This is a genomic window from Rhodococcus sp. MEB032 (assembly GCF_030208925.1).
Lineage (GTDB): Bacteria > Actinomycetota > Actinomycetes > Mycobacteriales > Mycobacteriaceae > Rhodococcus_F > Rhodococcus_F qingshengii.
Genome location: NZ_JARVSY010000018.1, coordinates 57,672 through 114,149, shown reverse-complemented (window position 1 = coordinate 114,149; position 56,478 = coordinate 57,672). Strand labels below are relative to the sequence as shown.

Annotated in this window: 59 protein-coding genes (2 of these 59 running past the window's edge); 24 read left to right on the top strand and 35 right to left on the bottom strand. The window is 62.1% G+C overall.

Translation table 11 applies throughout. The features are described 5' to 3' along the window. Positions 1-725 carry the 5' portion of an arylformamidase gene (gene kynB / locus QRN54_RS20250; protein WP_116057772.1) on the bottom strand. The gene continues 7 nt to the left of window position 1, outside the view, so the window shows 725 of its 732 coding nt (coding positions 1-725); the start codon lies at positions 723-725; the stop codon falls past the left edge of the window. Between the two features lie 137 nt (positions 726-862). On the opposite strand from kynB, the gene QRN54_RS20245 reads away from it, so the two are divergent. From QRN54_RS20245 to QRN54_RS20235, 3 genes are all read left to right on the top strand, one after another. Further along, the gene (locus tag QRN54_RS20245) at positions 863-1,354 is read left to right on the top strand and encodes an Lrp/AsnC family transcriptional regulator (protein WP_007730865.1); all 492 of its coding nucleotides are present in this window, start codon (positions 863-865) and stop codon (positions 1,352-1,354) included. Between the two features lie 183 nt (positions 1,355-1,537). Next, positions 1,538-1,852, top strand: a complete 315-nt coding sequence (locus tag QRN54_RS20240; RefSeq protein WP_285182948.1) for a hypothetical protein — start codon at positions 1,538-1,540, stop codon at positions 1,850-1,852. A 34-nt stretch (positions 1,853-1,886) separates the two neighbouring features. After that, the gene (locus tag QRN54_RS20235; protein ID WP_285182947.1) at positions 1,887-2,861 is read left to right on the top strand and encodes a phosphotransferase enzyme family protein; all 975 of its coding nucleotides are present in this window, start codon (positions 1,887-1,889) and stop codon (positions 2,859-2,861) included. A 49-nt stretch (positions 2,862-2,910) separates the two neighbouring features. On the opposite strand, the gene QRN54_RS20230 is transcribed toward QRN54_RS20235, so the two are convergent. From QRN54_RS20230 to QRN54_RS20210, 5 genes are all read right to left on the bottom strand, one after another. After that, positions 2,911-3,537 (bottom strand): MBL fold metallo-hydrolase, encoded by a 627-nt coding sequence (locus tag QRN54_RS20230; protein ID WP_285182946.1) that lies wholly within the window; start codon positions 3,535-3,537, stop codon positions 2,911-2,913. Then, entirely contained in the window at positions 3,534-4,622 is a 1,089-nt protein-coding gene (locus tag QRN54_RS20225; protein WP_007730860.1) for an S-(hydroxymethyl)mycothiol dehydrogenase, read from the bottom strand. Before QRN54_RS20225 ends, QRN54_RS20230 begins: the two co-directional genes overlap by 4 nt. Positions 4,623-4,770: 148 nt before the next feature. Beyond that, positions 4,771-6,033 (bottom strand): helix-turn-helix transcriptional regulator, encoded by a 1,263-nt coding sequence (locus QRN54_RS20220; RefSeq protein WP_285182945.1) that lies wholly within the window; start codon positions 6,031-6,033, stop codon positions 4,771-4,773. A 22-nt stretch (positions 6,034-6,055) separates the two neighbouring features. Further along, positions 6,056-7,225, bottom strand: a complete 1,170-nt coding sequence (locus QRN54_RS20215; RefSeq protein ID WP_064074987.1) for a glycoside hydrolase family 183 protein — start codon at positions 7,223-7,225, stop codon at positions 6,056-6,058. A gap of 119 nt (positions 7,226-7,344) precedes the next feature. Further along, positions 7,345-7,971 carry a type 1 glutamine amidotransferase gene (locus QRN54_RS20210; RefSeq protein WP_007730853.1) on the bottom strand — a complete coding sequence of 209 codons (627 nt, stop codon included), beginning with the start codon at positions 7,969-7,971 and terminating at the stop codon, positions 7,345-7,347. A gap of 209 nt (positions 7,972-8,180) precedes the next feature. On the opposite strand from QRN54_RS20210, the gene QRN54_RS20205 reads away from it, so the two are divergent. From QRN54_RS20205 to QRN54_RS20180, 6 genes are all read left to right on the top strand, one after another. Next, a complete protein-coding gene (locus QRN54_RS20205; protein ID WP_030536029.1) occupies positions 8,181-8,684 on the top strand; it encodes a PASTA domain-containing protein in 504 nt (167 codons plus the stop codon). Positions 8,685-8,858: 174 nt separating this feature from the next. Beyond that, the gene (cuyB, locus tag QRN54_RS20200; RefSeq protein WP_050655975.1) at positions 8,859-9,590 is read left to right on the top strand and encodes a cysteate racemase; all 732 of its coding nucleotides are present in this window, start codon (positions 8,859-8,861) and stop codon (positions 9,588-9,590) included. A gap of 36 nt (positions 9,591-9,626) precedes the next feature. Continuing rightward, positions 9,627-10,310 carry a GntR family transcriptional regulator gene (locus QRN54_RS20195; protein ID WP_019745689.1) on the top strand — a complete coding sequence of 228 codons (684 nt, stop codon included), beginning with the start codon at positions 9,627-9,629 and terminating at the stop codon, positions 10,308-10,310. A gap of 61 nt (positions 10,311-10,371) precedes the next feature. Beyond that, positions 10,372-10,749, top strand: coding sequence for an ArsR/SmtB family transcription factor (locus QRN54_RS20190; protein ID WP_050655974.1), 378 nt, complete (start codon positions 10,372-10,374; stop codon positions 10,747-10,749). Then, positions 10,746-11,342: an SRPBCC domain-containing protein gene (locus tag QRN54_RS20185; RefSeq protein WP_064443625.1), complete on the top strand. Its 597-nt coding sequence runs from the start codon at positions 10,746-10,748 to the stop codon at positions 11,340-11,342. Before QRN54_RS20190 ends, QRN54_RS20185 begins: the two co-directional genes overlap by 4 nt. A gap of 133 nt (positions 11,343-11,475) precedes the next feature. Continuing rightward, positions 11,476-13,515 carry a YhgE/Pip domain-containing protein gene (locus QRN54_RS20180; protein WP_285182944.1) on the top strand — a complete coding sequence of 680 codons (2,040 nt, stop codon included), beginning with the start codon at positions 11,476-11,478 and terminating at the stop codon, positions 13,513-13,515. A gap of 6 nt (positions 13,516-13,521) precedes the next feature. Here the strand turns inward: QRN54_RS20180 and QRN54_RS20175 are convergent, their stop codons facing one another. From QRN54_RS20175 to QRN54_RS20120, 12 genes are all read right to left on the bottom strand, one after another. Beyond that, positions 13,522-14,721 (bottom strand): glycoside hydrolase family 183 protein, encoded by a 1,200-nt coding sequence (locus QRN54_RS20175; protein WP_285182943.1) that lies wholly within the window; start codon positions 14,719-14,721, stop codon positions 13,522-13,524. Positions 14,722-14,894: 173 nt separating this feature from the next. Then, the gene (locus QRN54_RS20170; protein ID WP_007730838.1) at positions 14,895-15,680 is read right to left on the bottom strand and encodes a RhlG family 3-oxoacyl-ACP reductase; all 786 of its coding nucleotides are present in this window, start codon (positions 15,678-15,680) and stop codon (positions 14,895-14,897) included. Beyond that, a complete protein-coding gene (locus QRN54_RS20165; protein ID WP_007730836.1) occupies positions 15,677-16,876 on the bottom strand; it encodes an acetyl-CoA C-acyltransferase in 1,200 nt (399 codons plus the stop codon). The genes QRN54_RS20170 and QRN54_RS20165 overlap by 4 nt, the downstream gene beginning before the upstream one ends. A gap of 79 nt (positions 16,877-16,955) precedes the next feature. Further along, complete coding sequence (locus QRN54_RS20160) at positions 16,956-17,939, bottom strand: NADPH:quinone oxidoreductase family protein (protein ID WP_285182942.1); 984 nt, start codon at positions 17,937-17,939, stop codon at positions 16,956-16,958. 31 nt (positions 17,940-17,970) lie between these two features. Beyond that, on the bottom strand, positions 17,971-19,068 hold the full coding sequence (locus QRN54_RS20155; protein WP_042921584.1) for an acyl-CoA dehydrogenase family protein: 1,098 nt from the start codon (positions 19,066-19,068) through the stop codon (positions 17,971-17,973). Beyond that, on the bottom strand, positions 19,065-20,258 hold the full coding sequence (locus tag QRN54_RS20150) for an acyl-CoA dehydrogenase family protein (protein ID WP_003943047.1): 1,194 nt from the start codon (positions 20,256-20,258) through the stop codon (positions 19,065-19,067). Before QRN54_RS20150 ends, QRN54_RS20155 begins: the two co-directional genes overlap by 4 nt. 34 nt (positions 20,259-20,292) lie before the next feature. After that, a complete protein-coding gene (gene fabG, locus QRN54_RS20145) occupies positions 20,293-21,051 on the bottom strand; it encodes a 3-oxoacyl-ACP reductase FabG (protein WP_020909429.1) in 759 nt (252 codons plus the stop codon). A gap of 45 nt (positions 21,052-21,096) precedes the next feature. Further along, positions 21,097-22,131 carry a phosphotransferase family protein gene (locus tag QRN54_RS20140; RefSeq protein ID WP_039973187.1) on the bottom strand — a complete coding sequence of 345 codons (1,035 nt, stop codon included), beginning with the start codon at positions 22,129-22,131 and terminating at the stop codon, positions 21,097-21,099. Continuing rightward, positions 22,124-22,906, bottom strand: coding sequence for an SDR family oxidoreductase (locus tag QRN54_RS20135; protein WP_007730827.1), 783 nt, complete (start codon positions 22,904-22,906; stop codon positions 22,124-22,126). The genes QRN54_RS20140 and QRN54_RS20135 overlap by 8 nt, the downstream gene beginning before the upstream one ends. 1 nt (position 22,907) lies before the next feature. Beyond that, positions 22,908-24,128: an acyl-CoA dehydrogenase family protein gene (locus QRN54_RS20130; protein ID WP_019745701.1), complete on the bottom strand. Its 1,221-nt coding sequence runs from the start codon at positions 24,126-24,128 to the stop codon at positions 22,908-22,910. After that, positions 24,115-24,918: an enoyl-CoA hydratase-related protein gene (locus tag QRN54_RS20125; protein ID WP_050656976.1), complete on the bottom strand. Its 804-nt coding sequence runs from the start codon at positions 24,916-24,918 to the stop codon at positions 24,115-24,117. The genes QRN54_RS20130 and QRN54_RS20125 overlap by 14 nt, the downstream gene beginning before the upstream one ends. Next, the gene (locus QRN54_RS20120; protein WP_003942864.1) at positions 24,915-25,736 is read right to left on the bottom strand and encodes an SDR family oxidoreductase; all 822 of its coding nucleotides are present in this window, start codon (positions 25,734-25,736) and stop codon (positions 24,915-24,917) included. Before QRN54_RS20120 ends, QRN54_RS20125 begins: the two co-directional genes overlap by 4 nt. 157 nt (positions 25,737-25,893) lie before the next feature. Here QRN54_RS20120 and QRN54_RS20115 point away from each other — a divergent pair, with 157 nt between their 5' ends. Next, positions 25,894-26,370 (top strand): MaoC family dehydratase, encoded by a 477-nt coding sequence (locus QRN54_RS20115; RefSeq protein ID WP_003942878.1) that lies wholly within the window; start codon positions 25,894-25,896, stop codon positions 26,368-26,370. Positions 26,371-26,458: 88 nt separating this feature from the next. Here QRN54_RS20115 and QRN54_RS20110 read toward each other — a convergent pair whose 3' ends face one another. Next, positions 26,459-27,139, bottom strand: coding sequence for a TetR/AcrR family transcriptional regulator (locus QRN54_RS20110; protein WP_285182941.1), 681 nt, complete (start codon positions 27,137-27,139; stop codon positions 26,459-26,461). Between the two features lie 137 nt (positions 27,140-27,276). Here QRN54_RS20110 and QRN54_RS20105 point away from each other — a divergent pair, with 137 nt between their 5' ends. Beyond that, entirely contained in the window at positions 27,277-28,779 is a 1,503-nt protein-coding gene (locus tag QRN54_RS20105; RefSeq protein ID WP_285182940.1) for a class I adenylate-forming enzyme family protein, read from the top strand. A 74-nt stretch (positions 28,780-28,853) separates the two neighbouring features. Here the strand turns inward: QRN54_RS20105 and QRN54_RS20100 are convergent, their stop codons facing one another. The 6 genes from QRN54_RS20100 to QRN54_RS20075 form a co-directional block, all read right to left on the bottom strand. Further along, positions 28,854-29,141, bottom strand: a complete 288-nt coding sequence (locus tag QRN54_RS20100) for a putative quinol monooxygenase (RefSeq protein WP_007730819.1) — start codon at positions 29,139-29,141, stop codon at positions 28,854-28,856. A gap of 55 nt (positions 29,142-29,196) precedes the next feature. Next, positions 29,197-29,829 carry an HAD family hydrolase gene (locus QRN54_RS20095; RefSeq protein ID WP_285182939.1) on the bottom strand — a complete coding sequence of 211 codons (633 nt, stop codon included), beginning with the start codon at positions 29,827-29,829 and terminating at the stop codon, positions 29,197-29,199. Positions 29,830-29,867: 38 nt separating this feature from the next. Next, positions 29,868-30,542, bottom strand: a complete 675-nt coding sequence (locus tag QRN54_RS20090) for a TetR/AcrR family transcriptional regulator (RefSeq protein ID WP_003943027.1) — start codon at positions 30,540-30,542, stop codon at positions 29,868-29,870. 68 nt (positions 30,543-30,610) lie between these two features. Further along, the gene (locus tag QRN54_RS20085; protein WP_030536042.1) at positions 30,611-32,002 is read right to left on the bottom strand and encodes an MFS transporter; all 1,392 of its coding nucleotides are present in this window, start codon (positions 32,000-32,002) and stop codon (positions 30,611-30,613) included. Positions 32,003-32,252: 250 nt separating this feature from the next. Beyond that, positions 32,253-33,908, bottom strand: a complete 1,656-nt coding sequence (locus QRN54_RS20080; protein ID WP_285182938.1) for an AMP-binding protein — start codon at positions 33,906-33,908, stop codon at positions 32,253-32,255. A 3-nt stretch (positions 33,909-33,911) separates the two neighbouring features. Further along, positions 33,912-34,883: a phosphotriesterase family protein gene (locus tag QRN54_RS20075; RefSeq protein WP_030536044.1), complete on the bottom strand. Its 972-nt coding sequence runs from the start codon at positions 34,881-34,883 to the stop codon at positions 33,912-33,914. A 157-nt stretch (positions 34,884-35,040) separates the two neighbouring features. On the opposite strand from QRN54_RS20075, the gene QRN54_RS20070 reads away from it, so the two are divergent. The 3 genes from QRN54_RS20070 to QRN54_RS20060 all read left to right on the top strand — a co-directional run bounded on the left by QRN54_RS20070 (position 35,041) and on the right by QRN54_RS20060 (position 37,230). Next, the gene (locus tag QRN54_RS20070; protein WP_003943195.1) at positions 35,041-35,601 is read left to right on the top strand and encodes a TetR/AcrR family transcriptional regulator; all 561 of its coding nucleotides are present in this window, start codon (positions 35,041-35,043) and stop codon (positions 35,599-35,601) included. A 102-nt stretch (positions 35,602-35,703) separates the two neighbouring features. Next, positions 35,704-36,408, top strand: coding sequence for a FadR/GntR family transcriptional regulator (locus QRN54_RS20065; protein WP_285182937.1), 705 nt, complete (start codon positions 35,704-35,706; stop codon positions 36,406-36,408). Positions 36,409-36,423: 15 nt separating this feature from the next. Further along, the gene (locus QRN54_RS20060; RefSeq protein WP_003943111.1) at positions 36,424-37,230 is read left to right on the top strand and encodes an ABC transporter ATP-binding protein; all 807 of its coding nucleotides are present in this window, start codon (positions 36,424-36,426) and stop codon (positions 37,228-37,230) included. A gap of 12 nt (positions 37,231-37,242) precedes the next feature. Here the strand turns inward: QRN54_RS20060 and soxR are convergent, their stop codons facing one another. After that, positions 37,243-37,683, bottom strand: a complete 441-nt coding sequence (gene soxR, locus QRN54_RS20055) for a redox-sensitive transcriptional activator SoxR (protein ID WP_003943238.1) — start codon at positions 37,681-37,683, stop codon at positions 37,243-37,245. Between the two features lie 63 nt (positions 37,684-37,746). Between soxR and QRN54_RS20050 the strand changes: the two genes are divergently transcribed. Further along, positions 37,747-39,177: an MFS transporter gene (locus QRN54_RS20050; protein ID WP_064074995.1), complete on the top strand. Its 1,431-nt coding sequence runs from the start codon at positions 37,747-37,749 to the stop codon at positions 39,175-39,177. 32 nt (positions 39,178-39,209) lie between these two features. Continuing rightward, entirely contained in the window at positions 39,210-39,422 is a 213-nt protein-coding gene (locus tag QRN54_RS20045; protein WP_007730800.1) for a helix-hairpin-helix domain-containing protein, read from the top strand. A 9-nt stretch (positions 39,423-39,431) separates the two neighbouring features. Here QRN54_RS20045 and QRN54_RS20040 read toward each other — a convergent pair whose 3' ends face one another. The 3 genes from QRN54_RS20040 to QRN54_RS20030 all read right to left on the bottom strand — a co-directional run bounded on the left by QRN54_RS20040 (position 39,432) and on the right by QRN54_RS20030 (position 42,786). Further along, a complete protein-coding gene (locus tag QRN54_RS20040) occupies positions 39,432-40,526 on the bottom strand; it encodes a GGDEF domain-containing protein (protein WP_083056378.1) in 1,095 nt (364 codons plus the stop codon). Between the two features lie 146 nt (positions 40,527-40,672). Further along, the gene (locus QRN54_RS20035) at positions 40,673-41,812 is read right to left on the bottom strand and encodes a serine hydrolase domain-containing protein (protein WP_285182936.1); all 1,140 of its coding nucleotides are present in this window, start codon (positions 41,810-41,812) and stop codon (positions 40,673-40,675) included. Positions 41,813-41,916: 104 nt separating this feature from the next. Further along, positions 41,917-42,786, bottom strand: coding sequence for an oxygenase MpaB family protein (locus QRN54_RS20030; protein WP_285182958.1), 870 nt, complete (start codon positions 42,784-42,786; stop codon positions 41,917-41,919). A gap of 116 nt (positions 42,787-42,902) precedes the next feature. On the opposite strand from QRN54_RS20030, the gene QRN54_RS20025 reads away from it, so the two are divergent. Continuing rightward, positions 42,903-43,523 (top strand): TetR/AcrR family transcriptional regulator, encoded by a 621-nt coding sequence (locus tag QRN54_RS20025; RefSeq protein WP_030536050.1) that lies wholly within the window; start codon positions 42,903-42,905, stop codon positions 43,521-43,523. Between the two features lie 10 nt (positions 43,524-43,533). Here QRN54_RS20025 and QRN54_RS20020 read toward each other — a convergent pair whose 3' ends face one another. Both QRN54_RS20020 and QRN54_RS20015 read right to left on the bottom strand, forming a co-directional pair. Continuing rightward, positions 43,534-44,226, bottom strand: a complete 693-nt coding sequence (locus QRN54_RS20020) for a GntR family transcriptional regulator (protein WP_003942905.1) — start codon at positions 44,224-44,226, stop codon at positions 43,534-43,536. A gap of 9 nt (positions 44,227-44,235) precedes the next feature. After that, positions 44,236-45,378: an acyl-CoA dehydrogenase family protein gene (locus QRN54_RS20015; protein ID WP_007730792.1), complete on the bottom strand. Its 1,143-nt coding sequence runs from the start codon at positions 45,376-45,378 to the stop codon at positions 44,236-44,238. A gap of 127 nt (positions 45,379-45,505) precedes the next feature. Between QRN54_RS20015 and QRN54_RS20010 the strand changes: the two genes are divergently transcribed. Beyond that, positions 45,506-47,032 (top strand): aldehyde dehydrogenase family protein, encoded by a 1,527-nt coding sequence (locus QRN54_RS20010; RefSeq protein ID WP_285182935.1) that lies wholly within the window; start codon positions 45,506-45,508, stop codon positions 47,030-47,032. 12 nt (positions 47,033-47,044) lie between these two features. Here the strand turns inward: QRN54_RS20010 and sfnG are convergent, their stop codons facing one another. Next, positions 47,045-48,169: a dimethylsulfone monooxygenase SfnG gene (sfnG, locus tag QRN54_RS20005; protein WP_285182934.1), complete on the bottom strand. Its 1,125-nt coding sequence runs from the start codon at positions 48,167-48,169 to the stop codon at positions 47,045-47,047. 98 nt (positions 48,170-48,267) lie between these two features. Between sfnG and QRN54_RS20000 the strand changes: the two genes are divergently transcribed. After that, positions 48,268-49,488, top strand: a complete 1,221-nt coding sequence (locus tag QRN54_RS20000; RefSeq protein WP_081558542.1) for an SfnB family sulfur acquisition oxidoreductase — start codon at positions 48,268-48,270, stop codon at positions 49,486-49,488. 6 nt (positions 49,489-49,494) lie between these two features. On the opposite strand, the gene QRN54_RS19995 is transcribed toward QRN54_RS20000, so the two are convergent. Then, positions 49,495-50,157 carry a TetR/AcrR family transcriptional regulator gene (locus QRN54_RS19995; protein WP_285182933.1) on the bottom strand — a complete coding sequence of 221 codons (663 nt, stop codon included), beginning with the start codon at positions 50,155-50,157 and terminating at the stop codon, positions 49,495-49,497. 119 nt (positions 50,158-50,276) lie between these two features. Between QRN54_RS19995 and QRN54_RS19990 the strand changes: the two genes are divergently transcribed. Further along, positions 50,277-51,671, top strand: coding sequence for an MFS transporter (locus tag QRN54_RS19990; protein WP_285182932.1), 1,395 nt, complete (start codon positions 50,277-50,279; stop codon positions 51,669-51,671). A 6-nt stretch (positions 51,672-51,677) separates the two neighbouring features. Then, entirely contained in the window at positions 51,678-52,673 is a 996-nt protein-coding gene (locus QRN54_RS19985) for an ABC transporter substrate-binding protein (RefSeq protein ID WP_007730787.1), read from the top strand. On the opposite strand, the gene QRN54_RS19980 is transcribed toward QRN54_RS19985, so the two are convergent. Then, complete coding sequence (locus QRN54_RS19980; protein ID WP_030536057.1) at positions 52,660-53,487, bottom strand: helix-turn-helix domain-containing protein; 828 nt, start codon at positions 53,485-53,487, stop codon at positions 52,660-52,662. The genes QRN54_RS19985 and QRN54_RS19980 overlap by 14 nt on opposite strands. A gap of 140 nt (positions 53,488-53,627) precedes the next feature. Here QRN54_RS19980 and QRN54_RS19975 point away from each other — a divergent pair, with 140 nt between their 5' ends. Both QRN54_RS19975 and QRN54_RS19970 read left to right on the top strand, forming a co-directional pair. After that, positions 53,628-54,296 (top strand): DsbA family protein, encoded by a 669-nt coding sequence (locus tag QRN54_RS19975; protein WP_285182931.1) that lies wholly within the window; start codon positions 53,628-53,630, stop codon positions 54,294-54,296. A 146-nt stretch (positions 54,297-54,442) separates the two neighbouring features. After that, positions 54,443-54,874 (top strand): MarR family winged helix-turn-helix transcriptional regulator, encoded by a 432-nt coding sequence (locus QRN54_RS19970; RefSeq protein WP_234552629.1) that lies wholly within the window; start codon positions 54,443-54,445, stop codon positions 54,872-54,874. Between the two features lie 54 nt (positions 54,875-54,928). On the opposite strand, the gene QRN54_RS19965 is transcribed toward QRN54_RS19970, so the two are convergent. Beyond that, positions 54,929-55,621, bottom strand: coding sequence for an alpha/beta hydrolase (locus QRN54_RS19965; protein WP_007730784.1), 693 nt, complete (start codon positions 55,619-55,621; stop codon positions 54,929-54,931). A gap of 174 nt (positions 55,622-55,795) precedes the next feature. On the opposite strand from QRN54_RS19965, the gene QRN54_RS19960 reads away from it, so the two are divergent. After that, positions 55,796-56,478 carry the 5' portion of an AraC family transcriptional regulator gene (locus tag QRN54_RS19960; protein WP_064074998.1) on the top strand. 226 nt of this gene lie beyond the right edge of the window, so 683 of the gene's 909 nt are visible here — the first part of the coding sequence; the start codon lies at positions 55,796-55,798; its stop codon lies beyond the right edge, outside the window.

Genomic DNA, 56,478 nt, shown 5'->3' with positions numbered 1-56,478 from the left:
GATTCTTCTCCTGCATGTGTCGGCGTTGAGGGTGATGAAGGCAGAGTCCGGAGCACGGCCCGTACCGGGCTGGCATCGAGGTCGAGGAACTTCAGCGGCAGTGCGATCAACTCGTAGTAGCCTTCGTCGACGTCGTCGAGGCAAAGTCCTTCGAGGATCGCGACGCTACGATCGCTTGCCGCGTGGTGCCCGTCCATGGTCTTGCTGTCCATCGGATCGAACGAGGCGCCGTCGATTCCGATCAGAACTCCACCGCGGTCGGCGAACCAGTGGGTCAGCTCCGGAGATACACCGGCGAAGTCGTTGTCCCACTCGCGCGGGTACTTCGGGTATGTCCTCAGAATCAGCCGCTGCGGCAGATGTCCGCCGAGTCGCTCCACCGTCTCTTCGACGGGCCTGATGCAGGCGGCACCGTCGACCCCCGTCATGTCGACCACCAGTGCTTCGCCGAGATAGGGATCGAGGGGAACGGAACCAATGGTCGCGCCGTCGATGCGAGTGTGCGCCGGCGCATCGGCGTGAGCACCGATATGCGGAGTGGTGGTGATTCGGTTGATGGTGACGGCGTCACTGCCGCCGAGGTCGGACGTGACAGCGCGGGTGAAGGCGGTATCGCCTGGCCACACGGGCGTCGATTCGGAGATCGGCGGGCTGATGTCGATCAACCGCGCCCTCCAGTCGCCCGTGTGTCCGTCGCCCGCGTGTCGGCCGATCCTCGGAAGCATCCAGACCCCTTCGTCGCAACAGTCGACTGTGTCGATCTCGACCGTTTGATAATTCGATGTGTTTGGCAAAAGCTAGGATCATCGACGGGCGCGGTCAATAGATGCTGAATATTTTCGCGACGGCAGGGAGAAATCGGATGATAAATGCGATCGAACGGGCAGCTGCCGCAGCTCGGCCGAATCATGTTCGGCTCGACGACGTCGATACAGCGATTCTCCGCGAACTCGTCCGGGATGCACGCATCCCCAACAATGCACTCGCCGAGAAGGTCGGGATAGCGCCGTCGACCGCTCTGGCGCGGATGCGTGCGCTACGCGAATCGGGCGTCATCAAGGGGTTTCACGCAGACATAGACCTCGAGCTACTCGGCCTCGAGATCTCGGCGATGGTGTCGATTCTGATTCACTCCCACGCCAGGAGCCGGATGACGGAAATTGCCGAGCACCTGAGCGGATTGGATTCCGTTCAGCGAGTGTTCCTGATGAGTGGGGACCGTGATCTCCTGGTACACGTGTCGTGTGAATCCCCCACTCGGCTTCGCGATTTCGTCAGCGCGCACCTCAACGATCCGGCCATCGCCAATACCCAGACCAACCTGATCTTCAGCGAACTGAGTCAAGGCGGCTGAACTGCAGCTGTCGCCAAGGCCGATTCGGTGTACTCTCGTAACCTTCGTCTCCGGACGGAGTACGCGGAGCGCTGATCAATGTCGGAACACAAGCAAATGCAACCCCCGGACTACCACCGATGCCTCGAAACGGTGTTCTCCTCACCCGCCGCATGCCGCGAGATACTGGAAAGACTGTCCAAGATGACGGAGGCAGAAGTCCAATCGCGATGGTCGCCGTGGGTTGACCAGGAACCCCCACCCTTCGGTTCGCATGTCAAGGATCAAGTACCCGCAGAGGTGCAGTTGGCGGCGCTACAAGTCACATACGATTCCCATCGAAAGTCGACTATGGCGCTGTGGCGCCAGTTGTCGGACATCATGGGCATCCCCGTCATGCAGGAAAGCCTCGTCGAACTCATCTGGAGTGTGCGTATGACGATCGAGCGGCTCAACAACCGAATCGAGATGCTCGAAAACGCAGCTACACAATCGGGCAAACCTGCTCTTGACGCATGAGATGACTGTGTTCATCCCACTAAAGTCGGACAGCATGTTGCCACTCGGGTTGTCCATGCTCTGGGAGTCGGTGGAGCCGGAAGCCGCTCTGGAGGAGCGATTCGGATTCAACAGCTTTGGCGCAGCCACCCATTGGGTCTCGGCGGTACTCGAGCAGACTTGGGGGTTGACGGCCCTCGAGTGCTCGCGAATGGCGATCAGTGACCAGAACGCGATCGTGTGGGTTGCGAGCGACCGCGGTGGGCTGGTGGTGAAGTGGTCGCGCGCCACAGAGCGCTTCGCGAACCTGGAGGCGTCGACGCGCCTACTGAGCGCACTCGCCGCGCAGGGCATGCCCGTTCCGTCACCAATCACGTCCCTGAACGGATTGGACCGGGAAACACTGTTGGACCGGAAAACACTGGAAGGGCCTTCGTGCGCAGTGTCATTCACCGTACTGCCGGAGTTGGCGGGAGATTGGTTGGACGTGCAGGACCGCGCGGCGGTCCGTTCGGCAGGAGCATGTCTGGCAGAAATACACCGAACGCTCGGCGCCACCCATGTCGACGGATCGGTTTTCTCGTCGCGCAGCACCGGGTTGAAGGAGCGCATCGGTGGTTGGCTCGAGAATTTCGACCGCGGGTTCGCGCCTGAGGCAACGCGTAGGCTCGTGGGCCTCCTGGCGCGTGCGTCCGAGCTCGATGACCAAACTCAACTGGTACACAACGACTTCCGTGCAGCCAACATCTTGACTCGAAACTCTCGGACCACCGGAGTACTCGACTTCGACGACGTGGTGATCGACCACCGGGTGAGCGACCTGGCCAAGGCAAGCGTCTATCTGGGCACCCTGTTCACCGATTGGCGACCGACACCGATCGCGGTACGGCAGAGCCTGCGCGCCGGCTACGAATCCGTCCGTCCCCTCAGCCGATCCGAGACAGAATGGTTCGAGATCCTCGAACTGTGGCACGGCCTGACGGCAATCCCGGGTGAGAACGACACCGCCGGTTGGGCATCAGCGTTGTGACAAAAGTGGGGACGCCGGTACCGGCGTCCCCACTTCGCTTCTGATCACATCAGGATCCGGCGCGGATCCATTCTTCGAGATGCGGCGCCTCGGTACCGATCGTCGTGCCGTCGCCGTGACCGGTGTGAACCTTGGTCTCGGCGGGGAGCGCGAACAGCTTGTCGCGAATGGACCCGATGATGGTCGGGAAGTCTGAGTACGACCGCCCCGTTGCGCCGGGTCCACCGGAGAACAAGGTGTCGCCGCTGAACAGTTCCCCCGCCTCGGGCAGGTAGAGGCAGGTCGACCCCGGGGAATGGCCCGGTGTGTGGATGGCCAGAATGTCCGTACCCGCCACAGCAATACGCTGATCATCTTCCAAGCTCAGATGCTTCACCCCGGGGTGAGTCATCTCCCAGAGGACATCGTCGGCCGGGTTCAGGTAGATCGGAGCGTCGAGTTTCTCGGCCAGCTCCGGCGCAACGGTGACGTGGTCGTTGTGGCCGTGGGTGCAGACGATTCCGATCACCTTGCGTCCACCGATAGCGTCGATGATCGGCTGCGCGGTGTGAGCTGCGTCGACGATCACCACTTCGTTGTCGTCACCGATCAGCCAGATGTTGTTGTCGACGTCCCATGTTCCGCCGTCGAGGCTGAACGTACCCGAGGTGACGACGCGATCGACTCGCAATGTCACAGGACCACCACCGAACGAAGGACCTCGCCGCGGTGCATCGTCTCGAATGCCTTCTCGACCTCGTCGAGCTTGATGCGCTCGCTGACGAACTTCTCGAGCGGCAGACGCCCCTGCTGGTACAGGTCGACCAGAACGGGGAAGTCACGCTCGGGCAGGCAGTCGCCGTACCACGACGACTTGAGGGCTCCGCCGCGCGAGAAGAAGTCCACCAGCGGCATTTCCAGCTTCATGTCCGGCGTCGGAACTCCCACCAGCACTACGGTTCCCGCGAGGTCGCGGGCGTAGAACGCCTGCTTCCAGGTCTCGGGACGGCCGACTGCGTCGACAACCACGTCGGCGCCGAAACCTCCGGTCAGCTCCTGGACCGCTTCGACGACGTCGTCGACCTCGGTGGCATTGATCGTGTGCGTGGCACCAAGTTCCGTGGCCCACTCCAGCTTTCGTGGATCCCGGTCGATGGCGATGATCGTATTGGCACCGGCCAGGCGTGAACCCATGATCGCTGCGTCGCCGACGCCGCCACACCCGATCACGGCCACCGAATCACCGCGTCCGACGTTGCCGGTGTTCATCGCGGCACCCATGCCGGCCATGACGCCGCAACCGAGCAGTCCGACGACAGCCGGATCGGCCGAGGCGTCGACCTTGGTGCACTGGCCTTCGTGAACGAGCGTCTTGTCTGCGAATGCGCCGATGCCGAGTGCCGGCGTCAGTTCGGTGCCGTCTTCGAGCGTCATCTTCTGCTCGGCGTTGAACGTGTCGAAGCAGTACTGCGGGCGGCCACGCTTACACGCACGACACTGCCCGCATACTGCACGCCAGTTGAGCACGACGAAGTCGCCCACCTCGACGTGAGTGACACCGGGGCCGACGCTCTCGACGATGCCCGACGCCTCGTGCCCGAGCAGGAACGGGTACTCGTCGTTGATTCCGCCGTCGCGGTAGGTCAGGTCGGTGTGGCACACACCGCACGCTGCAATGGCGACCACTACCTCGTTGGCGCCGGGATCGGGGATCGTGATGGGGACGATTTCGACGGGGGCACCCTTGGATCGGGCGATGACGCCGCGTACCTGCTGTGGCATGGCTTTGCTCCTGGCTTCGTGCGATTGAGGACGTGTCGTCACATGGCGCCGTGTTTTCACATTGCGATATGTGCACTCGTTGAAAGGTTAGCCCGAAGTAGGTGCCCGCAACCCTGGTCGAACTGACTGACCGACCTGGCCGAAAGGACTAGGGTGCAGGCTTCACGCCGGCCTCGGCGCCCGCGGCGGCCGCCGCACCCCGACTCTCGACGCCCAATTTCCGCAGGACCCCGGCAACATGAAACTTGACTGTGCTCTCACTGACGCCGAGTCGCTCCGAGATTGCCTTGTTGCGCCGTCCGGCCACCAGATGCTCGAGTACCTCGAACTCCCGCGGTGCCAGTTCGGTGAGTACGTCGCGGTTCGGCAGCGCGACTGGGGCGTCGAGCGGGATGGTTGTGCTGATCCGGTTCCCCCACCCGGGCGTCGACTCGGATTCGACGGTTCCGCCCAAAGTCTCTACCCTCGAACGTAATTGGCGTTCCACGTCGATCACATCGGCTTCACCACCACCGTCGTCGCGGATGTCGATCGAGAGCGAAGCCGCGTCGAGGGTCCAGGCCACCCGGATTCGCGAGAGCGTCTGCTGATCCGACAAGGCCAAGACCGCGCCGCGGACGACCGCGCGGGCGCCGTGCGCCACTTCACCGGGTAACCCACGCCCGTCGACGGGTGGCTCCACCAACTCCAACGCGATTTCCCGATGCTTGAGCAGCGAACGCAATTCCCCACGCATCCGCGCAAAAGCGGTGGTGGTCGACTCCTCGGCCAACTCGCGGTGCACGTCGACGGCCGAACGCAGGCCGATCAGGGCCGAAGCCGCAGTCTCCCTGGCCGAGGTTCGAGCACGCGTGTCGTCGAGATCCGCCGAGCGCAGCGTCGCCAGCATCGTCTCGAGGGTGGCCGCATGCACCTCCGTCATCTCTGCCACGGTGCGTGCACGCTCGGACGACGCTGCCCGCGACTCGGCGAGATATGCCGGACTCGCGTTCCGCACCTGGAGCTGAATTCCGGTTGCAGTCACCGCGAACAGTGCCTGGATCAATTCGAGGGATGCCGCCTTCACCGGTCCGGGGTGCGGCGTCAGCACGAGTAGGGTGTCTGTTCGATCGAGCATCGCGAGCACTTCACGGTCCCGGCCGGCGATAGCGCATTTTCCCCGAAATATCTGTCCGACAGTGAGATCCGTGCGGATACGGTCGAGTTCGGCGATGGTCACACGATCGACGACAGCTGGATCCCCGGCAACCTTGCGCGGCCTACCGGTGCACTCACGGGTGAAGATCACCAGAGAGGTGTGCGGCGCCATGTCCGCGATCAGCGTCGAAAATCGTCGGCCGATTTCGGGAAGTGGTCCCACCAACACGTCTCGAAGGGCGGTGATCAGTAGCGCATTGTCGGTGGTGCTCACCGTTCAACGATAACCATCCGGTTCACTGGTGCAGCGTGGTCTTCATGAGCATCACGTTGTAGTCGGACCACGTGGTGGCGAGAAAGTAGAGGTCCTGCCCCTGCGACCAGGGGTGCATGTACGCGCCGTAGAGTCCCGGAACCTCGTCGGTGCCGATCACGACGTCCGGTGCGCTCCACGGGCCGGTCAGGTCCGAGGCCGTCCGCAGCACCAGCGCTCCCCACTCGTTGGAGTACATCGCGACGAACTTTCCGAGATAGTTGTTGTACTGCACCGACAGTTCGCTGACATCCCCGTCGAGAACTACTGCAGCGGCAGCAGGATTGTTGGGGACCCATGCCTTTCCGTCCCAGTATTCGTACGCCGCGACGTCCGCGATGGAGGCTTCCTTGACTCGCGAGAGACGCCCCTCGCCAAAGCGTCCGGCGGGGGTGCCGAAGTTGTAGACGTAACCACCGTCTTTGACGAAGGACCCCATCTGGAAGTTGTCGTTACCTGTCAACGGCAGATTGGGCCGGGACGAGGCCGGTTCGATCTGCCAGGTCTCACCGTTGTCGTGCGAGGACGCGATCTGCGAGAAGTTGGTGACCCACTCGCCCGACCCTCCCCACGAACGTATCGACATGTAGTTGACGTACTGAACGCCGCCCACGGAGATACCCGTCGTCGGAATGCTGCTGGTTTCGACGCCGGTGACTTTCAGACTTCCAATGATCTCGCGCGAGTGATTCGGTCGGTCGGTCGGTGAGGAGTCGATGTTCATGCCGTCGGACAGATTTCCGTCCGAGCTACGGAACAGGACGTTGCTGCGCCAGTCGCCGACCACCCCGGAGCACAGAGGGTCAGATCCGATACCGACGGTGTCACCGAAAGCTGTCAGGACCTGACCTGCGCCGTTGTCCCACATGATGCCCAGATCCGTGCCGAGAACGTTGAACCGCTCGACGGTTTGGTTGGGGCTCAGCGCGCCCGTGATGTACTCGACCGCCGAGGTGCGGCCTTGCAATTCCGGCAGTTTGCCATCCGTGCCGTTGAGCCAGGGAATCGGATTGGTCGGCCCACCTGATTGATCCAAGCTCCCGGTGACATTGCAATCCCACGGGGATGCATTGGCCTGGGTCGCCCCCAAGACCGCGGTCGACGCGAGTACACACGTCACTGCTGCTGTCGATATCTTCCGCATCCGGCGCATCGCTCCCCTTTCGCGGGGGAGATCCGGACTCTACGAGGTGTGTTGCTCGACCGGATCGGTTCATCCACCCACGAGAACACAAGGTAACAGGTAAATCGGTCAATCAGGACAAAACGGGCTTATTCGGTGGAGATGGATTTCAACCATTTCTCCATCACGGCTGCGGCAATCTCGAGTCCCTGCGACTCGGCTGCACTCAACTGCTGCATGAAGATGCGCGGACCGTCCGCTCCCAGCGAAGCATGCAGCGAATCGCGGTACTCGGCCAGTTCCATCCACTCGCGCGCCACCGCGGAGGACGCTTCGAGGTGAAACTGAACGGCGTAACTCTGCTTGTATCGGAAGAGTTGATTCGGATACTTGGCTGAACCAGCGAGCCGCACCGCGCCGTTCGGAATGTCGAAGGTATCCGAATGCCATTGCATTGCAGGAAATGTGGAGGGCAGATCTCCCCACACGGGATCTTGCCGGCCCTCGACAGTCAAGGTGATCTCCTCAACTCCGACTTCAGGCACAGCGCCCGTGTAGACGCGAGCACCCAGCGCCGCGGCGAGCAACTGCGAACCCAGACACACTCCCCACACCGGGACGTCGCTCTCGACCAGATCGCGAATGTATTCGATCTCGGATGCCAACCACTCGACCTCGCCCTGATCGCCGACGCCCATCGGCCCGCCCATCACGATCACGGCGTCGAACCGTCGATGTGCCGGAAGCGGGTCGGTGCCCAGAAGAACAGTCTGCACGTCTCCGTAGCTCTCCAGGACAGGCGAATACGCCGCTGGGGGTTCACACTGCGCGTGTCGTAGTTCCAGAAAATGCATGTAGGCAATTCCTCTCGAATCCGGTGCCGAAAGCCTATGGTTCTATTCGACATAAGGCACATCGACGGCGTCGGATGTGCTCTGCGCTCGAATCTCCGCTTTCATCGCCCCTTTACCGACAAGGAACGTCTGTGCGCGCACCACACCTCTTTTCGACATCGATTCGCCCGCCCTCAACTGCCGTTCGCATCGGACTCAGCGCATTCGCCTTGGCGTCACTTGCCGCGTGCTCAGGAACAAGCACCGACAGCGAGGCCGAATCAACATCCACCGCGACCACCACTGCAACCTCGACAACTCAACCCACGACGACTCAGGCTCCATTGACCACCTCGGTGATCGGTACGACGAATTCTCCACTGGCCACGACCCCAGTCGCCGCGGAAGTGACGCCCGCTGCAGCTCCCGCGGTCATGCCCAACGTCGTGTGCATGAATCTTCAAGACGCACAGGACACCATTCAGTCGGCCGGAGTCTTCTTCTCCAGAAGTGCTGACGCAACCGGCGCGGGTCGACGCCAACTGGTCGATTCCAACTGGATTGTCGTCGATCAGACACCCTCTGCCGGAAGTCCTTTCGGGGAAATCGAAGCCGTGCTCTCGGCCGTGAAGATCGGCGAACCGAACCCCTGCTGATCGGCTGAGTTCTCGAACTTCGCAATTCCGGGAACACTGCGCCTTACTTGACAACTACCTCCGACCTCCTTCACTGTAGTCAACATTACGAGTATCCAATATATTGGATGCGAAAGGTTGGATTGCAATATGAAGGTGCAACGAATACGGCAGAGCGTCAACTCTCCGGCGGCCATGAGCGACCCCGTCATCGGAATACTCGGAGGCATGGGGCCCGCCGCTACTGCCGACTTCTACTCCAAACTCGTTGCGCTGACACCAGGTTCGACGGATCAGGAGCACCCCAAAGTTGTCATCTGGGCCGATCCCACCGTTCCCGACCGGACATTGGCACTCACCGAGAACGGCCCTGACCCCACCCCCTGGCTGATCCGCGGTGCGCGCGTTCTCCGAGAGTCGGGCGCGACGACGCTCGCCATCCCATGCAATACCGCCCACGCCTTCCTGCCCGCCATCTCGTCCCAACTGGGACTTCCCGTCGTCCACATGATCGACGAAGTCGCTCGGCACATCCGGACGCTCTCACCCGCCGTCACATCCGTCGGACTGTTAGCCACCACGGGGACGGTCCGCACCGGGTTGTATCAACAATGGCTGTCGGAATACTCGATCGACGTCCTGGTGCCCGGACCTGCGATCCAGGACGAACTGGTGATGCCGGCGATCCGAGCAATCAAGAGCGGCAACGTCGGAGACGAGACCACCGACAAGCTCGTCAGGGCCGCTGATCTTCTCGTCGAATCGGGCGCGCAGGTCGTCGTGGCCGGGTGCACCGAGATTCCGCTCGGACTGCCCGCCGACGCCACAACCTGTCAGATCATCGATCCGGCAACAATTCTCGCCCGCGCTCTGCTCCGGCGGGTTGCGGATGCCCGGAGACACCCTTCGATGGTCGTTTCGGGCTGACCTGCAGCAGGGAGGCTGCAGAGTACGATATCCAGTATGTTGCGTGGCGGTAAACCGGTTGAGCGAGCACGAATGAGCGACATCGCTCTCGAACGCATTCGCGAAGCGATCGTCACCGGTGAACTGGCGCCGGGCTCGAAGATCAAGGACAGCGAACTCGCCGAGTATCTGGGACTGAGCAGAACTCCGGTCCGCGAAGCGCTCGCAAGGCTGGTCGACACCGGACTCGTGGAAGCGAAACCCGGTGCGTACACGCGCATCACCACCCTCGACCGCGGCGACGTCGAGGCAACACTCGCAGTCATCGAGGCTCTCGACCAACTGGCCGTCGTCACCGCTGTACCGAATCTCACCGACGAGATGATCGGGGCGATGCGTTCGGCCAACAAGGACTTCGCTGCCGCCGTCAAACGAAACGACATAGGCCGAGCCCTGACCGCAGACGATCGCCTACACAGCGTCATCATCGACGCTGCGGCAAATCCGCTGTTGAAGAAGCTGATTCACCAGGTTCACCCACAAATTCACCGCATCTACTACCGCAAGTTCTCGAGCCTTCTCGGCAGCCAGGACTCCGTCGACCATCACAACAAGCTGATCGAGCTGTGCGCAGACCACGATGCCGAGGCGGCAGCGACACTGTCGGCCGAACATCGACGCCATCTCGGCGGGCTGATCGGTGAACTCTTCGACGCCGACGAGTTCGCGCTCTCGGACTGACCGACGCCCGAAACAAGTTTCGGCGCTTGCCTATATTGGCCATTGCCGATATAAATGACTGGTGCATGCGTTCGACGTTCTCGGAGACCCAGTTCGGCGAAGAATCATGGAACTCCTGTCCAGCGGCGAGCGCTCGGCGGGTCAGATCGCCGAAGTCGTGGCAGCGGAGTTCGGAATCTCGCAACCGACCGCGTCCGGGCACCTGCGAGTGCTCCGAGAAAACGGATTCGCCACCGTCCGCAGCGAAGGCACCAGGCGTCTCTATGCCGTCGAGCCCGCGCCATTGCAAGAAGTGGACCAATGGCTCGACGGATTCCGGCAGTTCTGGAGCGGTCCTCTCGACGCATTGGCCACAGAACTCGCACGCGGGAAACGACGCGGCTCGAAGCGGAGCAGATCTTCACAACCGAATTCTTCCGACGAAGGAGACTCACAATGACCGAGATCGCGAACCAGGACACCAGCCTCACCGCGGTAGAGCGGAGCATGGGCAACCGCGAGATCGCCGAAGGTTCGGCTCGAACAGCCGTACTCAAGCGCCGCTACAACGCGTCGGTCGACGACGTCTGGGACGCCATCACGACCCCTGACCGCATCAACCGCTTCTTCCTCCCGGTGAGCGGAAACTTCCAGGTGGGCGGCTCGTACGCCTTCGAAGGCCAGGCAAGTGGCGAGATCCTGGCCTGCGACGCCCCACACCTGCTGCGACTGCAGTGGACACCGCCCGGCGATCGTGGATACAGCGATCAGGTCGAGATCCGGCTGACTGCCGACGGCCCCGACGCCACCTGGCTCGAGTTGGAGCACGCCTCCGTCGCCGATGTCTTCCGTAACGACCCGGACACCGGCTGCTACGGCGTCGGAACCGGCTGGGAAGGCCCACTTCACTACCTGGGCGAATACTTGCGCGGCACTCTCCCTGATGCGCCGAGCACCGAGTGGTACACCTTCGACGAAGCAGAGGAACTTCGTCTGGCCAACTTCCGAGGGTGGGAGTGGGCAAAGATCGAGGCAGAGCACGGCGGCCGATAACGCCCAATTCTTCGAAAACGGTCACAGGATGGCCGTTAGCTTTGTATCGTGACCGAGCTGGACGTATGTCCAGCAGTTTTGGTGGCTTCCTTTCGTGCCACACCTGCTTCGGTCCACGAGAAGAGAGCTCCACATGGCGCCACAACCCGTAGTCGACAACGCGGCCACGACGCGACGCACGCACATCATCCGGACAGTTCTCGCTGTCCTCGTCATCGCACCGCTGTCGATTGCGGCGTTCTACATGTGGGCACTGTGGGATCCGGGCGACACGGTCAACCGCTTGCCCGTCGCCATCGTCAACGCCGATGCGGGCACGGAACTCGACGGAACACGTCTGCAAGCCGGCGATGAAGTTGTTGCCGCGCTCGTCGAGAGCGGAGACGTTGCATGGAAGATCGTCTCGGAACAGGAAGCCGCCGACGGCGTCAACGACGGCACCTATTACTTCTCGGTCGTCATTCCGAAAACTTTCAGCGCGGATGTGGCCAGTGCCGCATCGGGTTCGGGCCGCAAGGCCGAACTCGACGTCTTGTACAACGACTACAACAGTCTGGTCGCCGGCCCGGTCGGTGAAAGCATCATCGCTCAGGTGCGCTCGGCGGTCTCCGAGTCGATCGGCGAGCAGTCCATCGACCAGGTGCTGGTCGGGTTGGGTGAACTCGGAACAGGATTCGGTGAAGCAGCAGCAGGAGCGCAACAGCTGTCCGATGGATCCTCCGAAGCGCTTGCCGGAACCAACGAGCTCTACGCTGGAAGCAAGGAACTCGCCACCGGCATGGGCGAAGCAAATCAGGGCGGCAAGGAGCTGGCCGCCGGAGCCGGCGAGCTGGCTGCCGGAGCTCGCGAAGCTGCTGCAGGCTCGGGCGAGCTGAGCAGCGGACTCAACCAGTTGGTCGGGGGCACCGACGAACTCGGCGCAGGCGCCCGACAGATCAGCGAAGTGGTCGACATGGTCACCACCCCGGTACTCGACCTCGCGGGGTCCTCGGACGCCGTCGTCGGTCAGATCGACGCCCTCACGTCGATGCTTCGAAACTCGGCCGATCCGGTCTCCGCCGGACTCGTCGAAGCCCTGGGTGGACTGCGGGCTTCCCTGACTGCACAACCGTCGGACGACGACGTGATCGGTCAGCTCGGTCAGCTTCGCGGCGGCGCGCGGGAAATCTCGCGGCAGCTCACTGATCCGAGCAGCGACTACCGTGGTGGGCTCCTTGCCGCCGCGGCCGGTGCAGGTGAACTCAACACCGGCCTGGGCCAACTGTCCGACGGTGCAGGCCAACTCGCTACCGGTGCACAGGAACTCTCCACCGGGCTGGGGCACTTGGACACTGGAAGTATTGCGCTCCGTGACGGTCTCGGGCAGCTATCGGCCGGCGTCGGCGAGCTCGACGCGGGCAGCGCGGAACTCGCCACCGGTTTGTCCGACGGTGCCGCCCAGGTACCGCAGTTCACGGACGACGAGCGCGCCACCACGGCCAATCTCCTCTCCTCCCCGGTTGCCGTCGACGCGCGGAACAACTATCCCGCAGCCGGTTTCGGACCGGGAGCCGTCCCTGCCGTGATCTCGGTGGCACTGTTCCTGTGCGGAATTCTCACGTGGTTCGTCGTCCGCCCACGACGCGGACGTTCACTGAACTCGCACACCAGCGTGGTACGTGAGGGGCTGCGCCGCTACCGCATTCCCGCCCTGGTCACCTTGGTCGCGGCGCTCGTGTTGTCGGTGGTGTCACTGACCGTGGCAAACGTCGAACCACCTAGTGTTCTGGCGATGATCGCAGTGATGATCCTGGTGGGTGCCGCCGCGGTCAGCTCGGGCAGGCTCTTCACCGTTGTGTTCGGTGCCGTCAACGGAACCTTCATCGCTTTGGGCGCCTTGATGATTCAGATCTTCGCCTTCGGCGCGGTATACCCCATCGAACAGATGCCGACGGTTCTGCAGTGGCTGCACGCTCTGATGCCACTCACGTGGGCGCGCAACGCCATGCGCATGGTCCTTGTCGGATACTACGGTCCGAAATTCTGGGTGGCGGCAATCGCTCTGGCTGCCTTGGTGATCGGAGCCGTCCTGTTCACCATCTGGTGGCGCCGCCGACAAGAACCGCCGACCGAAGCCGATGACGACGCGCCGATCACCGAGGAGATCGTGTACCTCCAGCAAACGCAAGAATGAGCCGGATCAGCGAAGGAGCGTCGTACGCATCAACATGACGTTGTAGTCGGCCCACGTGGTGGCAAGGAAGTACAGATCCGAACCACTGGACCACGGGTGGATGTATGCAGCGTAGATACCGGGAACCTCGACCAGATTGACCAATGTTTCCGGTGCCGTCCACGGACCGACCGGACTGGGAGCGGTTCGCATCACGATCGAACTGAACGCGTCGGCGTACATCGCCACGAACTTGCCGAGGAACTCGTTGTACTGAACGGAGACCTCACCGATGCGGCCGTCCATGACGGGTACGGCCGCAGCGGGATCGGCACGGACCCAGCCACTTCCGTTCCAGTACTCGTAGGCGGAAAGATCGAGGATCGCCCCCTCTGGCGCGCGAGAAAGTCGAACCTCGCCGGATCGTCCCGCGGGGGTTCCGTAGTTGTAGACGAACCCGCCGTCCTTCACCATCGAGCTCATCTGGAAGTTCTCGCTACCGGCGACGGGGGCGACACCCGCGGGAAGAACCCCACCGATGTTGGGGCGCGAAGTTTCCGGACGAGTGGTCCACGTTTCGCCGTTGTCCAAGGAGGTGGCAATCTGCGAGTAGTTCGTGCTCCACTGCCCGGCCTCGCCCCAGTTGCGCACCGACATGTAGCTCAGATACTGCACACCGTTCACTGCGATGCCGCTCGTGGGGATGCTGGAGGCCTCGACGCCCGGAATCTTCAGACCGGAAATGATCTCACGCGCCTGAGCTGTGCCGTCCATCGGCGCGCTGTCGATGCGCATACCGTCGGCCAGTACCCGATCCGAGCTGCGGAAGAGTACATTGCTTCGCCACTCGCCCACCAAACCGTCGCAGCCGGGGTTACGACTGAGCCCGGTGGTATCGCCGAAAGCGGTCAGAATCTGCCCCGCACCGTTGTCCCACATGATGCCGAGGTCGGTACCCAGGACATTGAAGCGATCAACTGTCTTGTTGGGACTGTATGTGCCGGTGACCTTTTCGATCGCGGTAGTACGACCGGACAGACCTGGCAACCCTCCGGTGTTGCCGTTGAGCCACGGCGCCGCATTGGCCGGACCACCGCTACTACCGACGCCACTGACTCCGACGCAGCCCGGCGCAGCCACCGCCGGCGAAGCCACCGCCGTGACGGCAGCAGCTGCCAGAGCAGCAACTACCCCGAACACCCCCAACGATCTCCCCGCGCGAAACATGACTCCCCCATGGCCGGGATTGTTGGTGTTGTCGTCGTCGTTCCCCCCGAACCTCGGACAATCTAGCAACTGCAGTCACAGACAACCCAATCAGACAAAGACGCGAAAAGGCCTGAAAGTCATAGTAGTTCAGACTTTCAGGCCTTTTCGGACAGAGAAGATCAGTCAGTAGGTCAGCGCGCTCCGCTCGCACCGCCGTCGAGTGGAATCACCGCGCCGGTCAGATAAGCCCCGGCACGTGAAGCCAGGAAAATGGCAAGACCTGCAGCATCCTGGGGAGTTCCGACCCGGCCCAACGGGACCGAGTCCGCCACAGCCTTTGCACTTTGCTCGTCCTCGAGGAGGAATGCCATCATCTTCGACGGGAACGGGCCCGGCGCAATGGCATTGACCGTGATCTGTTCCCCCGCAAGCGTTGCCGCGAGCTTGCGCGTCAACATGTGCACCGCAGCCTTACTGGCTCCGTACGAGAAGTTCTCCGAACCCGACACCACGAGTCCGTCGATCGATCCGATATTGATCACGCGCGCGGGATCTTCCGCCGTGGCTGCAGACCGCAACTGCGGCAACAGCTTCTGCGTCAGGAGGAAGATTGCCTTGACATTGATGTCGAAAATCTTGTCGAAGCCTGCGGCCGGAAAATCGTCGACGGGAGCTCCCCACGTGGCACCGGCGTTGTTGACCAGTACGTCGAGCGTCGGCGAAATCTCGGCGACCTTCGCAGCGAGGCTCTCGACCCCCTCGTCCGTGGACAGATCGGCCGGATGCGAAATGCAGGTGCCGAACTCCGAAAGCTCTCGCGCGGCTTCGTCACAGGCTTCGGCTTTTCGGGCCGAAATGACGACCGTCGCTCCGCCTTCGACAAACCCGCGAGCGATCATGTATCCGATGCCGCGTGATCCACCGGTGACCACAACGGTCTTGCCACTGACGTCGAACAGTCCCTCGATCAAGCTCATGCGACCTCGAAAAGCCCGGCAGCACCCATACCGCCGCCGATGCACATGGTCACCACCACGAGCTTGGCTCCGCGCCGTTTTCCTTCAAGAAGAGCATGGCCGACCAGACGAGCCCCCGTCATTCCGTACGGATGGCCGACGGAGATACCGCCACCGTCGACGTTGTACTTCTCGGGATCGATCCCGAGCTTGTCGCGGCAGTACAGGGCCTGAGAGGCGAAGGCCTCGTTGAGTTCCCAGAGATCGATGTCGTCGACCTTCAGGCCGTGAAGATCCAGCAGACGCGGAATCGCGAACACCGGTCCGATGCCCATCTCGTCGGGAGCGCAACCCGCGACAGCCATGCCACGGTAGATACCGAGAGGCGCCAACCCGCGGCGTTCCGCCTCGCCTGCCTCCATCAGCACCGACGCCGAAGCGCCGTCGGAGAGCTGAGACGAGTTGCCCGCAGTGATGGACGAATGAGCACTGACAGTCCCGTCGGCCAGAACCGGTCGCAGACTCGACAGCCCTTCCAACGTGGTGGAAGCGCGGTTGCCTTCGTCGCGGGTCAGCGTCACGGACTCGCTGCGGATCTCACCCGTCTCCTTGTCCTGCACCTGCTTGATCGAGGGCAGCGGGACGATCTCGAGATCGAACCGACCTGCGTCCTGGGCCGCTGCGGTCCGCTGCTGGGAGACGAGCGCGAACTCGTCCTGCTGCTCGCGGGTGACTCCGTAGCGCTCGGCGACGATCTCGGCCGTGTGCAGCATCGGCATGTAGATCGACGGCTTGTTTTCCTTCAGCCACGGATCAGCCGCGCGGAAGTTGTTCATGTGATCGTTCTGGACCAACGAGATCGATTCGACTCCGCCGCCGACCGCGATCTGCATTCCGTCGTCCACGATCTGCTTGGCTGCGGTTGCGATGGCCATGAGACCGGACGAGCACTGACGGTCGATCGTCATTCCGGAAACCGAGTCCGGAAGCCCGGCCCGCAGTACCGCTTGCCGCGCGACGTTGCCGCCGGAAGAGCCCTGCTGCAGCGCGGCGCCGAGGATGACGTCCTCGACCTCGCCACCTTCGAGGCCCGCGCGCTGAACTGCATTCGAAATGGCATGTGCAGCAAGCTCTTGAGCCTGAGTGTTGTTGAACGCGCCGCGGTACGCCTTACCGATCGGGGTACGGGCGGTGGAAACGATGACAGCTTGCCTCATCGGGGAAACCTTTCGTCGAACACGAAGTGCTGTGCGCCTTTATTAACCGCCGGGGGTTAATAAAGGCGCACAGCAAGAATCAGGGCTGGAACACGACGCGACCGACCGTGGTGCCGTCGCCGAGGCGACCAATACCGTCGGCAACGTCCGTCAACGACAGCCGCTCACTGATCAGTGGTTTGACCAAGCCGGCATCGGCGAGCTTGGTGAGCTCGACGTGGCAGTCGTCGATGGCCTGCTGGTTGTAGGCCTTGTACAGCCCCCAGTGCAGTCCGATGATCGAATAGTTCTTGATGAGAGCGTGATTGAGTGCCGGCTGCGGGATCGTGCCACCGGCGAAGCCGATGATGACGATCCGTCCCTCGAAGGCGATGCACTTGGTGGACTTCGCGTATGCGTCGCCGCCGACCGGATCGAAGACCACGTCGGTGCCCTTGCCGCCGGTGAACTCCTTGACCGCTGCCACGAAGTCCTCACTGTGACGGTCTACGACGAGGTCGGCGCCGAGCGTGCGCGCGTACTCGGCCTTGTCCGGGCCGCCGACGACACCGATCACCTTGGCGCCTGCCGCCTTGCCGAGTTGCACTGCCGCACTACCGACACCACCCGCAGCAGCGTGGACCAACAACGTCTCACCCTCGAGCAGTTGGGTGCGGCGATGTAGAGCGAACCACGCTGTCTGATAGCCGATGCTCAGAGCGGATGCTTCCGCGTCGTCGAGAGCCGACGGCGCCGGGAACGTGTTGTTCTGATCCAGTACCGAGTACTCGGCGAATCCGCCGGACGGCAGACTCGGATTACCGATCACCCGGTCCCCCACTGCGAATTTGGTCACCGATTCACCGACCGAGACCACTTCACCACACAGTTCGACACCGGGTGTGAAGGGCAGCGGCGGCTTGATCTGGTACTCACCGCGGCACATGAGGACGTCGGGGAAGTTGGCCGGAGCCGCCAGCACCTTGACCAACATCTCCGTCGCATTCGGGGTGGGATCCGCGGTCTCCTCCAACGCGAGCACATCGCGGGGTTGACCGAGTTCGTTGACGCGCCAAGCCTTCACAGCAATTCTCCAGACAGATAGTGGGTGAGTTTCAGGACGAGATCGGGAGGTCGACCAACTCGGCGAGGCGTGCCCGATGCTGATACGCGGTTCCCAGCGACAGCTGATCGCTCTTCGCCCGTTTGAGGTACAGGTGCGCCGGATACTCCCACGTCATTCCGATACCACCATGAAGTTGGACGCACTCCTCCGCAGCATGAACCGCGACGCCGCTGCAGAATGCCTGGGCCACCGTCGCTGCGATCGCCGCATCGGCGTCGCCGCGTGAATAGGTGTCCGCCGCATAGCGTGCTGCCGCGCCCGAAGAGCTGACTTCGAGCCAGAGATCGGCGAGGCGGTGCTTGATCGCCTGGTACGAACCGATCGCCCGGCCGAACTGCTTGCGCTCCTTCACATACGCGAGAGTCGTTTCGAGGCACCACTGAGCTACAGCGAACTGTTCGGACGCCAGAAGTGCGCTTCCGCAGAGCAACGCTTCCTCAACCGCTTGCGCCGCATTGCCGCTGTCGACACGGACCGACGACGAACCCGAGAACTCGACGTCCGCCAATCGGCGCGTCATGTCCAGGGACAGAACCGGCGTGACGGTAGCGTCGGCGATCCGAACGGTATGCAGCTCCAGGCCGCTCTCACCGGCAACCGGAACAACAAGAACATCGGACTCGGCGACGCCGGCAACCGTCGTGACGCTGCCGACGAGTCCACTCGCCGTTGCCTTGACAGTAGGTGTGAAAGTTCCTGGTGCAGTGGACAACGGGACGACCAGAGCAGCCGTCGAATCCCCCGCTGCCAATTGACCGAGCACCTCGGTCTCGCCGGCCTTCAGCAACGCCGTCGTCGCCAGCACCGCGCTGGTGAAGAACGGAACGGGAGCGACCGCACGTCCGATCTCCTCCATCACGACCGCCGCCTCACGCGTCGACGCACCTGCCCCGCCCAGTTCCTCGGGTACCAGCAGTCCCGCCAAACCGAGTTCCGACGCCAGCGACTTCCACAGCCCGGTGAAGTCGGCGGACACGTCGTCGTACGCCGTGACCACGGTGTCGGCGCCGGCCCGCTCGCTCAGCAGTCGTCTGACGCTGGCTCGCAGATCTTGTTCGGTCTCGGAGTACAGCAGATCGGCGCTCATCGGGGTAGGTCCTTCCAGGCGATGTCCTTGTCGACGCGATGCTCGGGCGGCAACCCGAGTACACGTTCTGCGATGACGTTGCGCAGGATCTCCGACGTTCCGCCCTCGATCGAATTGCCCTTGGCTCGCAGGTACCGGTATCCGGGTTCACGCCCGGTGAAGTCGACGGAATCCGGTCGACGCAGTGTCCAGTCGTCGTAGCGCAGACCGGCTTCGCCGTGCAATTCGAGGTCGAATCCAGAAATCTGCTGGGCCAAACCGGCAAACGCGAGCTTCATTCCCGAGCCTTCGGGGCCGGGCTGGCCGGCGGCGAGCTGCTGGCGCAGTCGCTCCCCGGTCAGACGCGCAACTTCGGATTCGGTCCAGAGTCGCATCAACTCGTCGTGCATCGCCGGGTTACGCAGCTCGGGCTCGTCACGCCAGGCCTGAGCGACCTTTCCGATCATGCCGCCCTCACGCGGTGCGCCCGAACCGATGGCAACACGCTCGTTGTTCAGGGTGGTGGTCGCAACCTTCCACCCCTGGCCTTCGGCTCCGAGGCGATTGGCGTCCGGAATCCTGACGTCCGTGAGGAATACCTCGTTGAATTCGGCCTCGCCGGTGATCTGACGCAGCGGCCGGACATCGACGCCCGGATCGGTCATGTCGCAGATGAAGTAGCTCAGACCCGCGTGCTTGGAACGTGACGGATCGGTCCTGGCCACGAGAATCGCCAGCTGCGCATTCTGCGCGCCCGACGTCCATACCTTCTGCCCGTTGACTATCCAGTCGTCGCCGTCGCGGACGGCGCGGGTAGCAACGGCCGCGAGGTCCGACCCTGCGCCCGGTTCACTGAACAGCTGGCAGTAGACCGTCTCCGCAGTCCACAACGGGCGCAGGAACTTCTGCTTCTGCTCCTCGGTGCCGAAGGCAGCGATGGTCGGTGCCGCCATGCCCAGTCCGATCCCGTTCTTGCCGGTGGCCGGGCCCGGTGCACCGGCGGCCTCCAGCTGAGCGTTCACCTGACGCTGAAAGCTCTGCGGTACACCGAGTCCCCCATGACCTTCGGGGAAATGAACCCACGCCAGTCCGGCGTCGAATCGTGCGCCGAGGAAGTCCGATACCGACACGCTGTTCGGATCGTTCTCCGCGAGAAGCGTGTTCACCTTCTCGGTGAGATCACGCGATACTGCCTCTTCGTCGAAAGCCATGCCCATTCCTTCGGTTCGAGCGGTGAGCGGACGGTCAGTCCTTCGGTCCACCGGCGACGTAGACGACCTGACCGGAAACAAAGCCTGCGCCTTCGCTGACAAAGAACGACGCGGTGTGCGCGATGTCCTCGGGCTGTCCGACGCGATTGACCGGAATCTGCGAAGCGGCAGCGGTCTTGAAGTCCTCGAAGCCGACGCCCATGCGCTCGGCCGTTGCGGCGGTCATCTCGGTTTCGATGAATCCGGGGGCAATAGCGTTCGCGGTCACGCCGAACTTGCCCAGCTCGAAGGCCAATGTCTTGGTGAAGCCCTGCATTCCGGCCTTCGCAGCGGAGTAGTTGACCTGTCCACGATTACCGAGAGCCGACGTGCTCGAGAGGTTCACGATGCGGCCGAACTTCGCTTCCACCATGTACTTCTGCACCGCACGCGACATGAGGAACGCTCCGCGCAGGTGGACGTTCATCACCGAATCCCACTCGGCAACACTCATCTTGAACAGAAGGTTGTCGCGAGTGATGCCGGCATTGTTGATCAGCACGGTAGGTGCACCCAGTTCTGCGGCAACACGATCCACTGCTGCAGCAACCGAAGCCTCGTCGGAGACGTCAGCGCCGACGGCCAGTGCCTGTCCGCCTGCGGCCTTGATCGCGTCGACGGTTCCGGCACACGCCGCTTCGTCGAGGTCGAGCACGGCGACGGCAAAACCGTCTTCCGACAGTCGCTTCGCTACTGCCGCACCGATTCCGCGTGCTGCACCCGTGACAATTGCGGTTCTACGTTCCTGGCTCACTGGCCCTCCATACTTTCGTGATTCGACGGACACCGGACGATCTCGTCAGATCCCGGCCTGATCTGCAATTTCCCTGGCTTTGGCGACCAAGGCGTCAATACGTTCCACGGTGGGAGTTCCGCTCTCGGCGGCATTCTGCGGTTCGTCGCGGGCGCGACGCATCACGCCCTCGGCGATCACGGCAATCTTCCACAGTCCCAACGTGTGCCAGAACTTCAGCGCAGCAGGATCCCGTCCGGTGGCCTCGAGATAGATCCGGGAGATCTCCTCTCGCGAGGGGAATCCCGGGAGTGCCGACGCCGGGAAATCGCCGCCGGTATTCTCACCAGCCGCCGGCCAGTACGCCAACAAGCTTCCGACGTCCGCCAACGGATCACCGAGTGTGCACAGTTCCCAGTCGAGGGCCGCGACAACTTCGCCGTTGCTCGCCGAGGTGATCACATTGCGTAGGTGAAAGTCGCCGTGCACCAACGTGGTTTCAGTGTGATCCGGCTGGGCTGCAATCAGGCGTCGGGTGAGATCGTCGAGATCAGGGCATTCCCGCGTCTTCGACTGTTCCCATTGACCTCCCCAACGCTTCAACTGCCGTGCAGCGTAGGGCTTGTGGCTTGCCAGGTCGTCGAGACCGGCCTGCTCGAGGTCGACGGCGTGTATCTTCGCCAGCGTCTGAGCGAGCGAGATTCCGATTGCCCGGCGACGATCTTCCGACAACGCCTCCGCAAGAGGCATTCGGTCCACCACTTCGCCGTCCACGAATTCCATGAGGAGCAGCGGAACTTCGGTGACGGCAGGATCCTCGGTCAACCCGAATACTCGCGGCGAAGGCACGTCGGTGGATTCGAGAGCGCTCAGGATTCGAGCCTCACGCGCCACGTCGTGAGCCGAGGCCAGCAGATGCCCCAGCGGTGGGCGTCGTAGCACCCAGCGATTGCCGTCCTGATCGCGAACCAGGTACGTGAGATTCGACTGCCCCAAGCCGATTCGATCGAAGGACAACGGCCCGGAAAAGTCGATCCCCAGGCCTGCGATCCACCCGGTGACCGCTTCGGTATCGAGTCCCACTACTCCGACGCTAGCCACCGACGGACGCTCCCTGCCGGAACGGGAGTGCGTCACCCAACAACTGGCCACCGTCGATGGTCATGATCTCGCCGGTGATCCACTGGGCTGCATCCGAAACCAGGAAGGCAATGGCAGCGGCCACGTCCTCGGGTTCACCGATGCGTCCGAGAGCAGTCGACGCGGACACCGCTTCTTCGTGTTCTTTCCACAGAGCTTCGGCGAGTTTGGTTCTCACCACTCCCGGCGCAACGGCGTTGACACGAATCTTCGGTGACAACTCGAGCGCCAACTGCTTGGTGATGTGGATCAGAGCAGCCTTCGACGCGTTGTACGTACCGATTCCCGCCTCGAACGCCATGCCGCCGATCGAAGCGGTGTTGACCACGGAACCACCGTGCTCGCCCATCCAGGCCCGCGCTGCGAGGCCGGTCCACAGGACTGGAGCCCACACGTTGACGTCGAAAGTCTTGGCGAAGCGCGAGTGATCCTGGTTGATGATCGGCCCGAACGACGGGTTGGTGCCCGCGTTGTTCACCAAGATGTCGAGACTGCCGAAACGCTCGATCGTCTGCTCGACGCACTTGCGTGCAGCATCCTCGTCCGTCGCGTGAGCGCCGACGCCGATCGCGTTGCCGTTCACCTGCGCGGCAGCCGCATCTGCGGATTCCTGTGAGCGCGAAGTCAGTACGACGTTTCCGCCCGCCGCCGCAATCGCCTGCGCGGTCGCGAGGCCGATGCCCCGCGATGCGCCTGTGACGATTGCCGTCTTACCGGTGAGATCCAGTCCTGCCATGTCAGTTCGCCTTGACTTCGCGGTACTTGCGCAGTTCCTGCTTGGCGATGGCGCGCTTGTGCACCTCGTCCGGGCCGTCGGCCAGGCGAAGGGTGCGCATGTGGGCGTAAGCCATCGCGAGCGGGAAGTCGTCGGTGACGCCGCCACCGCCGTGAACCTGGATGGCGCGGTCGATGATCTTGAGCGCGATGTTCGGTGCCGCAACCTTGATGGCTGCGATCTCGGTGCGCGCTTCCTTGTTGCCCACCGTGTCCATCATGTGTGCGGCCTTGAGCGTGAGGAGTCGAACCATCTCGATATCGATACGAGCCTCGGCGATCCAGTCCTGGATATTCGCGTTGTCACTGACGGGCTTCCCGAAGGTGATGCGGGTGGATGCGCGCTTGCACATCAGTTCCAGTGCGCGCTCGGCCATTCCGATTGCACGCATGCAGTGGTGGATGCGGCCGGGGCCGAGGCGGGCCTGGCTGATCGCGAATCCTTCACCCTCACCGGCGAGAATGTCCTTGGCCGGGACGCGCACGTCCTCGAAAGTGATCTCGCCGTGTCCTTCGCGGTCCTGGTAGCCGAAAACCGGCAGGTTGCGCAGGATCGTGACGCCGGGAGCATCGATCGGCACGACCATCATCGACTGCTGACGGTGGGTGGCGGCATTGAAGTCGGTCTTACCCATGACGATCAGAACCTTGCAGTTCTGGTGCAAGGCGTTGGAAGCGAACCACTTACGGCCGTTCAGCACGTACTCGTCGCCGTCACGGTCCATACGGAGCTGGATGTTGGTGGCGTCGGAGCTGGCAACCTCGGGCTCGGTCATCGCGAAAGCGGAACGAATTTCGCCTTCGAGAAGCGGCTTGAGGTACTTCTCCTTGTGCTCGTCGGTGCCGAAGAGCGTGAGCACCTCCATGTTTCCCGTGTCCGGAGCGGCGCAGTTGGTGGCCTCGGAGGCCAGGTGGCTGCGGCCCATGATCTCCGCGAGCGGTGCGTATTCCAGGTTGGTCAGGCCGGGGCCCCATTCGGGATGGGGATGGAAGAGGTTCCACAGCCCGCGGGCCTTGGCTTCCTTCTTCAAGTCGTCGATGATCGGCGGCTGAAAGTGCGGGTTACCGGACTCACGCATCTGCTCTTCGTAGACCGCTTCGGCCGGGTAAACGTGCTTGTCCATGAAATCGAGCAGTTCGGCCTGGTACTTCTTGGTGCGATCCGAGAACTCAAACACTGACATGTGAACTCCTGACAGAGAGGGAAGGAAAATTGGGGGCTCGATGTTCGAGATGGCTGTTGACACCCTCGACGACATCCGGGCCGTGAAATGCGTTCAGCATCAGCGATTCCGCATGCCTGGCGGAATCAGTGAAGGTCGAGTGCGCGTCGGCACTCATCTGAGATTTGATGACGGAGAGGGACGTCGGCGAGCAGTTCGCCGCGATGTCCTCGGCGTAAGCAATCGCCGCATCCAGAACGTCACCGCCGGTGACCAGGTGGTCGATCAGACCGATGCGGTACGCCTCGTCGGCGTCCACCATCCGGCTGGAAAGCAGAAGATCGACTGCTCGACTGTGCCCGACCAAGCGGGGCAACATCCAGGAGATGCCGTACTCCGCAATCAGGCCTCGACGCGCGAACGCGGTAGTGAATCGTGTTGCGCTCGAACCGAAACGAACGTCGCAGTACAGAGCCTCGACCATTCCGAGCCCGGCAGCGACGCCGTTGACGGCGGCGATCAGCGGCTTGCGGATGGTGGTCGGGAAATGACGGTCTCGCGGCCGGACAAGATCACTTTCGGAGACTTCGCCGACGTTCTTCAAATTGCCGAGGTCAGCCCCCGAGCAGAATCCTCGGCCGGAGCCGGTGACAACAATTGCTCGGACACTGGGATCTTCGTCTGCCACGGCCAGAAAGTCGTAGTACTGATCTTCGAGCTCGTTGGTCCACGCGTTGAGAACGCGGGGCCGATTGAATGTCAGAACCAGCACCGCTCCTCTCTGCTCGGAGAGGACGAGTTCCTCGGTCATCGTGTTCCCGCGAGGAGCGACGCCTGGTACCGGCGCATCCCGCGCAGCCAACGGTCGTAGTCGGCGCCCTTCTGCCGGTACATGTCCAGCACGTTCTTGTGCGGAAGGATGAGAAACTCTTCGGCATCCACTGCCGCAAGAACGATTTCGGCGCATTCGGCAGGCTCGAGAACATTGCCTGCCGCAAGCACGGCTCCGGTTGCGGCCTTGCCGACCGGATCGCCGGAGTTCTCACCTTCGTAGAGAAGCTTGGTGTTGACGCCCATCGGGCACAGGCAACTGACGCGAACACCCTGATCTCCGTAGGTGATCGAGAGCCACTCGGCAAACGCGACCGCGGCATGTTTGGTCACCGAGTACGCGGCGGACCCGACCTGACTGAGCAAGCCGGCCGCAGAGGCCGTGCTGATGAAGTAGCCCTCCCCGCGCTCCGTCCAGCCGGGGACGAGGAGCCTGGCAGCGCGAATGTGGGCGCGAACGTTGACGTCGATCGTCGTGTCCCAGACGTCTTCACTGATGTCGAGGCCCATGCCACCGGTAACGCCGGCATTGGCGAAGTAGAGGTCGACCGGGCCGAATTCCTTTTCCGCCTGCGCGATCAGGCCCGCAATGACCGTCTCGTCGGAGACGTCGCCACCGGCAGACACGGCCGCTCCGGGACGCTCCGCGTTGATCGCCTCTGCTACTGCCGAAGCTGCTGCCCCGTCCAGGTCAGCCACTACGACGCGAGCACCCTCGGCAGCCAGTCGCTCGGCCAGTGCACCGCCGATTCCCCCGCCGCCACCGGTGACAATTGCTACCTTCTGGGCAACCTTCATGAGCGATTCCTCTCGCTTGCGTCATACCTACGCGCTGACAGTGATCCACGTCTCCCCTCATGTATAGTTGAATCCGGCGTCAGTTTCAACCGTCGAATCGCGACGGTCACCCGAACGGCCCGTTCCGTCCTCCTGAACTGCGAGTAAAGGGATAACGATGACTGAAAACCAATTGCCCGTCCGCCCGTCCACCTTCGCCGAGCTCGAGAAGCTCATCGGCCAGGAACTTGGCCCGACGGAGTGGTACGACATCACCCAGGAGCGCATCAACGCGTTCGCCGAAGCCACAAACGATCATCAGTGGATTCATGTCGACCCGGAACGAGCCGCATCGAGCCCGCTCGGCAGCACGATCGCGCACGGACTCTTCAGCCTCTCACTGGGACCCCAGTTCTCCTACCAACTCATCCACTTCGACGGCTTCGCCCACAGCCTCAATTACGGCTACGACAAGGTTCGCTTCCCCGCTCCCGTTCCCGTGGGATCCCGGGTCCGGATGCGCGCAACCGTCGTGTCCGCGGAGCAGTTGCCCGGCGGAATCCAAGTGAAGATGAGCCAGGTGGTCGAGCGCGAGGGTTCCGACAAGCCCGTCGTGGTCGCCGAATCCGTCGCTCGCGTCGTCGAAAAGAGCTGAACCGAAAAGAGCTGAACCGAAAAGAGCTGAACCGAGACTGGGACGCCCGGCCGCTCGAACATCGATGCAGCCGGGGCGGCCCACCTCGTCAGAGACGGTCGGGGAACTTCAGAGCGTTCGCCCACAGATCGGTCACAGTGGCGACAATCTGATCGAACTCCAGTGAACGCCCGTCCACCTCACCCTCACGAAGGGTGAACAGACTGTAGGCGAGTCGACTCACCATGCCGGACAGAGCAATCGACGCCGTCATCGGATCCAGCGCCGTGTCCGCGATGCCGCGGGACTGCAGATCTGCGATCCCGCGGGCATTACGGCGTATGAACGCATTGGCACGCTCGCTGCGGAACTTCCGGAACTCCGGGTCGATGTGAGCAACCTGCTCCATGAGCCCCATCAACTTCGCATTGCGTTGATACGCGGCCAGATACGCTCGATTACTTGCCTCGAGCACGGCGTACGGATCGTCCGCGCTCGCAACGCGTCCCATGCCCGGGTGCATCATGTCGTCTCGCGCGACCTCGAGGACGGCGGCGAACACCTCTTCCTTGTTCGCGAAGTACGTGTAGAACGATCCCGTCGCGCAACCGGCTTCTTTTGCGATGTCGATCAAACGTGCATCGAGATAGCCACTGCGCTCGAAAACCTTACGGGCAGCAGCAACCAATGCCGCACGCGTGCGTGTCCCCCGCTCGGTGGTCGGTCGATCCCGGAGCAGCGCGGGCGGAGCCACCGGTAAGGCGGCAATTCGCGATTCGTCGTCGAGCACGGTGCGCTCCTCATCCTTCCGATCAACATCATTTTCGGGACAATCCCAGCAGACTCGATGTTGACGCCGGATTCAAGTGTACGCTCTGGTGAGACCCAGGACACACAATCGGTCGATTCCTCCCGAAAGGCAGAACCATGGTTAGCGTTCTCGACCCGGTGACCCGTCACGCGGAAGCCACTCCGGAAAATATTGCAATTCGCGGCACGGATAGTCATTGGACATACCGACAGCTCCACGACGCGTCTCTGGCGTTTGCCGGCCGCATTCGCGACGAAGGGTTGAGCATCGGCGACCGGGTTCTGCTCGCGGCGCCGTCGGTGCCTGAATTCATCGTGGCGTACATGGGGATTCAGGCTGCAGGTTGTGTCGTGGTGCCCATCAACACGATGTCGGCGCAACCCGAAGTCGAGTACGTACTGGACGACGCCGAGATTTCGCTGGCGATCGCCTGGCACCAGCTCGGTCCCGCAGTTCAGGATGCAGGGAGTGCGCGCGGCGTCCCGGTGTGGACGCTCACCGAAGAATCGGCGAAGGCCGACCATCCACCGGCAACGGTGGTCGACCGCGACACAGCGGACACCACGGCGATTCTCTACACCTCCGGTACCACCGGACGTCCGAAGGGAGCTCAGCTGACAGTCGGGAATCTGTTGTCTGCCGGTGAGATCGGCGCCGAGAGCAGCCGCGGAAATCCCTCGGACCGCACCGGTACCGGACTGCCGCTCTTTCACATCTTCGGCCAGGGTTCGGTCATGATGGCAACCTTCACCGGCGGCGGATCACTGTCCCTGCTCGCCCGGTTCGACCCGGCCGCCATGCTCGACCTGGTGCGTCGGGACAAGCTCACCATCATGGCGGGCGTCCCCACCATGTGGAATGCCATGCTGCACGCCGCAGCCGACGTGGACAGCTCCGACTTCGAACAACTGCGGATCGCAATCTCCGGTGGCGCATCACTTCCCGGTGAAGTCGCTCGCGCCTTCGAAGCACGGTTCAACTGCACAATCCTCGAGGGCTACGGCCTGACCGAGACGAGCGCATTCGGAACTTTCAACAGCATCGACCGCGTCGCAAAGATCGGATACACCGGCCGCGCCGTACCGCGCACCGAGGTCGAGGTCCGTGATCACGACGGAAATGTCTGCCAGGCAGGCACAGTGGGCGAGGTATTCATCAAAGGACCGACGGTCATGAAGGGCTACTGGAAGCGCCCGGCCGACACGGCCGCCGTCCTGTCCGACGACGGATGGTTCCGCACCGGAGACCTCGGCGAGACCGACGCCGACGGTGACCTTCGCATCGTCGACCGCGTCAAGGACCTCATCATCCGCGGTGGATACAACGTCTATCCAGGCGAGGTCGAAGAGGTGCTCTACCAGCACCCCGACATCATCGAGGCCGCGGTGATCGGTATACCCGACGACTACTACGGCGAGGAGGTTGCGGCGGTGGTGGCCGTTCGCCCAGGCTCCGACCTCGAAGCAGATGACGTCACCTCGTGGGCTCGGGAACGTCTGTCCGCCTACAAGATTCCGCGGGTCGTCCAGTTCATCGACGCGCTCCCGAAGGGTTCGACGGGAAAGATCCTCAAGCGATCGATCGACCGCACCGAACTCCGCGCCCAGAAGCAGAACTGAAAACACAGGTGAACCCCGGCGAGATTTCGCCGGGGTTCACCTGTCCATGCGCTCAGAGTGCCCTGTCCATGCGCTCAGAGTGCGTCGAAGTACTCGATCTGCGGGGCGCCTGCGAGGAAGGGCGCCATCGCCTTTCCAGCGGCCTGGAAATGCTCGGACGATCCATGGGCCTTGATCGCAGCACTGTCTTGATACAGCTCCATGAACTTGTAGGAATTCGTATCCGTCTTCGAGCGGATCAGTTGATACAGAACCGTTCCGGGCTCTTCCGTGCGCACCTTCTCGGCAAGTTCGGCGACTACGGCTTCGAACTGTTCGCCGCTTCCGTCTTTGACGGTGATATCCGCGATGACAGCAATCATTCATTCCTCCAAAAGTGTTCCAGCAGTATTCGAGTGTTACCGAGAACCTACAGTTTCACTGCATGGGCAGTAGTCCGAACGTCGATTCCAACTGACTGCGAGTGCTTTCCGCATCGGTGTGGAGAATGCCGGCGATCCCCAATCGTGCCGCGCCGTCGAGGTTCTGTTGCAGGTCGTCGATCATCACGGCGCCTTCGGGCGCAACACCCAGCCGCTCGCACGCGATGGTGTAGATCTGACGAGAGGGCTTACGAATCCCGATTTCCGAGGAGATCACCACTTCGTCGGCGAGGTCCTCGAGCACAAAACCCGCGTAGCAATCACGCCCGAAAGCATTGGACACGAGCGCAACAGGGTGACCCGCCGCTCGGACGTCGGCAATCAGTCGCACCATCTCTTCGTCTCGGACAAGCCCGGCCTGCATACGGTCGACCAACCCTTCGCTGTCCACGACGGCGCCGTGCGCTCGTAGCCGTTCCCCGAATCCTGCTTCGAAGGCCTCCTGGTCGATCTTTCCGGATTCGTGATCGGAGAGCAGCTTCTTCGAGACGTCGTCGCGGGAGAGCAGGGTCAACGGAAGTCGTGGGTCGCCGCCAAGCGAGGCCCCGAAATCTTCGAAGGCCCGCAGCACACTGGAGGTGAGAACTCCACCGAAATCGACGAGCACTGCCGTACGCGTGGGTGTCATTGCTCCATCAGACACCAAACATGAACCCGGCGTCAACATCAATTTTGGCGTAGCGAGAATTGCAAAGTGTTGATCCACAACCGGTTGACGGTATCGAGCAGACCGTCGAAGGTCACTCCGGCGGCGCCGTCCTCGCCGCCGCGGGATACGAAGTACCCGAACGCAAGTCGACTGATCATCCCGGAGAGTGCCCGAGACGTCAGTAGCGGATCCAGATTCGCGTCCGCCAGTCCGGCCTTCTGCAGCTTCTCGATACTGCGCGCGTTGCGTCGAACAAACGCGTCAGCACGCTCGAGGCGGAGAACCCGGAACTCCGGATCGATGCTTGCTACCTGCTCGAGCAGTCCCATCAGCTTCGCGTTCCGTCGGTATGCCTCGAGGTACGCGCGGTTACTCGCCGCGATGACCTCAGCAGGATCCGCGCCTTTCGGAGTGTGCGGCATACCCGGATGCATCATGTCTTCGCGTGCCAACTCCATCACTGCCGCGAAGATCTCTTCCTTGCTCGCGAAGTAGGTGTAGAAGGTACCCGCCGAGCACTGCGCCTCCACAGTGATGTCGATCAGCCGCGAGTCCAGATAGCCGGACCGTTCGAAAACGGTGCGGGCCGCATCGATCAACGCTCGACGCGTACGCAAACCACGCTGAGTGGAGGGGAGTTCCCGTGACACTGTCGACGAAGCATCTTCGGAGCCTGTGCGTGCTGCAGCCATGCTCCAGTTATACGTCAGACGCCCGCTACCGGTGACCGATAGCGGGCGTCTGCTCGAAACCGAAAGAGTTACTTGGCGTACAGGTGCGCGCCCGGAATTGCGTTCGGATCGTCCCGAACTTCCTTCGGGTTGGTCTCTTTCAGCACCCAGGCACTGAAGAAGGTCACCAAGCCCATGAGGGCTACGAACACGGCAACCCATGTCGTGGTTCCGGTCTTCGCGATAAGTGCTGTCATGATGAACGGAGTGCCACCGCTGACCGTGATCGCAGCCAACTGGTAGGCCAACGATGCTGCCGAGTAGCGCACGTTGGGTGCGAACAGCTCACCCATGTATGCCGCGATCGGCCCGTAGGTCATCGACTGGAACACGCTGCCAACCGTCACCGCGATGAAGAACAGCGGCAGGGACTTGGTGTTGATCAACCAGAAGTACGGGAATGCCCAGACCACGATCGCCGCGGCGCCGATCAGGATCATCGGACGACGACCGATCTTGTCGGACATCTTCCCGGACCACAGCACCACGCCGACTGTCAGCAACGCGCTCAGGAGCGAGATGATGAGCAGTGAGTTCCGCTTCAACCCCAGTTCGGTTGTGCCGTAGCTGAGCACGCCGGCGATGCTGATGTAGAACAGTGCATTGGTGGCGGCCAGAAGTCCGCAACCGAGCAGAATCTTGCGCCAGTGATCCTTGAGCGCCTGCGCCAGTGGAGCCTGAACGACGACGTCCTTTTGGTTCTTCTTGGCGTCTTCCTGCAACTCGAGGAATTCCGGCGTGTCCTCGACCTTCGTCTGGATGTACAGAACCACAGGGAAGAGCAGCGCGCTGGCGAAGAACGGAACTCGCCAACCCCAGCTCAGGAATGCATCATTGGAAATGGTCGCGGTCGCGACGAGGAAGACCAGGTTGCCCAGCACTACACCGAACGAGACACCCATCTGACCGAAAGTGCCTGAGAATCCGCGCTTCTTGGGACTCGCGGATTCGGTGAGGAGAAGGACGATTCCGCCCCACTGGCCACCGCAGGCGAGACCTTGGATGAATCGCAGTGTCACCAGAAGAATCGGAGCGACGACGCCGATTGCCGAAGCACTCGGGATCGCGCCGATCAGGAACGTCGCGACAGCCATCAGCAACAGGCAGGTGACGACAGCGGGCTTACGCCCATACTTGTCGCCGAAGTGTCCGGCGACCAAACCGCCGATGGGGCGGGCAACGAAGCCGGCCCAGAACGTACTGAACGAGAGCAATGTGCCCATCAGTGCGGATGAATCGGGGAAGAACACATGCGGAAAGACCAGTGCCGCAGCCGTTCCGTACAAGAAGAAGTCGTACCACTCGATGGAACTGCCGAGCAGTCCCGCGCCTAGAAGTTTGCGGTGCGCCTTCTTCTTCTTCCGTTCCTGATCGGACAGGCCCCCTGCCTGCGTGCTCGAATCCACTGCCGATCTCGTCATGGGTTACTCCTCGATGGGTCGGACGCTCGTCGCGCCGGGAGTTGAGAAGCGGAACCGGGCCAGAAGTAGAAACTGACACCAACTTCAACTCTGTGGCGTTGCAATCAGTCTGCGATACAAAAAGAGTGATGTCAATCACTGAAATGCATTGCCGCATAGGGGACTAAATCCCCTACCGATGCTCGTCAGCCACCACGACGAATGGCCGGCTCACCTTGTCGGCGGCCGGCAATTCGTTTGTCAGGCAGATCTAGTTCGGTACCCGCAGTTCACGACGAAGAATCTTGCCGCTCACTGTTTTCGGGAGGTCATTCATGACCTCGACGATGCGTGGATACTTGTATGCTGCAAGCCTTTCCTTGCAGAACTCGACCAGATCCTCGGTGGTCGCCTCGGCACCGTCCTTGAAAGACACGAAGGCCTTCACGGTTTCGCCGCGATACGGATCCATGACACCGACGACAGCAGCCTCTCGTACGGCGGGGTGTTCGTAGAGAACATCTTCCACTTCGCGTGGCCACACTTTGAAGCCCGACGCATTTATCTGATCCTTCATCCGGTCGACGATGTAAAACCAACCGTCGCCGTCCATGAATCCGATGTCGCCGGTGTGAAAACGCCCGTCCGGCATGGCATGTGCGGTCTCGTCCGGCTTGTTCCAGTATCCGAGTGCAACCTGGGGACCGGAGACCACGATCTCGCCGTACTCCCCGACCTGTACCGGCTTGTCGTTCTCGTCCACCACCTCGGCGTACGTATTCGATACCGGTACGCCGACAGCAACGGCCCCCGACGCCGGATCTACCGGCGCTTCACGCGAATTCGGCACCACGATTGCCGGGCTGTTCGTCTCGGTCAGCCCGTAGCCGTTGTGAATGTAGTGACCGAACTTCGCCCGGAACGCTTCCAACGCCGCGTGCGGGATCGGCGCGCCACCTGAATACACCGACTCGAGAGAGCTCAAAGATTCCTTCGAGACTGCGGCGCTGTCCGTCCACGCGATGAATACCGTGATCGCTCCGATGATCGCGGTAGCCCGATGCTCCGAAATTGACTCCGCTGCAACGATGGGATGGAATCGGCAGGTCAGAATCGTGGGCGCGCCGGCCAGGAGTGGAGCCGCGACGTGCCCGATCAACCCGGTGATATGGAACAGTGGCGCCACCGCAAACATCGCGCCGCCGGGGCGCAACCCCAGCCAGTCCCGATAGATCTGCGCTGCGAACACGACATTTGAGTGCGAGTTCATCGACCCCTTCGGCGGGCCGGTTGTCCCTGACGTATAGGGAAGGTAGGCAAGGTCTTCCGGGGACAGATCGACCTCCTCGGGCTTCTGCCCTCGATGAGCCTCGATCAATTCCAGTAGATCCGGAAATCCATCGTGCCGAATCCTGGACGCCGAACCGAAGATCCGTTCATCGTCGCGCGACTGAAAATCCAGTTGCGACGTGGTGATCACCCGTCTCACTGCGGTGCCCTCGGACGCAGTCGCCACGGTCTCGGCCGAGGACTCGAGACAGATGACTGCCGCCGCTCCGCTGTCGGCCAGTACGGTGGACAGCTCACGGTCGCGGTACATCGGATTGACCGGAACGACGACGGCACCGAGCTTCCAGACCGCGACTGTCGCGATCACGAACTGCGGAACATTCTGCAGGACAAAGGAAACTCTGTCTGCGAACCCGATTCCATCCTTGGCGAGGGCTACGGCAAGCGCATCCGACATCTCGTCGAGCTCGGCAAAGCTGACGGTCCTGTCGAAGTACCTGATGATCGGGGCAGTGCGATCGCGCTCCAGCGAAGCACGGAACATCGCGAGGGCGTCGACGTGCTCGATGTCTACGTTCGGCGGAGTGTCGGCGTCGTAATTGGCGAGCCAGGGCTTGCTCTCGTACACGTTGGTCATATCTCAGCTCTCGAAGTACCGACGTGGGTTGTCCACCAGCATCGCCTTGACCTGGTCTTCGGTGACACCACGTTCGAGCAGCGCCGGAATGACATCATCACTGATGTGGGTGTAGTTCCAGTTCGGAAGTGCCGCTTCTCTTGCAGCACTGGGGAAGTAGTCGATGAAACACGACGCGTCATGTGCCAGAACCATCTTCTCCGCGTAACCGCGACGGGCCATCTCCACCACCGTGTTGACACGATCCTCGAACGACAGGAACGGTTCGAGACCAAAACGGTCCATCCCCAGTAGCGAACCGGCATCGGCCAGCGCACACAGATAGTCGAGATCGGTGGTGTCGCCGGAGTGACCGATGACCACCTTGGTCAGATCCGCACCCTCTTCGGCCAGAACCTTCTGCGCGACCAGCCCGGATTCAGTGTGCGGATTGGTGTGCACGGTGATCGGCACTCCCGTTTCCACCTGCGACTGTCCGACCGCGCGCATGACCCGCTCGACGCCGGGGGTAAGGCCCGGCTCCTCGATGGCGCACTTCAGGAAGGAGGCTCGGACACCGGTTCCGGCGATTCCTTCCCTGATGTCCTTGACGAACAGTTCGACCATCGGCTCGGGGCCGTCGAACAGCAATCCCGGTCCGGTGTAATGGAATTGGAAGGGAATGTCGTTGTAGGTGTAGATGCCGGTAGCAACGATGATGTTGAGATCGACCTGCTCGTTGATCCGGACGATGCGCGGAATGTACCGGCCGAGGCCGATCACCGTGGGATCGACGATCGTGCTGATTCCGCGGGACTTCACCTCGGTCAGCTTTGCCACCGCGTCCGCTACCCGTACTTCCTCGTCCCAGGGTTCGGGGTAGTCGGGGTAGTTCTGGCGCAACTCCTCACCCAGAACGAAGACATGCTCGTGCATCAACACCTTTCCCAGATCGGCTGTATCCACCGGCCCACGAACGGTTTGTACTGAACTCATCGATCGAACCCCTGACTGTGATCGCCATCACTAACATGAGACAATGAGCTAGTGTGTCTCACGTGGCCAGGTTCGTCAATAGGCTCGATCCCCCGAGGCTCACCATTTTTCAACGGCCGAAATTGTGCAGTACCGGACAACCGGAGAGAATGTCCCGATGCCTACCGACCTCGAACGCCGACGCGCGATCGACACCGCCGCGAGCATGTACCTCGCGGAGGAACCACTCGACATGTCACTGCTCGCCGAACGTCTCGGCGTAGGCCGCGCGACGCTGTACCGCTGGGTCGGCAACCGCGACGAACTGCTCGGAACAGTGCTGGCCGAGGCCACCGAACGGACATACCGAAAGGCGATGTCACAGGCGTCGGGGCAAGGTCCGGAGTACATTCTCGACGTCTTCGGCCGCGTTATGCGATCGGTGGAATCGTCGACAGAACTGCGCGCGCTGACCAAACGCGAACCGATGGTGTTCATCAAACTCGCGATGATGCCCGGCTCCATCGAATCGATCTCCGCCTCCATCACCGCCGAAATCTTGCAGTCCCAGGTCGACGCCGGCCAACTGACGATCACGCTCTCGCCGCAAGTGCTGGGCGAAGCCCTCGTTCGCATCTGCGACGTACACCTCTACGCCCCCCTGCTCGGCCGAGAAAAGGCCGAGATCGAGACGGCTCTCGACCTGATCGCACTGCTCCTCGGCGTCACCCGCAACTGACACGCTTCGACCGCGTGAACACTACGGCGACACACCGGCCACCCGAGTCCTCAGACGTCTGATGAGTTGTTACTCTTTCGGTACCCACCCGAGAGGCAAGCCGTGTCCGACGACCACACAGGATTCACACTTCGCAGTGGTCCGCTGGTACCGCAACTCGAACAGTTGCTGCGCGGGCGAATCATGCATGGAACGTGGGCGCCGTCCGAGCGCATACCGAGCGAGGCGGCCCTCGCCGTCGAACTCGGCGTCGGGCGTTCCTCGATTCGCGAGGCAATCCGCCTCCTCGCTCGCGACGGACTACTCGAAGTCCGACACGGCGTCGGAACCTTCGTGGCTGCCGTGTCCGAACTCGAGCACGTCGACGAATTCACCAAACTTCTTCGACGCTCGAGGATCCTCGAGGTCTTCGAAGTCCGTCGCGCACTCGAGATCGAGGCCGCCAGACTGGCCGCGGAGCGGGTACAACCTGAGGACCTCGACGGCCTGCGGCGTCGACTGACCATGCGACACAGTCATTTCGAGGGTGATGTCGAGAAGTTCGTCGACGTCGACCTCGACTTCCACACCGAAGTCGTTCGGCTGTCCGGAAACGCAGTTCTGCTCTCGCTTTTCACGTCGGTGCGTCCACTCCTTCGTGAATCCCTCGTCGAGATGATGGCCCACGAGGCCGGCGTCCCCGACACCTCACATGCCCATGATCAGTTGGTCGAGGCCCTTCAAGACGCCGACCCAGAAGCCGCGGTAGCGGCAACTCGAGCAAACATCGACACCGTCCTACGACGACTGCGTGTGCTCGACGCCTAAGAGAGGTTAGTTCTCGTGCAACACCCCACCGGCACAGTTCTGTCGACCGAACACGTGGATCTCGTCCGCGACGGCCGATACTTGTTGAAAGACATCAACATTTCGATCGAACCCGGACAACACTGGGTCCTCCTCGGCGCGAACGGCGCGGGCAAGAGCACGCTTCTGAGCCTGCTCGGAGCAACCGCCCACCCGACTCGCGGTTCCGTTTACGTCCTCGGCCACAAGTTGGGCCGCGTCGACATGAGGGAACTGCGGATGGACATCGGGCACGTGAACCCTCGTCACACGATCGGAATTCCGATCACCGTCCGCAACGTCGTGATCACCGGCCTCACCAACACCACCGAGGTGATGCCGCGCTGGTCACCGACGCCGGAGCAAGAGGCTCACGCCGACGCACTGATCGATCTACTCGGAATGAGTCCGCGTTCGGACGCACTGTGGCCCAACTTGTCCCAAGGCGAACGGGGACGAGCCCTGATCGCCCGCGCACTCATGGTCGAACCGCGCCTGCTTCTGCTCGACGAACCGGCGACCGGGCTCGATCTTGCTGCACGCGAACAACTCTTGACGGCACTGGACGACCTCCGCAATCAGAACCCGTCACTTGCCAGCATCCTCGTGACGCACCACATCGAGGAGATCCCCAGCACCACCACACATGCTCTTCTGATCAAGGACGGCGTCGTGACCGCCAGCGGCCTCGCCGAGGATGTGATCACCACCCAGAACATCAGCGAGTGCTTCTCGCATCCCATCGAGATCGAGCGTCGTGGTGGTCGGTGGAATGCTCAGTCGCGGCCACGCGAAAGAGTGTGACCGACAGTAGTTTCAGAGACGTCTGGCGCCGGGTCCCTCCCGGCCCAGTTCGTCTCCAGGGTTGAGCAGGTTGCATGTTTTCAGTGACAGACACCCGCAGCCGATACAGCCCGTCAGTTCGTCCTGCATCCGGTTGATGGCCTGCTTGCGATCCTCGAGGCGCTGATTCCACTCCGTGGAAATCTTGCGCCAGTCCTTCTTCGTCGGAGTTCGCCCCTGCGGCAACGATCCGAATACTTCGGCAACTTCGGCCAGGGGTATCCCGAATCTGACTGCCAACTGGATCAGCGACACCCGCCGGATCGAGTGCCGCGGGAACTTCCTCATATTTCCTGCCGTCCGCTCCGCAGGAACCAGACCGAGTGTTTCGTAGTAGCGCACAGCCGACACGGCGACGCCAGTGCGCTCCGATACCTCGCCGATCGAGAGAAGTTCGTCACTCTTACGGATCATTCTGCCTCCCAATGGCTGCGCGACATTGACCTGAAGCGCACTTGAGATTCTACCTTCGACAACATGCACTCCCCCACCGATGCTCCCACCGGAACCTGGCGGCAGCTCCTGAGCGGTCGATACCTCGGCACCGCTACCGTCCTCGCAGGCGGCGTTGCGCTGTACGCGACCAACGTCTACCTGACGACCAGCCTGCTTCCGACTGCCATCGACGACATCGGCGGTCAGCAGTACTACGCCTGGACCGCGACGGTCTTCCTCATTGCTTCCGTCATCTCTTCGATGTTGGTCACCAACGTCCTCGCTGCCAGGGGACCGCGCGGGGCCTACCTGATCGGCCTCGCGATCTTCGCGCTCGGCACCGTTGTCTGTGCGGTCAGCCCGACGATGGAATTGCTGTTGGTCGGCCGCACGATCCAGGGTTCGGGCGGTGGCCTGCTGGCCGGTCTCGGTTACGCCGTCATCAATGCCGCGCTCCCCAGACATCTGTGGACTCGCGGGGCCGCGCTGGTTTCGGCGATGTGGGGAGTCGGCACCTTCGCCGGCCCTGCAATCGGCGGTGTCTTTGCTCAGTTCGGAGCCTGGCGATGGGCTTTCGGCGTCCTGGCCATCGCGACGATCGCAGTCGCCGCTCTCGTCCCCAGCGCGCTACCGGCACATGAACCGGGCAGCACCACCAGTAGCCCGGTGCCGGTCCTCTCGCTGGCATTGCTGACTGCGGCAGCTTTGCTGGTCAGCGTTGCCGGCATTCTGTCCAACCTCGCCGTGACCGCCGCAATGGTTCTCGCCGCTGTGCTGCTACTGATCGCTTTTGTCGCCGCTGACCGTCGCTCGCGCCACGGCGTACTACCGCCGTCGACGTTCAACGCGTCGTCCCTCAAATGGGTGTACCTGACCATCGTCGTCCTCGCTGTCGCGTCGACCGTCGAGACGTTCATTCCACTCTTCGGGCAACGACTTGCCGGCCTGGCGCCGCTCGCGGCCGGATTCCTCGGGGCCGCACTCGCTCTCGGCTGGACTCTCGGCGAAATCCCGAGCGCCTCGGCCACGACCCCTCGTATCGTGCGACGAATCGTTGTCAGCGGTCCGATCCTCGTCGCGATCGGGTTGGGCATCATGGCAGCATTTCTCACCGAACACGCCGGCGCCGGTGCGATGGTCGCGTGGGTGATCGGACTGCTGTTCGCCGGCGTCGGAATCGGCATCGCCTGGCCTCATCTTGCAGTCGGGGCGATGACCTCGGTCACCGATCCCGGAGAAGGTGCGCGTGCCTCGGCTGCCATCAACACCGTTCAGCTGATCGCCAATGCTTTCGGTGCAGCCCTGGCCGGAGTGCTGGTCAACATCGGCGAACCGTCGACGCTTCGTTCTGCGCAATTGCTTCTCTTCACCTTCGCCGCTGTCTCGATCATCGGCATTGCCGTGGCAGCTCGCGCACTTCCGCGAACGCCCGACAAAATCGGCAGCCCCGAAATCGTTCACGACGCTCGCTAAACTGTGAGAAACCCACACGGAGGAGTTGGCCAGTGACAGAACCGGATCCGGGCACAGTGGAAACCGACTTCCCGAAGACGGGAGCTCCCGCACAGCGCGCGCTGATCGCAGCGGGTTACACCCATCTCGCGCAGCTGACGTCCGTGTCCGAGAAGGAACTCGGCGCTTTGCACGGGATGGGACCGAAGGCCTTGAGGATTCTGCGCGAAGCACTCGCCGAACGTGGTCTGAGCTTCGCCGACTGAGCTCTCACATCAGACCAAGCTCGCCCGCACCTGGTTGCCACCTTCGCGCTTCGCTTCGTACATCACCGAGTCCGCGACGCGGAAGAGTTCGGCAAAAGCAGCGTCGACGGACTCACCCGGATTCCGGGGCGCGGTGCGGATCGCCATTCCGATGCTCGCGCTCGTCGGAGGGTCATCGTTCGCTCCGTCCATCGCGGAGCGGATCTGTCCTTCCAGCCTGGAGATCACGCTGACCGGTACCCGTTCGACCACGACGAACTCGTCACCGCCCATACGAGCAGTCAAGGCGGACTGGGTTGTCCACAAACGGATGCGCAGTGCAGTTCGCATGATCGTGCTGTCTCCTACGTCATGGCCGTGAACGTCGTTGATCGTCTTGAAGCGATCGAGGTCGATCACCACTACGAGCAGTGCATCCGCTTCGGTGACCGGAGCGCCCATCAAGTCGTTCACCCGACGCGCCAATCCGCGACGGTTGAGCAGTCCGGTCAACGGGTCGATGTCGGAGGTAGTGGCATCCGAACCCAGGACCGCCAGAACAATCTGTGACACAACAGGAATCACGATGATCGTAGCCAGCACAACCGAGATCTTCGCCAGTCCCAAGCCGACGTCCGCTGCTGGCCCGAACAACAAAGTCCACCCCGAAAGCACCGTGACGGTCGAGGCGAAGACCAAGTGACCGACTTGGAGTTTCGGATTGTGGAAGAACGCGATGTAGCCGCCGATCGACGCGAAAACGACGCACGCGATGAGTCGTCCCAGCGGTTCCGAGTCGGTTGCGGCCGCCGCCGCAATCGCGACGTCGGAACCCACGACAAAGGTGTACGACCACAGCGGCGTAGGCGGAAACAGCCACCAGATCAGGGCCGCGCCGAGGCACAGCGCGATGACCGCCAGATTGACCGCTCGCCAGAACGTACCTTGCGGACCGACGTCACTGAATCGCGCCGACAGCAACACCAGCCCCATCCAGAATGCTGTTCCGCCGACCAGCGCCCGGCAGGAAGTCAAGAACCCGCGGTCCTGGAGGTACCTGCTGAAACTGTGGAACTGGTCCGGCAACTGCCACCAGCGCATGACGACGTCGACCAAACCGTTCATCGCCGATCAGCCGATGCAGCTCCGCAACTTTTGGGCGTACTTCGACGAAACGGACTCGCTGATTTCCCCCCGGAGCACACTGGCATATCCGGCAGCATAGTCAGCGGCGACAGACAAAACCGTTCTGCCGGATTTGAATCGGTCGATCAACTCAAAGCGTCGTAGGCCGCCGATACGTACTGCGCCGATCTCTCGGAACCGAGCAGACCCGGCCCCATCTTGTTCATCACGTACGAGAACGTCATGCGCTTCTCGGTGTCGATGATGATCTGCGAGCCACCCCAACCTCCCCAGAAGCAGATTCGCCCCTCCGGAATGAACGGGACGGACTCGGGCGTCGGCAATCCGAATCCGACACCGAAGCGAACCGGCACGCCGAGGACGAGGTCGACCCCGTACGACTGCTCCTCGAAGATCTTGTCGATCGTTTCCTCCGACAGCAAGCGAACGTCACCGACCTTGCCACCGCACGCGATCACCGATTGGATCCTTGCGAGTGCCCTCGCATTCGAATGACCGTTGGCCGCACCGATCTCGGCGGCGCGCCACCCGTCGGTCCACGAACCTGTAGCGTCAGCGGGCGGCGCGGTGAATGTCTTCACCATGATGTTGTCCATCCCGAGTGCCGCGATGTCGATCGGCAAAGGCGGTGGCGCAATCACATTCGAGACTCGCCCGTATTCCGACTTCGGCAAGCCCAGGCGGAAATCAGCGTCGAGCGGGCCGGCGATTTCCTCGTCGATGAAGCTACCGAGGGTTCGTCCGTCGATGCGCCTGACGACCTCGCCGATCAGGTGGCCGTAGTTGAGGGCGTGGTATCCGGATGCCGTACCCGGTTCCCACCACGGAGCCTGCGTCGCCAACCGGGCGGTGGCATATTCGTCGTCGCAAATGTTCTCGAGGGTGAACGGTTGATCCCACCCCGACACACCCGAGGTGTGCGACAACAGTTGCCGGACCCGAATTCGGTCCTTGCCCGCTGCTGCGAATTCCGGCCAGTACTGCTCGACCGGGGCGTCGAGATCAAGCAACCCGCGGTCGACGAGCATGAGCGCGGCCAGTGCGGTCACGGTCTTGCTGCAGGACCAGACATTGGTAACGGTGTCGCGAGACCAAGGAGCAGTGTGCTCGACGTCGACCCAACCGCCCCACATGTCGACGACGGATTCGCCGTCGATCGTCAGTGCGATCGCCGCCCCGACGTCCTCGCCGGAATCGAGATTGCGTGCCAGCGCCTCCTTCAAGCCAGAGAATCGCTGGTCACATACGCCTTCGATGTTCGCCACTGACAGCCTCCACAGGAATGATGAAACTTGACGTCAACTTCAACTATGTCGAGTATGTGTCCGATTCACCTGTGGTGTCAATCACTTCAAGTGCCAGAGTCGGCTCAAACCAACGGGATTCCCTTGGCGATGCGCCGACGCAGATCCCAGAGATAGAAGTTGTAGGGAAACATCCGCAGAATCTTCGGACTGAACCGATTGACCAGCGCGGCGACGCGCATGGATCGGTCGAAGTTACGCTGCTGACGCACTGACCACGGGAGCCGCATTTCGTCACGAAAGGCTTGGGGCAGGAACCCGGTGGTGACAAATCGGTTGAGCGGACCGACCACGGGATGCAACAACTTCGGAGTGAAGGTCGCCGACGCGATCCCGTAGAGATGCTCACGAATCGTCTCGTCGATCGCCACCTTGTCGAGGTTCTCGTTCCAGTAGACCTCGAACGCATCCCGGTCCACCGGCCACATGTCGCGTCGCATCTGAAGGGTTGTACCGAACGTGGCGCTGCGCTGATAGAACGCATCCCGGGTGACCGGATCGAGATCCCCGTACAAGATTTTGTAGACGTCCTCGAAGCCTCGGTACAGGCAGGCGGCTACCCACAACTGCAGTTCGGGATCGAACGCGTTGTATTCGACCGCGCTGTTCTCATCGGAGCGAACGTGCTTGTGAGAGCCGTTGACTGCGCGTCGGTACAGCTTCTTTTCTTCGTCCGTCGCCAGGCTTGCGACGGCGAGATACGTCAGCGTCGTCCGGGTTCGCTTCACCGGATGCCGATCCAACCGACCCGTCTCGACCTTGCTCTCATACACGCCGTACCCCACCGCCGGGCGCGCCAACTGCATGATGACGTTGGCGCCTGCGGCCAACAGTCCGAGCCCGGACATCGCCTTTTCAACCTCGGCGTCGATGTCGACCGCCTGGACGCCGACCGCTCCGATGCCGCCTGCCACCGCTTCCTCGCGCTCGTCCATCGAATCCCTACTCACCGTCATGGCAGAACCCCTTCGAGTCGATATCTGCGAACGCATGTTCTCAGATGAGTGAAACGCCGAAATGCCGAGATGTCAAGCAATCTCTGGATGCAAAGATGGTCTTCATGAATGACCAACCGCGTTCGTACGGTGGCGTCGACGGCGCGCTCCGCGTAGCCCAACGACGGGGTGCGCTGATCGAGGCCGGTCTGGAACTCATGGGCTCCGCCGAGCCCGAACTGACGGTCCGCGGAGTGTGCAAGAAGGCCGGTGTCGCGGCGCGGTACTTCTACGAGAGCTTCACCGATCGTGATGCTCTGATGTCGGCCGTCTACGACACCGTCATCACGGACATCGCCGTTTCAACCCAGGCTGCAGTGGACGCCGCCGAGACCGAACGCGGCAAGGCGCTCGCTGGAATCGCGAACATCGTCCGCACTATCGCGAACGATCCCCGTCGCGGACGTCTACTGTTCTCCAGCGCCCTGACGAGCCCTGTCCTGGCCGAGAAACGCCAAGCGTCGACGACGATATTCATCGGTCTCCTGGCCGCCAACGCGAAGACCTTCTACCGATTGAACGACAGCGGTCATCTGACCCTGACGGCCACGTTCCTGGTCGGCGGCCTGGCGCAGACCCTCAGTGCATGGCTCGACGGGTACATCGACGTGACGGAAGAAGAACTGGTCGCCGAATGTGCGGCGATCCTGCTCGCACCCGCCCTGCCGCCGTCTTGAGCTCCTGCATTCAGTCCCAGATCCCGATGTTGTCGAGGTGAGCGAGAAGTCGAGCAGCGCCGTCGGAGAACTGCAGACTCATCTGCGCGTCCACCTGTTCTCGATCGTGCTTCTCGAACGCCGCGATCAAAGCATCGTGGCTCGATACCGCAAGCTCACCCCAGCCTGGATCCGTCGCGTAGAGACGAGCAGGGGTGTACCGAATCGCGCCGAACAGGAACCATGCCAACTTCGCACCACCCGCAGCGCGATTGATCAGGCGATGGAACTCGAATTCGCACTGCTCGATCGCAGCTGCATCCGAAGCGTCGACCGCCGCTCGCAAATCGGCATTGAGTTCCGTGAGTTCCGCGAGTTGATCAGCGGTGATGCTGTCCATCGCCCGCAACGCCAGCTTGACCGCGATCTGCCCCTGCAACCAGAAGATGTCTTCGATGTCCTGGCGACTGAGGGGCGAGACGAGATAGCCGCGATGCGGAACCAACTCGACCATCCCCTCGCCGCGTAATGCGACGAGGGCTTCTCGCACCGGCGTGACGCTGACCCCGAGGTCGGCCGCGGTTTCGTCCAGCCTGACGAACTCGCCCGGACGGACCGAGCCGGACATGATCAGGTTGCGAACGTGGTTGGCCACGTCCTCCGACAACTGTGGCCGTCTCCTCAGCTCAGATGTCGCTCTCCGAGTGCGTGCAGACGTTGCCACAACCGATCCTCACAGTCCGTACGTTTTGCCGATGATGTCTCGCTGAATCTCGTTGGTACCACCATAAATGGAGGACACAAGAGTCTTTCGCACATGGTGCTCCATGTCGAACTCAGTCGCGTAACCGTACCCACCCATCATCTGCATCCCCTCGAGCGCGACCTTCTTGGCGGTCTCGGTCAGCTTGAGCTTGGCCATCGACGCTTCCCGCGGGAACATCTTGGTCGGGTTGGCGTCGACCATCCTGGCCACGCTGTAGACCAGCAGACGGCCGCATTCGATCTCCGTGGCGAGATCCGCGATCCGATGGCGAAGCGCCTGAAACGATCCGACCGGACGGCCGAACTGCTTACGCGTGGTGACGAATTCGAGGGTGTCGTCGAAAGCGCGCTGCGCGGTCCCGAGCATCATCGCCGCGAGGATGAGGCGTTCGATGTTGAGTCCGGCCATGAGTTGACGCCAGCCGTTGCCGACTTCCCCAACCACCGCGTCCTCGGGCAGGAATGTGTCGGTGAAGTAGAGATCGTTGACCTCCTTGCCGCCCATGGTGTCGATTCCACTGATCTTCAATCCGGAGATGTCGGCCGGGACATGGAACATCGTCAGGCCCTCATGCTTGCCTTCACCTCGGGATGTGCGAGCCACCAGAAGGATGTTCTCGGCGAAGTGCGCGTTGGAACACCACGTCTTCTGGCCGTTGATCAGCCACCCACCGTCGACCTTCTCGGCGCGGCAACTCAGATTTCCCACGTCGGAGCCCGCTTCGGGTTCGGACATCGAGATCGACTGAGACGCGCCACGGACGATCCCGCCGAGCACTGCCTCCTTCTGGGCCGGACTGCCGAACTTCTCGTATGCAGCCCCGGTGATGACGGTCGGGCCGAGTCCACCGATCGGCGCCATGCCCTTGGCGGCTTCCTCCAGAAAGATGCACAGGTCGACCGTGCTTCCGGCGGATCCGCCGTATTCCTCCGGGACAGTCAGCCCGAGCCATCCCAATTCCGCCATCTTCTCGTAGAACGCCTGGTTGTGGTTATGGGCGCCATGATCGGTCAGCAGGTCTCGCTGCTCACGGGTACCACTTTCCTTCTTGCAGAACGACGCTACCGACTTGGCGAAATCAGACTGCTCCTGCGTGAAATCCATGTACATCGAAAACTCCCGAGTGAGATGAGGCTGGAGGCTTGTCGGAGCTCGGTCCGACGCATACTGTGACTACCAGCACAGTAAATCACATCACATATATGTGATGCACCGACATGTGGAGGATCTGAAGAACATGACAGAACAGCTCGGCCGCCAGAGCACGTCCACGTCGACAGATCCGAGATCGGACGATCACACTTTCGCGAGCCTCGACCCTCGCAACGATTCCGTGGTCGCGCAGCACCCCATTGCTGACCAGCGAGAGATCGAGAAAGCGGTCGCCGCAGCACGCACGGCGTCGAAGTGGTGGGATCAACTCGGATTCCAAGGCCGCCGGAAGGTGCTCGGCAATTTCCGCGCCGCGATCGCCACTCACGCCGAATCGATGGCGGCGATCATTTCCGCCGAGACCGGAAAACCCAGCGACGACGCACTACTCGAAGTCATGCTGGCCGTCGAACATCTCGACTGGGCGGCACGCAACGCACAGAAAGTGTTGCGCCGCAGACGCGTCGGTGCAGGACTGATCAGCGCCAACCAGTCTGCATCCGTTGGCTACCGGCCGATGGGCGTCGTCGGCGTGATCGGCCCCTGGAACTATCCGCTGTACACACCGATGGGGTCGATCGGCTACGCACTGGCCGCCGGTAACGCCGTCGTGTTCAAACCGAGCGAACTCTCACCAGGCGTCGGCGTCGAATTGGCCCGGCTGTGGGACATCGCGGCACCCGGACACCCTGTCCTGCAGACCATTACCGGCGACGGCAAAACCGGAGCACTTCTGTGTTCGTCCGGCGTCGACAAGATCGCATTCACCGGTTCGACCGCTACCGCAAAGCGCGTAATGGCCGCCTGCGCGGACACCCTCACTCCCCTGGTCGCCGAATGCGGTGGCAAGGACGCCATGCTGGTGGACTCCGATGCCAACCTCGATGCGGCCGTGAGCTTCGCGGCATTCGGGGCAGTGGGCAACGGCGGACAAACCTGTGCCGGCGTCGAACGAATCTACGTCGCAGCGCCCGTGTACGACGCCTTCCTGTCCAAGCTCACCGCCGCGCTTCGGGACGCCCACGCCGGCGCCACCGACAGCTCGACCTACGGGCCGATGACGCTGGGAAAGCAGACTGCGATAGTCCGGGGCCAGATCGAAGACGCTCTCAGTCGCGGCGCGAAAGCTGTACTCGGCGGACTTGATTCGTTCAACGGTCCGTTCATCGATCCGATCATCCTGACGAATGTTCCGGAGGATTCCACGGCGATCACCGAGGAGACGTTCGGCCCGAGCGTCGTGGTGAACAAGGTCGCCGACATGAACGAGGGGATCGAACGCGCCAATGCGTCGAAGTACGGCTTGGGCGCCTCGGTGTTCACCAAGAGTTCGTCGAAGGGCCGAGCAATTGCCGAGAAGCTCGACTGCGGTGTCGTCACGGTCAATTCGGTTCTCGGTTTCGCCGGAATCGCCGCCCTGCCGTTCGGCGGGGTCGGCGATTCCGGATTCGGCCGTATCCACGGAGCCGATGGGCTGCGTGAGTTCAGCAGTGTGAAATCACTGGCCGTTCAGAAGTTCAGCGCTCCACTGGACCTGCTGACCATCGAGCGAAAAGCCAGGGACATGAAGATCTCACGTTGGATGCTGGCAAAACGCCACGCGAAGTCCTGAGAGATCAGGCGATCAGCCGGCGGTGACGAGCACCTGCTCGTCGCTGTCGGCTGCTTCGAGTTCACGAACCAGCGGAAGCACCTTGGCCCCGAAGTATTCGATCTCCTCCTGGAAATGCAGGAATCCGCCGAGAATCAGATCGACACCGCGACGGCGATATTCGACGATCCGATGCGCGATTTGTTCCGGCGTGCCGATCAGTTGTGAGCGGAAACCGTCGTTGTACTGAACCAAGTCCTCGAACGTCGAATCCGCCCACATCCCGTCCTTGGACGCGGTCGATGCGCCGGCCTGTTGGACTGCATTCTTGAATCCCTCGACCGCAGGGCGGTTGGCCTTGGCGATGATCTCGCGCAGTGTGTCCTTTGCTTCCGCCTCGGTGTCGCGGGCGATGATGAATCCGTTGAGCCCGAACTTGACCTCCCGATCGTTCTCACGAGCAACACGGCGAACGTCGACCAACTGTTCGGTGACGCCGTCGTAGTCCTTGCCGTTACTGAAGTACCAATCCGAATACCGGCCCGCGTTCTCACGGGCTGCCGCCGAGTTACCACCTTGGAACAGTTCGGGATTGGGGCGCTCCGGAGTGTTGAGAGGCTTCGGCTTCAACGTGAAGTCGTGGATGCGGTAGAAGTCGCCGCGGAAATCGACGTCGTCCTCCGTCCAGATCTTCCGAAGAACCTGAAGGAACTCGGCGCTACGCCGATAACGCTCGTCGTGCTCGAGCCACGGCTCGCCTAGATGTGTGAACTCGTCCTTGAACCAACCACTGACGACGTTGACGGCAAAACGACCGTTCGACAAGTGATCGGCGGTAGCGCCCAGTTTCGCCAACACGGCCGGCTGCCAGAGTCCCGGATGCACCGCGGCGATCACCTTGAGCTTCTCGGTGGCCAGGAGAAGCGCAAGGCTGAAGCTCGTGGATTCGTGCTGGAATTCGGCCCCGTAGCTCGCCTCGTAACGTACCTGGCTCAGGGCGAACTCGAAGCCGTTGTTCTCGGCGGTCTGCGCCAGCTTCTTGTTGTACTCGTAGTCCCAGCTGGTCCGCTGCTCGATGTCGGAGGTGACCAGACCACCACTGACATTGGGCACCCAGTAGGCGAACTTGATCTCGTCGGCGATACGTTCAGTAGACATGAAACCCAGCAAACATGCAGTTCCCAGAGGTTTCCAGGGTAGCGATCACACAGGTTGTAAGTGTTGGGTGGGTGCTGCGACTGTGAAACGGTGGCAGCATGACTGCTGTGGACATTCAGGAGATCGCGCACCGCATCACCAGCGAGGACGAGGCGCTCTCGGTGGCGTCACAGCTGTCCGACGAGTTCGCGGCAGGTGCCGGAGTCCGCGATGCGCAGCGCCTCCTTCCCCACGACGAGGTTCGCACCCTGGCGCGGTCCGGCTTGCTCGGACTCTCGGTGCCGAAGGAGTTCGGTGGCATCGACGCAAGCACCGAGACGTTGGCCGAGGTCTTCCGCCTACTCGCCGAGGGCGATCCCAGCATCGCGCAGATTCCGCACAGCCACTTCACTTTCCTGGAAGCGCTCCGGTACCAGGGGTCTAACGAGCAGAAGCAGTTCTTCTACGCCGAAGCATTGTCGGGTAAGCAGTTCGCCAACGCCCAGAGCGAGCGCGGCAACAAGACCATCGACATCGACGGCACCACTCTCACCCCCGACGGGAAAGACTTTGTGCTCGAAGGTCGAAAATTCTATTGCACCGGAGCGCTTTTCGCAGATTGGATCGTGGTGCGTGCCGCCAATGCGGATCAATTCACCGAGACCGGCGCACAGGTGAAATCCGCGGTCTACCTACCCCGGAATACCCCCGGACTGTCGATCGTCGACGACTGGGACGGCATGGGACAGAAGACAACTGCAAGCGGAACTGTGACCCTGGAATCCGTTTCGGTGCCGCGGTTCAATGTCGTACCATTCACGTCGCTCTTCACTCACCCGACCACCTACGGAGCACAGGCCCAGATCCTGCACGCCGCGATCGACACCGGCATCGCGTCGGCTGCACTGCGTGAATCCGTGAAACTCGCGGCAAAGGCGCGTCCCTTCTTCGAGGCGAAAGTCGATACAGCGGTGGAGGATCCACTGCTCGTTCAACTCGCCGGCGAAGCGGCAATCGAGGTTCGCGCTGCCAGATCCCTCTTGGCGGAAGCAGCGCGATCGATCGACGTGGCGCGTCGTGATCCCACCGAGGACTCCACGGCCCGAGCATCCATCGACGCTGCAACCGCCAAAGTGGTCGGCGCCAGGGCGTCATTGGCGGCCACGAGCACTTTGTTCGAGATCGGTGGCACCAGAAGCGCGGGCGAATCGGCGAACCTCTCCCGATTCTGGCGTGACGCGCGCACGCACACCCTGCACGATCCGACGAGGTGGAAGGTCCAACACATCGGCCGGTGGACACTGTCCGGGACAATCCCACCGCGGCACGGACTGCTGTGAACACACTCAGTCGGAGTTCATATATCCGCTGATCAAGACTTCCAGTCCTTCCAAGTAGCTCTCAGTCGTCGTCCCTCCCGGCCAGTCCTCGAGCACCTCACTGAGCACCGGCAGTTTCTCGGGCCCGATTTCTCGGATCTTGACCGCGAGAGGTGACACGCTGCCTTCCGGTCGCGTAGTGGTGTCGTAGATGTTGAGCAATGCGCCGAGTGTGTAGTTCCACAGCGCTCGATAGATCAACAGTGCGCGACGAGGTGACATACCGAGTTCGACACACGCGGCCATCGCCCGATCGACCAAGACCACAGCGCCGCTCCCACCACGGCCACCGCGCTGAAGCAACTCGATGATCCAGCGCTCCGACGCCAGCTTTTCGAAGATCGCGGTGAAGATCGTGCGAAGCCGTTCGACCTGATCCTGCGGCAGGACCAGCGCGCCGAGATCTTGTGAGTACACATCGAGCACCGCGCTGATCAGCTGTTCCTTGTCGCCCACGTGCCGGTACAGCGCCATCGGCGTGGTGCCGAGCGACTTCGCCAACGCTCGCATGCTCAACGCGTCGGCGCCGCCGGTCTGTAGCTGCCGTTTCGCCTCGTCGACTATCTGCTCCGACGTGATCGTCGGGGGACGTCCGAGCCGCGGTGATCTCGATTCCATCTTTTCGGCCATCCGTCGATTGTGCGCGCCCCTGCTACGACGCTCTCGCCCGGGGAACCCCTTGCATCTCAGTCGCCAACAAGGTAAACCTAACTACTTATGAGAACGCGTATACAAATTAGGTACCTGCAATGACAACAACAACTCGAGCGGTAGCCGCACCGGCTCTGGTCCTCACAGCCGCCGCGGCAGCGCAGTTCCTGGTGGCCTTCGACATGTCGGTCATCAACGTCGCACTGCCCGACATCCAGGAATCGCTGAACTTTTCCGACGCCGCGTTGTCCTGGGTCGTCAACGCGTACGCCCTCGCCTTCGGCGGACTGCTGCTTCTCGGCGGTCGTCTGTGCGACGTGATGGGCACTCGTCGAGTTCTGGTTTCCGGGCTTCTGCTGTTCGCCCTCGTCAGCATCGTCGGCACCTTCTCCGTGTCCGCCGAAATGCTTGTCGGAGCTCGGGCGCTTCAAGGCGTCGGCGCTGCACTGATCGCGCCGGCCGGGCTCGCCGCACTCAGTCAGGCCTTTCCCACCGGACGCGCCAGGGCAAAGGCATTCGGCATCGGCGCAATGTCGTCAGCACTCGGCGGCGCACTCGGTGTCGTCCTGAGCGGCATTTTGACCGAAGGGCTCAGTTGGCGATGGGTGATGTTCGCCGGCGCACCAGTGGCCCTGATCGCCGCAGTTGCCGGTGCCCGTGGCCTGCCGGCCGGCCAAGCCGCCAGAGGCGGCTCCCTCGATCTCCCCGGAGCCATCTTGGCGACGGCCGGAATCACCGCCCTTGTCGGCACAGTGATCGCCACGGAATCACATTCCTGGACTTCGGGTTACGTGCTGGGTGGATTCGCGCTCACGATCGCGCTGCTCACTGCTTTCGCTGTGGCCGAAAGCCGCTGCGCCACACCACTGGTACGACTGTCCACCCTGCTTCGACCCCGAATCGGACTGGCCAACGCCATCATGTGCCTGGTGTGCGCGGCACAGTTCAGCGCGTTCTTCTTCGTCTCACTATTCCTGCAACGCGGGCTGGGCTATTCACCGACCACCACCGGTCTGGCTTTCCTGCCCTTCTGCTTCGGCCTGGTGATCGGCATCCTCGCGTCCACCAAACTCCTTCCGCGCTACGGAGTTCGACCGCTGCTCGTAGTCGGAACAGCAGTCGCCGCAATCGGAACTTTCATGTTTTCGACCATGAACCTCGACAGTCCCTTCTGGGCCGTCATCCTGGTGCCTTCGCTTCTGGCGAGCATCGGCATCGGTCTGTCGTTCATGCCGCTCAGTAACGTCGCCACCGCCGACGCTCCCCCCGAAGAAGTCGGCATGGCATCCGGGCTACTGAGTACATCGCGTCAGATCGGCGGTTCACTCGGACTAGCCGTTCTCGTGAGCGTCGCCGCTTCCTCGACGGCACGTTCGGACAGCGCGCCGACCGAAGCACTGGTTTCCGGATACTCCCAAGCCCTCTTCGTCTGCTCCGGCCTACTGCTGGCCGGTACCCTCCTGTCCTTCTTCTTCCCACGAATGGATCGTTGACCTCAGATGTTCACCACCCGAACCGCATTCGGCATCGTCTCGGCGCTTCTCCTGACCGTCGCCGGCGCAAGCGCGTGCAGCAGCTCCGCCGAGTCCGACACCGCCTCTGCAACTCGCTCCGTCACCCACGAACTCGGCACCGTCGAAGTTCCGGCCTCACCGCAGCGCATTCTCGCGCTCGACGAGTACGCGGGGTTGAGTGCACTCGCACTCGGCGTGAAGCCCACCGTCGTCTACAGCACCCTGCGATCGGACGTCGCCAAGTCGATTCTGCGCGAGCAGGGCGTCGAAGTTCTCGACAAGCCGACTTTCTTCGCCAACCCCGCCGTCGAGGAGATCGCGTCCGTCGAACCCGACGAGATCTTGATGAGCAATGCCGGTCCACTACCGAGCCTGTTCGCGCAGATCAATTCCGTGGCGCCAACCTTGGTCCTCCCGTACTCAGCGCCGTGGCGTGATGTGCTCGAACACGCTGGGGCACAGCTCGATCGAGGCAGCGAAGCTACCGCCATGATCGGAAAGCTGGAATCCGGCCTCGAAGGCGTCAAGTCCGCGGCTGCCGGCCAGAGCCTTGCGATCCTTCTCGGCTACAGCGGAAACCTGTTCACCGTGCCACCGACCACTCCCATCTCCACACTGGTCACCGAGGCCGGATTCACCAGGCCGGCATCGGAAGTCAACGCGACCAACAATCAAGACACCGGCACGATTTCCCCCGTCTCGCCGGAACTCCTACCCGAGCATGCGGCGCAGACCGTCGCCGTACTTTCCGGGCAGCAGTACGACGCATCCATCGTGCGAAACACTCCACTGTTCGACAACCTGACACCCGATCCGGCGCACGCTCTGGACGTCAGCGGTGATCTCTGGTTCGGCAGCCATCCTTTTGCCATCTACTGGATCATCCAGGATCTGGACGGCATCGCACATGGCAAGGGGCAGAACAGTATCGGAACCCTCGACAGCGCCGACGCGCGATGGGCGGCATTCAGCGCGCTCTGACGTCCTGACGGAAGGTCAGCGGAGAAACACCCACCCGGGTGGCGAAGAACTTCGTGAAGTTCGCAGAATCGTCGAACCCCAACTTCGACGCCACCTGGGTGACCGTGTCCGTGCCGAAAGACAGCAGACGTTTCGCTTCGAGAACCACACGCTGATCGATGTACTGCTTTGCCGTCATCCCGGCAGCGGCTCGGGTGGCCCGCAGCACAGTCTTCTCGGAGTACCCGATCTTGTTGGCGTACTCCGAAACCGAACGGACCGTGGCGAAGTCACGTTCGACAACGGCATGAAACCTTTCGAACACGTCATTGTGCGCCAGCACGGAACTCTGTTCCTGTCCACCGAGATGGGTCAGTTTCAACAGAATTGCTGTCAGCGTGTGCCGCAGAATGGCCGCGCGAACGACCGGCGCGGAAGTATCCGGGCAGCCGTAGTTCAGGTTCAGGTGTTTCATACCCGTGCTGATGGTCTCGAGGTTCTCGCCGGACAACTGCCACGCTGCCTGCCGACTGCGAGCGTTCCCGTCCAACAACTGCTGGCTGACGGCATCGAGCGACGAGGGTGTGAACAGAACAACCGTCGCCTCGAAGTCCTGGATTCGCCCCCACTGTTGCACCTGCCCCGGTCTGACCCAGAACACGGTCCCCGGGCTCACCGCGTAGTTCACGAAGTCGATGGTGTGTAGCGCCGAGCCCTCGGTCACCAGCGCGAGCAAGTGAAATTGCGGACGTTGGGGGCCGACGAACTCTGCGCTTCCCCCGTTGATGCGAATGGTGTCCAGGCTGAGTACTTCGATCTCGGTCGCGTCAGCCACCGACGATGCGTACCCGACGTCCCGGACGGGTACTTGTCTGTTTTTCACTAGTCCGGGACTCATCTTCACCGTGACCGAATACCCGAATGCGACATACCGTCAGGGTATCAATCAGTTCACGCTCGGATAGGAATCTTCCAGTGCAGACATCACGCTCGGAAACAGCAGGCAAGACGCAACTCACCTACGTCTTCGACGCCTATTGCGGGTGGTGTTTCGGCTTCGGCCCTGCGTTGACGGAGTTCGTCCGTCAAAATGCCGATTCCGTCGACTTGTCCGTGGTCAGCGGCGGACTGTTCACCGGTGAGCGCGTCGCGCCCATGTCTTCGGCTCCGTACCTGAAATCAGCCAACGCCACCATCGCCGCCCAGACCGGCGCTGTCTTCGGTGACGGATATTCACAACTGGTGACTGATGGGCGGTTCGTCATGGATTCGACGGATGCAGCGATCGGACTCGCCGCACTGCGCGCGCAAGATCCGACACGCGCCCTCGACATCGCGGAGGCCATGCAGATCGCGTTCTACCGAGACGGGCGCAGCTTTTCCGATCCCGAGACATACCGATCCATCGCGGAATCCCTCGAACTCGACCCATCTGCAGCGGTGTCTTCCCTGTTCACCGCCGCCTCGAAGGATGCCGCCCGCGCTGATTTCGTCCGAGCACGCAGGCTCGGCGCCACTTCGTTTCCGACGCTGTTGTTCCACGGGAGCGACGGGTCCGTCGTGAAATTCGGTTCTCCGACCAGTACCGCGGCCGATCTCACCCGCGACCTGAACACGTGTGTGCGGGCGTATGCGGTGGCTTGACCCACCCACCTTGCGAGTGAAAGGTACGCCCGGCGCCTTCAGTACGCCGAACGTACCTTTCGCTCAGCGTGACTTCACCCAAATCACTTCGGCCCCCCTTCTGGTTTGATGAACACCGAACGAATCGCACCAAAGGGGAAACGACAGTGGTTTCAGATCCGATCACGGGCCTGGAGATGGAACTTGCCGACATGTGGCAACGAGGACGCGCCCAGGCGCGCACCTATGCGCGCGCAATTCATCCCAAACTCGATCCGGCGCTCTACCCGGTTCTGGTCATCCTGAACCGTTCGGATGCGGTGCGGATGTCCGACCTGATCTGCACCCTCGATATCGAGAAGTCCACCTTGACCAGGCAAATCGACGCCGCAGCTCGACTCGGCCTGGTGGAACGAATCCCCGATCCCGACGACGCTCGCGCCAAGTTGGTAGCTCTGACCCCTGAGGCGCGAACGAAGCTCACGACCATCCGCAATCACCAGATAGATCGCTGGCGCGCCCGACTCGAGAAATGGGATACGGACGACATCACCACGCTGACAGCGCTGCTTCACCGACTGGGCAGTTCCGAGGACTGACGACAAATTAGTCGTGATGGGCAGCCCACTCGAACAGCCGGACGATTTACGCCGTCACGACAATTCTGCAGCAGCACGCAGGATCAACTGGGTGACCTCGTGCGGGTGGGACGCCAAGGATGCATGGCCTGCGTCGAGTTCCTCGATCTCGCGGGCACCGATACGCTCTGCCATCCATCGCTCGGTTTCCGGCGGAATCATTCGGTCCTGCCCTGAAACCTGATACCAACTGGGCTTCCCACGCCATGCCGGCGGCCCTGACGGGTCCGAGAAGCACTGACCCGCAATGGGTTTCTGCGTCAGCGCCATGACCAATGCTTCGGTGTCGTCGAGATCCTGACTGAAACTCTCCTGAAACTTGTCCGGGGCGATCCACAAGAAGCCCTCGGCGTCCGGCGCGATGTTCGCCGCGCCCGCCGGCTGATCCGTGCGGGCGAAGATACTTCCCAGGCTGTCACCCTCGTCCGGCGCAAAGGCAGCGATATATACCAGTCCCACAACGTTTTCCGCATGACCCGCGCCTGTGATCACCGCGCCGCCGTACGAGTGTCCGACCAGCAGGGTCGGGCCGTCCATCGATTCGGCCAACTTCCTGGTCCGGTCCACGTCGTCGGCGAGCGAAGTAAGTGGATTCTGGACCGCAACCACTCGATGCCCGGCGTTGTGCAGGGTGGGTATGACGTGACGCCAATGAGAACCGTCTCCCCAGGCTCCATGTACCAGAACGATGTTTACCTTCTCTGTCATGACCAACTCCTCCAGATACGCAGTGCGACGAATACTCCGACGATCGGCAAGCCTTCGAAACCCAGGCCTTGCCTGTTAACCAGGTTAAGGGGATCCTGGATCAATAACCATGACCAGATTGCCAAGTTTTTGTGCAGAAACGCCGAATGCTCGAGACATCGGAGTGATCGATCCATGAGGACAACATCATCACAGCGGTACGTACCCACCACCGACGAGACTCGAACCCGGGACACCCTCTCACACGTTCTCGAAGTCGTCCACCTTCGCGGTGATCAGATTCATCGCTGCGTCCACGGCGAGAACTTCACCGTGGAGGTACCCGCTGGGGTGCGAGCACTTCACATTGCCGAGCACGGTGACATCGTGATCAGAACGCAGGGCAAAGCCCCGATCGAACTCGGCCCCGGGGAACTCGTACTGTTACCCCATGGGCATGCTCATACGATCGAGAATGCGATGCCGATGCACCCGAAAAACGAAACATGTTGGCTTTTCGGTACTTTCACACTCGACGACGTCGCAGCGCAGCGACTGCTGTCCGTTCTGCCGGACTTCGTCGAACTGCGCGCGACACAAGGGACCCCGGTCGAGTGGCTCGAGGTGAGCAGCCGACTGTTGGGCGCCGAGGTGGACGATCCGAAACCTGGTTCCTCCGTGATGGTTTCCCGGATTCTCGACCTTCTCTTCGTCCAGATCCTCAGAGCGTGGGCTCGAGCGGACGGATCGAACGGCGGATGGTTGACCGCAGCAATGGATCCACGAATCGGGCAGGCCCTCGAGGCCGTCCACAACGACCCGTCACGCAACTGGACCATCGACGAACTGGCGACGCTGTCCACCCTGTCGAGATCGTC

Coding starts and splice junctions, on each gene's coding strand:
- QRN54_RS20215 (WP_064074987.1), bottom strand. CDS start 7,225: ATGCGCCGGATGCGGAAGATATCGACAGCAGCAGTGACGTGTGTACTC.
- QRN54_RS20155 (WP_042921584.1), bottom strand. CDS start 19,068: ATGAGCGCCGATCTGCTGTACTCCGAGACCGAACAAGATCTGCGAGCC.
- QRN54_RS20030 (WP_285182958.1), bottom strand. CDS start 42,786: ATGGACGAGCGCGAGGAAGCGGTGGCAGGCGGCATCGGAGCGGTCGGC.
- QRN54_RS20025 (WP_030536050.1), top strand. CDS start 42,903: ATGGTCTTCATGAATGACCAACCGCGTTCGTACGGTGGCGTCGACGGC.
- QRN54_RS20170 (WP_007730838.1), bottom strand. CDS start 15,680: ATGAGCTTGATCGAGGGACTGTTCGACGTCAGTGGCAAGACCGTTGTG.
- QRN54_RS20070 (WP_003943195.1), top strand. CDS start 35,041: ATGCCTACCGACCTCGAACGCCGACGCGCGATCGACACCGCCGCGAGC.
- QRN54_RS20080 (WP_285182938.1), bottom strand. CDS start 33,908: ATGACCAACGTGTACGAGAGCAAGCCCTGGCTCGCCAATTACGACGCC.
- QRN54_RS20010 (WP_285182935.1), top strand. CDS start 45,506: ATGACAGAACAGCTCGGCCGCCAGAGCACGTCCACGTCGACAGATCCG.
- QRN54_RS20015 (WP_007730792.1), bottom strand. CDS start 45,378: ATGTACATGGATTTCACGCAGGAGCAGTCTGATTTCGCCAAGTCGGTA.
- QRN54_RS20100 (WP_007730819.1), bottom strand. CDS start 29,141: ATGATTGCTGTCATCGCGGATATCACCGTCAAAGACGGAAGCGGCGAA.
- QRN54_RS20000 (WP_081558542.1), top strand. CDS start 48,268: ATGACTGCTGTGGACATTCAGGAGATCGCGCACCGCATCACCAGCGAG.
- QRN54_RS20095 (WP_285182939.1), bottom strand. CDS start 29,829: ATGACACCCACGCGTACGGCAGTGCTCGTCGATTTCGGTGGAGTTCTC.
- QRN54_RS20180 (WP_285182944.1), top strand. CDS start 11,476: ATGGCGCCACAACCCGTAGTCGACAACGCGGCCACGACGCGACGCACG.
- QRN54_RS20085 (WP_030536042.1), bottom strand. CDS start 32,002: ATGACGAGATCGGCAGTGGATTCGAGCACGCAGGCAGGGGGCCTGTCC.
- QRN54_RS20040 (WP_083056378.1), bottom strand. CDS start 40,526: ATGAACGGTTTGGTCGACGTCGTCATGCGCTGGTGGCAGTTGCCGGAC.
- QRN54_RS20225 (WP_007730860.1), bottom strand. CDS start 4,622: ATGCCACAGCAGGTACGCGGCGTCATCGCCCGATCCAAGGGTGCCCCC.
- QRN54_RS20075 (WP_030536044.1), bottom strand. CDS start 34,883: ATGAGTTCAGTACAAACCGTTCGTGGGCCGGTGGATACAGCCGATCTG.
- QRN54_RS20130 (WP_019745701.1), bottom strand. CDS start 24,128: ATGTCAGTGTTTGAGTTCTCGGATCGCACCAAGAAGTACCAGGCCGAA.
- QRN54_RS20235 (WP_285182947.1), top strand. CDS start 1,887: ATGTTGCCACTCGGGTTGTCCATGCTCTGGGAGTCGGTGGAGCCGGAA.
- QRN54_RS20185 (WP_064443625.1), top strand. CDS start 10,746: ATGACCGAGATCGCGAACCAGGACACCAGCCTCACCGCGGTAGAGCGG.
- QRN54_RS20135 (WP_007730827.1), bottom strand. CDS start 22,906: ATGGCAGGACTGGATCTCACCGGTAAGACGGCAATCGTCACAGGCGCA.
- QRN54_RS20105 (WP_285182940.1), top strand. CDS start 27,277: ATGGTTAGCGTTCTCGACCCGGTGACCCGTCACGCGGAAGCCACTCCG.
- QRN54_RS20150 (WP_003943047.1), bottom strand. CDS start 20,258: ATGGCTTTCGACGAAGAGGCAGTATCGCGTGATCTCACCGAGAAGGTG.
- QRN54_RS19990 (WP_285182932.1), top strand. CDS start 50,277: ATGACAACAACAACTCGAGCGGTAGCCGCACCGGCTCTGGTCCTCACA.
- QRN54_RS19995 (WP_285182933.1), bottom strand. CDS start 50,157: ATGGCCGAAAAGATGGAATCGAGATCACCGCGGCTCGGACGTCCCCCG.
- QRN54_RS20090 (WP_003943027.1), bottom strand. CDS start 30,542: ATGGCTGCAGCACGCACAGGCTCCGAAGATGCTTCGTCGACAGTGTCA.
- QRN54_RS20120 (WP_003942864.1), bottom strand. CDS start 25,736: ATGAAGGTTGCCCAGAAGGTAGCAATTGTCACCGGTGGCGGCGGGGGA.
- QRN54_RS20115 (WP_003942878.1), top strand. CDS start 25,894: ATGACTGAAAACCAATTGCCCGTCCGCCCGTCCACCTTCGCCGAGCTC.
- QRN54_RS19965 (WP_007730784.1), bottom strand. CDS start 55,621: ATGACAGAGAAGGTAAACATCGTTCTGGTACATGGAGCCTGGGGAGAC.
- QRN54_RS20245 (WP_007730865.1), top strand. CDS start 863: ATGATAAATGCGATCGAACGGGCAGCTGCCGCAGCTCGGCCGAATCAT.
- QRN54_RS20175 (WP_285182943.1), bottom strand. CDS start 14,721: ATGTTTCGCGCGGGGAGATCGTTGGGGGTGTTCGGGGTAGTTGCTGCT.
- QRN54_RS20195 (WP_019745689.1), top strand. CDS start 9,627: ATGTTGCGTGGCGGTAAACCGGTTGAGCGAGCACGAATGAGCGACATC.
- soxR (WP_003943238.1), bottom strand. CDS start 37,683: ATGATCCGTAAGAGTGACGAACTTCTCTCGATCGGCGAGGTATCGGAG.
- QRN54_RS19985 (WP_007730787.1), top strand. CDS start 51,678: ATGTTCACCACCCGAACCGCATTCGGCATCGTCTCGGCGCTTCTCCTG.
- QRN54_RS20050 (WP_064074995.1), top strand. CDS start 37,747: ATGCACTCCCCCACCGATGCTCCCACCGGAACCTGGCGGCAGCTCCTG.
- QRN54_RS20240 (WP_285182948.1), top strand. CDS start 1,538: ATGACGGAGGCAGAAGTCCAATCGCGATGGTCGCCGTGGGTTGACCAG.
- sfnG (WP_285182934.1), bottom strand. CDS start 48,169: ATGTCTACTGAACGTATCGCCGACGAGATCAAGTTCGCCTACTGGGTG.
- cuyB (WP_050655975.1), top strand. CDS start 8,859: ATGAGCGACCCCGTCATCGGAATACTCGGAGGCATGGGGCCCGCCGCT.
- QRN54_RS20125 (WP_050656976.1), bottom strand. CDS start 24,918: ATGACCGAGGAACTCGTCCTCTCCGAGCAGAGAGGAGCGGTGCTGGTT.
- QRN54_RS20165 (WP_007730836.1), bottom strand. CDS start 16,876: ATGAGGCAAGCTGTCATCGTTTCCACCGCCCGTACCCCGATCGGTAAG.